At 29.7% G+C, this 57671-nt stretch carries 51 protein-coding genes, 1 riboswitch and 1 other annotated feature (1 of these 53 only partly in view); of the genes, 47 read left to right on the top strand and 4 right to left on the bottom strand.

Annotation, left to right across the window (positions count from 1 at the left end; all coding sequences use genetic code 11):
• The first annotated feature begins 5 nt into the window (after window positions 1-5).
• The 11 genes from C7U54_RS05575 to C7U54_RS05525 all read left to right on the top strand — a co-directional run bounded on the left by C7U54_RS05575 (window position 6) and on the right by C7U54_RS05525 (window position 19192).
• Entirely contained in the window at window positions 6-2600 is a 2595-nt protein-coding gene (locus C7U54_RS05575) for a YhgE/Pip domain-containing protein (protein ID WP_107029581.1), read from the top strand.
• Between the two features lie 114 nt (window positions 2601-2714).
• On the top strand, window positions 2715-3659 hold the full coding sequence (locus C7U54_RS05570; protein WP_107029580.1) for a 3-hydroxyacyl-CoA dehydrogenase: 945 nt from the start codon (window positions 2715-2717) through the stop codon (window positions 3657-3659).
• Window positions 3660-3806: 147 nt separating this feature from the next.
• Window positions 3807-4760 carry a hypothetical protein gene (locus C7U54_RS05565; RefSeq protein WP_107029579.1) on the top strand — a complete coding sequence of 318 codons (954 nt, stop codon included), beginning with the start codon at window positions 3807-3809 and terminating at the stop codon, window positions 4758-4760.
• A 104-nt stretch (window positions 4761-4864) separates the two neighbouring features.
• Complete coding sequence (locus tag C7U54_RS05560; protein WP_107029578.1) at window positions 4865-6349, top strand: glycoside hydrolase family 1 protein; 1485 nt, start codon at window positions 4865-4867, stop codon at window positions 6347-6349.
• Between the two features lie 552 nt (window positions 6350-6901).
• A complete protein-coding gene (locus tag C7U54_RS05555) occupies window positions 6902-9106 on the top strand; it encodes a GGDEF domain-containing protein (protein ID WP_162297493.1) in 2205 nt (734 codons plus the stop codon).
• Window positions 9107-9118: 12 nt separating this feature from the next.
• Window positions 9119-10798 carry a sensor domain-containing protein gene (locus tag C7U54_RS05550; protein ID WP_107029576.1) on the top strand — a complete coding sequence of 560 codons (1680 nt, stop codon included), beginning with the start codon at window positions 9119-9121 and terminating at the stop codon, window positions 10796-10798.
• 116 nt (window positions 10799-10914) lie between these two features.
• Window positions 10915-12954, top strand: coding sequence for a polyphosphate kinase 1 (ppk1, locus tag C7U54_RS05545; protein WP_107029575.1), 2040 nt, complete (start codon window positions 10915-10917; stop codon window positions 12952-12954).
• A gap of 10 nt (window positions 12955-12964) precedes the next feature.
• Entirely contained in the window at window positions 12965-14032 is a 1068-nt protein-coding gene (locus tag C7U54_RS05540) for a 6-phosphofructokinase (RefSeq protein ID WP_107029574.1), read from the top strand.
• A gap of 76 nt (window positions 14033-14108) precedes the next feature.
• A complete protein-coding gene (locus tag C7U54_RS05535) occupies window positions 14109-15239 on the top strand; it encodes a GGDEF domain-containing protein (protein ID WP_107029573.1) in 1131 nt (376 codons plus the stop codon).
• Between the two features lie 29 nt (window positions 15240-15268).
• Window positions 15269-17635: a diguanylate cyclase gene (locus C7U54_RS05530; RefSeq protein ID WP_162297492.1), complete on the top strand. Its 2367-nt coding sequence runs from the start codon at window positions 15269-15271 to the stop codon at window positions 17633-17635.
• Window positions 17636-17752: 117 nt separating this feature from the next.
• Entirely contained in the window at window positions 17753-19192 is a 1440-nt protein-coding gene (locus tag C7U54_RS05525) for a glycoside hydrolase family 1 protein (RefSeq protein WP_107029571.1), read from the top strand.
• Between the two features lie 408 nt (window positions 19193-19600).
• Here the strand turns inward: C7U54_RS05525 and C7U54_RS05520 are convergent, their stop codons facing one another.
• The gene (locus C7U54_RS05520) at window positions 19601-20521 is read right to left on the bottom strand and encodes a prepilin-type N-terminal cleavage/methylation domain-containing protein (RefSeq protein WP_107029570.1); all 921 of its coding nucleotides are present in this window, start codon (window positions 20519-20521) and stop codon (window positions 19601-19603) included.
• Between the two features lie 30 nt (window positions 20522-20551).
• Window positions 20552-21472, bottom strand: a complete 921-nt coding sequence (locus C7U54_RS05515; protein WP_107029569.1) for a LysR family transcriptional regulator — start codon at window positions 21470-21472, stop codon at window positions 20552-20554.
• Window positions 21473-21601: 129 nt separating this feature from the next.
• Between C7U54_RS05515 and C7U54_RS05510 the strand changes: the two genes are divergently transcribed.
• From C7U54_RS05510 to C7U54_RS05375, 28 genes are all read left to right on the top strand, one after another.
• Complete coding sequence (locus tag C7U54_RS05510) at window positions 21602-21835, top strand: hypothetical protein (RefSeq protein ID WP_199596392.1); 234 nt, start codon at window positions 21602-21604, stop codon at window positions 21833-21835.
• Between the two features lies 1 nt (window position 21836).
• Window positions 21837-22682, top strand: a complete 846-nt coding sequence (locus C7U54_RS05505; protein WP_107029568.1) for a DUF3737 family protein — start codon at window positions 21837-21839, stop codon at window positions 22680-22682.
• Window positions 22683-22684: 2 nt separating this feature from the next.
• Complete coding sequence (locus C7U54_RS05500; protein ID WP_107029567.1) at window positions 22685-23848, top strand: MalY/PatB family protein; 1164 nt, start codon at window positions 22685-22687, stop codon at window positions 23846-23848.
• A gap of 70 nt (window positions 23849-23918) precedes the next feature.
• Window positions 23919-24851 carry an Rpn family recombination-promoting nuclease/putative transposase gene (locus tag C7U54_RS05495; RefSeq protein ID WP_107029566.1) on the top strand — a complete coding sequence of 311 codons (933 nt, stop codon included), beginning with the start codon at window positions 23919-23921 and terminating at the stop codon, window positions 24849-24851.
• 91 nt (window positions 24852-24942) lie between these two features.
• Window positions 24943-25737 carry a Cof-type HAD-IIB family hydrolase gene (locus tag C7U54_RS05490; protein WP_107029565.1) on the top strand — a complete coding sequence of 265 codons (795 nt, stop codon included), beginning with the start codon at window positions 24943-24945 and terminating at the stop codon, window positions 25735-25737.
• A gap of 105 nt (window positions 25738-25842) precedes the next feature.
• Entirely contained in the window at window positions 25843-27660 is a 1818-nt protein-coding gene (typA, locus tag C7U54_RS05485) for a translational GTPase TypA (RefSeq protein WP_022001809.1), read from the top strand.
• 125 nt (window positions 27661-27785) lie between these two features.
• On the top strand, window positions 27786-28598 hold the full coding sequence (cdaA, locus tag C7U54_RS05480; RefSeq protein WP_022001808.1) for a diadenylate cyclase CdaA: 813 nt from the start codon (window positions 27786-27788) through the stop codon (window positions 28596-28598).
• The gene (locus C7U54_RS05475; RefSeq protein ID WP_158561862.1) at window positions 28591-29991 is read left to right on the top strand and encodes a CdaR family protein; all 1401 of its coding nucleotides are present in this window, start codon (window positions 28591-28593) and stop codon (window positions 29989-29991) included. The genes cdaA and C7U54_RS05475 overlap by 8 nt, the downstream gene beginning before the upstream one ends.
• Before the next feature lie 12 nt (window positions 29992-30003).
• Entirely contained in the window at window positions 30004-31356 is a 1353-nt protein-coding gene (gene glmM, locus C7U54_RS05470; RefSeq protein ID WP_107029563.1) for a phosphoglucosamine mutase, read from the top strand.
• A 94-nt stretch (window positions 31357-31450) separates the two neighbouring features.
• Complete coding sequence (locus tag C7U54_RS05465; RefSeq protein WP_022001805.1) at window positions 31451-32104, top strand: response regulator transcription factor; 654 nt, start codon at window positions 31451-31453, stop codon at window positions 32102-32104.
• Window positions 32104-33411: a HAMP domain-containing sensor histidine kinase gene (locus C7U54_RS05460; protein WP_107029562.1), complete on the top strand. Its 1308-nt coding sequence runs from the start codon at window positions 32104-32106 to the stop codon at window positions 33409-33411. Before C7U54_RS05465 ends, C7U54_RS05460 begins: the two co-directional genes overlap by 1 nt.
• Window positions 33412-33535: 124 nt before the next feature.
• Window positions 33536-34612, top strand: a complete 1077-nt coding sequence (gene murG / locus C7U54_RS05455; protein WP_022001803.1) for an undecaprenyldiphospho-muramoylpentapeptide beta-N-acetylglucosaminyltransferase — start codon at window positions 33536-33538, stop codon at window positions 34610-34612.
• Window positions 34613-34614: 2 nt separating this feature from the next.
• Window positions 34615-35529 carry a UDP-N-acetylmuramate dehydrogenase gene (gene murB, locus C7U54_RS05450; protein ID WP_022001802.1) on the top strand — a complete coding sequence of 305 codons (915 nt, stop codon included), beginning with the start codon at window positions 34615-34617 and terminating at the stop codon, window positions 35527-35529.
• Window position 35530: 1 nt separating this feature from the next.
• Window positions 35531-36283, top strand: coding sequence for a cell division protein FtsQ/DivIB (locus C7U54_RS05445; RefSeq protein ID WP_107029561.1), 753 nt, complete (start codon window positions 35531-35533; stop codon window positions 36281-36283).
• A gap of 97 nt (window positions 36284-36380) precedes the next feature.
• Window positions 36381-37643: a cell division FtsA domain-containing protein gene (locus C7U54_RS05440; protein ID WP_107029560.1), complete on the top strand. Its 1263-nt coding sequence runs from the start codon at window positions 36381-36383 to the stop codon at window positions 37641-37643.
• Window positions 37644-37662: 19 nt separating this feature from the next.
• A complete protein-coding gene (gene ftsZ / locus C7U54_RS05435; RefSeq protein ID WP_022001799.1) occupies window positions 37663-38745 on the top strand; it encodes a cell division protein FtsZ in 1083 nt (360 codons plus the stop codon).
• 49 nt (window positions 38746-38794) lie between these two features.
• A complete protein-coding gene (proC, locus tag C7U54_RS05430; protein ID WP_107029559.1) occupies window positions 38795-39568 on the top strand; it encodes a pyrroline-5-carboxylate reductase in 774 nt (257 codons plus the stop codon).
• Between the two features lie 463 nt (window positions 39569-40031).
• Window positions 40032-40409: a sigma-E processing peptidase SpoIIGA gene (locus C7U54_RS15510; RefSeq protein WP_230308165.1), complete on the top strand. Its 378-nt coding sequence runs from the start codon at window positions 40032-40034 to the stop codon at window positions 40407-40409.
• Window positions 40409-41104: a sigma-70 family RNA polymerase sigma factor gene (locus C7U54_RS05420; protein WP_022001796.1), complete on the top strand. Its 696-nt coding sequence runs from the start codon at window positions 40409-40411 to the stop codon at window positions 41102-41104. The genes C7U54_RS15510 and C7U54_RS05420 overlap by 1 nt, the downstream gene beginning before the upstream one ends.
• A 43-nt stretch (window positions 41105-41147) precedes the next feature.
• Complete coding sequence (locus tag C7U54_RS05415) at window positions 41148-41918, top strand: sigma-70 family RNA polymerase sigma factor (protein WP_233544733.1); 771 nt, start codon at window positions 41148-41150, stop codon at window positions 41916-41918.
• 24 nt (window positions 41919-41942) lie between these two features.
• Window positions 41943-42185 (top strand): PRC-barrel domain-containing protein, encoded by a 243-nt coding sequence (locus tag C7U54_RS05410; protein WP_022001794.1) that lies wholly within the window; start codon window positions 41943-41945, stop codon window positions 42183-42185.
• A gap of 78 nt (window positions 42186-42263) precedes the next feature.
• On the top strand, window positions 42264-42704 hold the full coding sequence (locus C7U54_RS05405; RefSeq protein ID WP_022001793.1) for a cell division protein SepF: 441 nt from the start codon (window positions 42264-42266) through the stop codon (window positions 42702-42704).
• Between the two features lie 29 nt (window positions 42705-42733).
• Window positions 42734-43492, top strand: a complete 759-nt coding sequence (locus C7U54_RS05400; protein ID WP_107029558.1) for a YlmH family RNA-binding protein — start codon at window positions 42734-42736, stop codon at window positions 43490-43492.
• A gap of 9 nt (window positions 43493-43501) precedes the next feature.
• On the top strand, window positions 43502-43945 hold the full coding sequence (locus C7U54_RS05395) for a DivIVA domain-containing protein (RefSeq protein ID WP_022001791.1): 444 nt from the start codon (window positions 43502-43504) through the stop codon (window positions 43943-43945).
• Window positions 43917-44115, top strand: a binding site (T-box leader). (Overlaps the previous gene by 29 nt.)
• Window positions 44116-44154: 39 nt before the next feature.
• On the top strand, window positions 44155-46893 hold the full coding sequence (gene ileS, locus C7U54_RS05390; RefSeq protein WP_107029610.1) for an isoleucine--tRNA ligase: 2739 nt from the start codon (window positions 44155-44157) through the stop codon (window positions 46891-46893).
• Window positions 46894-47005: 112 nt separating this feature from the next.
• Window positions 47006-49156 (top strand): EamA family transporter, encoded by a 2151-nt coding sequence (locus C7U54_RS05385; RefSeq protein ID WP_107029557.1) that lies wholly within the window; start codon window positions 47006-47008, stop codon window positions 49154-49156.
• A 109-nt stretch (window positions 49157-49265) separates the two neighbouring features.
• Window positions 49266-50051, top strand: a complete 786-nt coding sequence (locus C7U54_RS05380) for a Cof-type HAD-IIB family hydrolase (RefSeq protein WP_107029556.1) — start codon at window positions 49266-49268, stop codon at window positions 50049-50051.
• A gap of 1 nt (window position 50052) precedes the next feature.
• Window positions 50053-50802 carry a DeoR/GlpR family DNA-binding transcription regulator gene (locus C7U54_RS05375; RefSeq protein ID WP_107029555.1) on the top strand — a complete coding sequence of 250 codons (750 nt, stop codon included), beginning with the start codon at window positions 50053-50055 and terminating at the stop codon, window positions 50800-50802.
• A 12-nt stretch (window positions 50803-50814) separates the two neighbouring features.
• Here C7U54_RS05375 and C7U54_RS05370 read toward each other — a convergent pair whose 3' ends face one another.
• A complete protein-coding gene (locus C7U54_RS05370) occupies window positions 50815-51006 on the bottom strand; it encodes a hypothetical protein (protein ID WP_022001785.1) in 192 nt (63 codons plus the stop codon).
• 94 nt (window positions 51007-51100) lie between these two features.
• On the opposite strand from C7U54_RS05370, the gene C7U54_RS05365 reads away from it, so the two are divergent.
• The 6 genes from C7U54_RS05365 (at window position 51101) to tenA (ending at window position 55329) form a co-directional block, all read left to right on the top strand.
• On the top strand, window positions 51101-51742 hold the full coding sequence (locus C7U54_RS05365) for an HAD family hydrolase (RefSeq protein ID WP_107029554.1): 642 nt from the start codon (window positions 51101-51103) through the stop codon (window positions 51740-51742).
• The gene (locus C7U54_RS05360; protein WP_107029553.1) at window positions 51739-52185 is read left to right on the top strand and encodes a DUF523 domain-containing protein; all 447 of its coding nucleotides are present in this window, start codon (window positions 51739-51741) and stop codon (window positions 52183-52185) included. Before C7U54_RS05365 ends, C7U54_RS05360 begins: the two co-directional genes overlap by 4 nt.
• A gap of 2 nt (window positions 52186-52187) precedes the next feature.
• Window positions 52188-53123, top strand: coding sequence for a mannose-6-phosphate isomerase, class I (manA, locus tag C7U54_RS05355; protein ID WP_107029552.1), 936 nt, complete (start codon window positions 52188-52190; stop codon window positions 53121-53123).
• The gene (locus tag C7U54_RS05350; RefSeq protein ID WP_032090643.1) at window positions 53123-53410 is read left to right on the top strand and encodes a hypothetical protein; all 288 of its coding nucleotides are present in this window, start codon (window positions 53123-53125) and stop codon (window positions 53408-53410) included. The genes manA and C7U54_RS05350 overlap by 1 nt, the downstream gene beginning before the upstream one ends.
• 40 nt (window positions 53411-53450) lie before the next feature.
• A riboswitch (TPP riboswitch) is annotated at window positions 53451-53557 on the top strand.
• A 248-nt stretch (window positions 53558-53805) separates the two neighbouring features.
• The gene (gene thiM, locus C7U54_RS05345) at window positions 53806-54627 is read left to right on the top strand and encodes a hydroxyethylthiazole kinase (protein ID WP_107029551.1); all 822 of its coding nucleotides are present in this window, start codon (window positions 53806-53808) and stop codon (window positions 54625-54627) included.
• Between the two features lie 42 nt (window positions 54628-54669).
• Window positions 54670-55329, top strand: coding sequence for a thiaminase II (gene tenA / locus C7U54_RS05340; protein WP_107029550.1), 660 nt, complete (start codon window positions 54670-54672; stop codon window positions 55327-55329).
• Between the two features lie 65 nt (window positions 55330-55394).
• Here tenA and C7U54_RS05335 read toward each other — a convergent pair whose 3' ends face one another.
• Window positions 55395-56126, bottom strand: coding sequence for a YebC/PmpR family DNA-binding transcriptional regulator (locus tag C7U54_RS05335; RefSeq protein WP_032090637.1), 732 nt, complete (start codon window positions 56124-56126; stop codon window positions 55395-55397).
• Between the two features lie 134 nt (window positions 56127-56260).
• Between C7U54_RS05335 and C7U54_RS05330 the strand changes: the two genes are divergently transcribed.
• Together C7U54_RS05330 and C7U54_RS05325 are read left to right on the top strand one after the other, a co-directional pair.
• Window positions 56261-57331 carry an NAD(P)/FAD-dependent oxidoreductase gene (locus C7U54_RS05330; protein ID WP_107029549.1) on the top strand — a complete coding sequence of 357 codons (1071 nt, stop codon included), beginning with the start codon at window positions 56261-56263 and terminating at the stop codon, window positions 57329-57331.
• Between the two features lie 87 nt (window positions 57332-57418).
• On the top strand, window positions 57419-57671 hold the 5' portion of the coding sequence (locus C7U54_RS05325; RefSeq protein WP_048923617.1) for an AlbA family DNA-binding domain-containing protein. 8 nt of this gene lie beyond the right edge of the window; the window shows 253 of its 261 coding nt (coding positions 1-253); it begins with the start codon at window positions 57419-57421; its stop codon lies beyond the right edge, outside the window.

Genomic DNA, 57671 nt, shown 5'->3' with positions numbered 1-57671 from the left:
TATTTATGATTAAGCAAGAGTGGAAAAACATTTTAAAAAATCATTGGATTCAAATTGTTTTAGTTGCTCTTATTCTTATTCCTAGTATTTACACTGTTGTCTTCCTTGGATCTATGTGGGATCCATATGGTAACAGTGGAGATCTTCCTGTCGCTGTCGTGAATAAAGATAAGGCAGTTGAATACAACGATAAGAAATTAGACGTTGGTGATCAATTAGTCAAAAAATTAAAAGACAACGATTCATTAGATTTCCATTTTGTAAATTCAAAAGAAGCAAATAAGGGTCTAAAAGATGGTGACTATTATATGGTCATTACAATTCCAAGTAATTTTTCAAAGAATGCAACAACTTTGTTGGATAAAAATCCTAAAAAGATGGTTTTAAATTATACAACAAATCCAGGTACAAACTATGTTGCATCAAAAATGGATGATTCAGCAATCGCAAAAATTAAAGCTGAAGTTTCAGCTTCAGTAACAAAAACATATGCTGAAACAATCTTTACTTCAATTGGAACAATGTCAGATGGATTTGCTGAAGCCAGCGATGGTACTCAACAATTATCTGATGGTATGACTCAATTAGAAGATGGTAACAAAACAATTAGTGATAACTTAAAAGTATTAGCAAGTAGTTCTTTAACATTTAAAGATGGTACAAATACTTTAACTAAAGGTTTAAAAGATTACACAAATGGTGTCGTTACAGTAAATAATGGTATTTACCAATTAAAAACAGGTGTTGGTACTTTAGGTAGTGCTACTCCTACATTAGCTAGTGGTGTAAGTGATTTAAATACTGGCGCTCAAGCATTAAATAAAGGTGTTAGTGATTATACAGCAGGTGTAAGTCAAGCATTAGCTGGTGCGAATCAATTGGTTGAAAATAACACAGCATTAAATGCAGGTGTTAAAGCATTAGGTGAAGGTGCTGAAAAATTAGTTGTAGGAAATCAACAAGTAGTTGATGGTGTAAAAAAATTACAAGAAAATCTTGAAACTTCCAAAAAAACTATGGCAGCAAGTCAAGATTCATTGACTCAATTATCTGATGGAAAAACATCATTAGATAATTATGCTACATTAATTAAAACATTAAATGCAAGTGGTGATGCTAAAAAACAAGGAATTGCTAGTAAATTATTAACTAGTGGAATGTCAAGAGCAGAAATCGATGCTTATGGTTTAACAAAATATTTCCCTGTAGATAAATATAAAGACGGTGTAGCTTCATATATGGATTCGGTTGCTACTTATACAACAGGTGCATCTACAGCAATTAATACATTATCTAGTTCAACTAAATCAAGTTTAAATGATTTAGATGCAGCTCTTAATGGTGGAACTTTAACAGATGGTACAAAAGTTCCTACAGGATTAGTAAGTGGAACTCAAACAGTCCAAGCTGGATTAAATGAAGTGAATGCAAAAGTTAATGGTGGTAAATATGTAACTGTTGACAATGATGGAAATATTAAACAAGTAACTGTTGATTCTAAAGATGCTTTAGTTGCAGGTGTTCAAGCTTATACAGCTGGTGTGGATAGTTTACAAAAAGGTTTAACACAAATTGCTGATAACAATACAGCTTTAACAAGTGGTGCTACTGCTTTAGCTGATGGTACTTCAAAATTAAACAGTAATGTTCCTGAATTAACTAAAGGAATTACAGCTTTAACAAGTGGTGTTGATCAATTGGCTACAGGTACTTCAACATTAGTAAGTAATAATGCTACATTAATGAATGGTGCTAATCAATTATCTGATGGTGCTGGTCAAATTAGTGATGGTGCTAGTAAGTTGGCTGCTGGTTCTGATACTTTAGGTGATGGAATTAAGAGTGCAGCTGATGGTGTAACTACTTTAAATGGTGCATTAAAATCTGGTGCAGAAGAAAGTAAGATTGATTCAACAGATAAAACTACTGATATGGTAGCTACTCCTGTTGAAACAAGTCATAAAGAAATTTCTAAAGTTGAAAATAACGGTCATGCAATGGCTCCTTATATGATGTCAGTTGGTTTATATGTAACATGCTTAGCATTTGCTTTAATGTATCCAATTAGACATGGTATTAAAAAAGCTGAAAATGCATGGAAATATTGGGCAAGTAAAGCAACTGTTATGTATACAGTTTCTACATTAGCAGCTATCGTAATGGTTACTGCTTTAAGATTAATTAATGGATTTGAACCTGTTAATTTAGGTTTAACATACTTACTTGCAATTCTCGTATCAGCGGCATTTATGTCACTCGTTATGTTGTTAAGTTTAACAACTGGATTTATTGGTGACTTCTTATTACTTGTATTCATGATTGTTAACTTAGGTGGTTCAGCTGGTACTTATCCATTAGATACAGGTCCAGCTATCTACAAAGCTATTCATAAATTTGTACCATATACTTATAGTGTAGATGGATTTAGAAAAACAATTAGTATGACAGCTCCTTCAATTTCAGTTGAAATTGCAGTATTTGCAGGAATCTTAATAGTATGTTCATTATTAACAGTTGTTTACTTCAAATATAAAAACAAAGAAGATAAACATGCAATTCCTCAAATGTTTGAAGAAGTAAATTCAACAAAAGCTGAATAGTATAAAGGAATCCTAGAAATAGGGTTCTTTTTTATATGTAGTTCAAACTAAAAGTAAAAAATCTTTTGTGAATAATTTAACAAAATGATAAAATAAAGGTAGGAGGATGAATCTATGGAAATTAAAAATGTTGTTGTTATTGGTGGAGGCGTTTTAGGAAGTCAAATTGCTTATCAAGCAGCTTATTGTGGTTTTGATGTAACGATTTGGCTTAGAAGTGAAGGAAGTATAGGAAGATGTCAGCCTAAATTAGATCATTTAAAAGAGGTTTATCATGCTACGATTACTTTAATGGATAGCGATAAAGGAAAGACACCTCAAAATTGGGCCATGGGTATTAGTGATTATGAAGATTTTGATAAAGAACAATGTTTAGAAAAAGCTAATAAGGCCTATGAAAATATTAAATTAGAATTAGATTTACAAAAAGCAGTCAGTGATGCCGATTTAATTATTGAATCAATGGCTGAAAATGTAGAACAAAAAATAGATATTTATAAAAAAATGGCAGATTTATTACCTGAAAAGACAGTTATCGTTACGAATTCATCTACATTATTACCATCGAAGTTCGCTAAATATACAAAACGTCCAGAAAAATATTTATCATTACATTTTGCAAATAGTATTTGGAAAAATAATATGACAGAAGTCATGGCACAAAAACAAACGGATCAAAAATATTTTGATTTGATTATGGATTTTGCTAAAGAAATACGTATGATTCCTTTACCAGTGCGTAAAGAAAAATCAGGATATTTATTAAATTCTATGCTTGTTCCTTTATTATTTTCAGGAATGGATCTTTATGTAAATGGTATAAGTGATCCTGAAAGTATTGATAAAGCTTGGACACTTGGTACAGGTGCTCCTAAAGGACCTTTCCAAATATTAGATACAGTAGGACTTACAACTGCATATAATATTGTTTCTATGTATTTGAAGGTTCCATCATTTTTAGCTCCTTATAATTTTAAAGGTATGGCTAAGATGTTAAAGAAATATATTGATGAAGGAAAACTTGGTATGTCTTCAGGAGAAGGTTTCTATAAATATTAGAAGAATCGTTTTGATTCTTCTTTTTTTGTCAAAATGAGAATATTAAGTAGATTATTGGAATGAAATTTCCAAGTTTTTTATTTTTTTAACAAAAAAAGAAGAAAAAAGTAAAAAAATAAACGATATATATAGCAGGAGGAACTACTTATGCAACAATTAAATCTTATAACAAGCTCTAATAAAACAATCATGTACGATCAGTATTGTAAAATGCTGATAGGACATCCTTATATGCTTTCTAGAATCATTTCTTGTTTTGTTGAAGAAGCCAAACATCTTTCATTAGATGAAATAAAAAAGCTAATTAAAGGAGTCCGTATTGGTGATAAAATCGTCAATCCTCATTTTCATTTAATGGATAAAGAAGCTTTTATCAAAGATGAAGGATTGATGTGCTATGATATTTATTTCTATATCGATTTACCACAGCTAGATCAATCAACCAAAAGAGTCTACATTAATATTGAAATTCAAAACAAGACAAGTCCAGGATATCATCTTGTCACAAGAAGCATCGCTTATAGCTCAAGAATGATTTCCAGTCAATGGGGAAGAGAATATGATAGTGAAAATTATGATGGAATGAAAAAAGTGTATTCATTTTGGATCATGCCACAAGCTACAAAGAGTAAAGATGGCTGTATCAATCAACTCAAAATAGCAGAAAATCATTTAAGTGTAAATTATGAAGAAAAAATAGAAAATTATGATAAAGAAGAACAACTTATGATATACTTAAGCAAAGGACATAGTCCTAATGATAAGTATGAAAGCTATGATGAAATACTAATGCCTATAGGCGCATTATTGAATAATACATTGAATTATCAAGAAAAGAATGAAGTAATAAAAGGATATGGCTTGGATGATGAAGAATTTGAAGAAAGGATGAGAGATATGTGTAATTTAGGAGAAGTTATCGAATTAGAAGCGTTGGAAAAAGGGACAAAAAAAGGGACACAAAAAGAGAGAATTAGAAAGAATATAGAATATGTAAGAAAAATGATGACAAAATTGCAAATGACATTTAAAGAAGCAATTCAATTTTTAGAAATTCCTGAAGATGAAGAAAAAGAGATAGAAGAATATTTTAAATCATAGATTAAAAAAATTAAATATAATTCTTATTTTTTCAAATTATGAAATGAAAGAGTTCCTTGTTTACTAAGTGCTATAATACATTTAGAAAAACGGAGGTAGAGAAAATGAGTTTTCCAAAAGATTTTTTATGGGGTGGCGCTATTGCTGCTAACCAATATGAAGGTGCTTGGTTGGAAGATGGGAAACAACCAAACGTTACAGATGTACTTGTAGGTATTATGTCTAAAGATCCTGGTATTCAATGGAATGAAGATAAGAAAAAATATGAAATGAAATTAAATTCTGATAAAGTTTATTTATCACATGATGCCGTAGATGGGTATCATCGTTACCGTGAAGATTTAAAATTAATGAAAGGTATGGGATTCAATAGTTTTAGAACTTCTATTGCTTGGGGAAGAATTTTCCCTAATGGGGATGAACTTGAACCAAATGAAGCAGGTCTTGCTTATTATGATGATATGTTTGCATGCATGAATGAATTAGGAATGGAACCTGTCATTACTTTATCACATTATGAAACACCATTACATTTAATTACTGAATATGGTGGATGGTCTAATCCTCAATTAATTGATTTTTGGTTACGTTATGTAAAAACTGTTTTTACACGTTATAAAGGAAAAGTTAAATTCTGGCTTACATTTAATGAAGTCAATGCGTTATTTAGAATGCCGCTTGTTGCTGGCGGGGTTTTAACAATTAAAGATCCTAAAGATCCTAGTGATCCAATTGGTTCAACTACAAAACAAGATCAATGGGATGCTTATCATAATATCTTAGTCGCAAATGCGAAAACAGTTCAATTAGGACATGAAATTAGTGAAGATTACCAAATTGGCTGTATGATGACAGCTTCATCAGTAGCTACTTATCCATATAACTGTGATCCTTTAAATGTTGTTGGAACTTTAGATGCTCAACGTATGAATATTTTCTTTATGGCAGATCCATTCTGCTTAGGTATTGTACCAACTTATTTAAAGAAAGTATGGAAAGAAGATCAAGTAAATGTAGAATTTAGTGATGAAGAATTAAAATTGATTAAAGAAAATACAGTTGATTTCTTATCATTTAGTTATTATCGTTCAACAACATTTGATCGTGATGTGAACTTAAAAGTAGATACAGGTGGACTTACATGCCGTGATAATCCATATCTTAAAGATAAAGCACCTCAACCTTGGGGATGGGCTGTTGATCCGGTAGGATTACGTTATACTTTAAATGTTTTATATGATCGTTATCATTTACCATTATTAATTGTAGAAAATGGTGTTGGTTTAGATGAAAATATTGATGAAAAAGGTGAAATTCATGATGATTTCAGAGTTCATTATATTGAAGAACACTTAAAGAATGTTAATGATGCTATTGAAGATGGTGTTGATTGTCGAGGTTATTTATATTGGGGACCAATTGATGTTGTATCAGCAGGTACTGGTGAAATGAAAAAACGTTATGGTTTTGTTTATGTAGATCGTTTTAATGATGGACATGGTACGCTAGAAAGAAAATTAAAAGATTCTTATTATCGTTATAAAGAAATAATTGAATCTAATGGAGAAGTTTTATTAGAGGATGAATAAGGTGTGATTTTAAAAATCACATCTTTTTTTGATATTTTTTTAGTGTAATCATATATGATGATAAAGGGGTAAGCAAGATGAATACCTATGTATAACTTATTGTATGAATGGTATCTTATTTATCATGACTTATGAAATTTGCATATTTTCTAGTTAAAGGAATTAAAGAATCCTTTTTTGATTTTTAGCCATAGTATCCACCTCTTTAAGACAAGTATATAATATTTTAAAAAAGTGATAGATTATACTCCTCGGTTTAAAGTGATAATAACGGTGTTAAATCAAAAAATGTGTCAGATGGTTAATTAAGTTTTTTAACAATATAATTTCTTTTATTTTTGTTTTTGATAAGAATAAATTGATTTTTATTTAAGAAAAAATATAATAAACATCATAGACAAATCATGAACAGGTTTTCTTCCTTAAATAATTTTTTGACAATAACATTTTGAAATTTGCACAAGACTTGTAGGAATTTATTTGAAGGCCATTTGGTCTTTTTTTTATCTTTTTTATAGGTTTGTGTTATAATTGATGAAAAGAGGTGAAAAAATGGAACACTCAATTAAAGCAGGACTTATGATTACAAGTGCCTCTGATTATAATATGGAAATATGCCGAGGAGCAAATGAAGCGTGTAAAGAACTGGGAATAGAACTTGTTATCTTTTTTGGTGGTTCAGTTGATCCAAATGTAAAGTTTGTACAATCTTCTGATTATCAAAAAGCAAATGTCTATGCTTTTGCAAATTATTTAGATTTAGATTTTTTAGTTATTCCCGCTTCAAGTATTTGTCGTACGGATCAAAAAACAAGAGAGGCTTTTCCAAAATATTTTCATATACCAGTAGTTACTTTAAATTCACAAATAAAAGATTATCCTTTTGTTGTCTATAATAACAAAAAAGCTGTTTATGATGCTGTAAGTTATATGATTGAAAAAAATCATTGTCAACATATTGGAATTATTACTGGTTATGATAGTGGGGTTACTGCAAAGCAAAGACTTGCAGGCTATCAAGAAGCCTTATCAAGTCATGATATGCTTTTTGAAGAAAAGTATATTTTATCGACACCTGGTTATAATATTGATTCAGGGAATTTAATGAATAAATGGCTTCAAGAAAATCCTGAATTAGATGGAATTATGTGCGTGACGGATGATATTGCTTATTATTTATATCGTGAATTAGAAAAAATAGGGAAACGTGTAGGTAAAGATATTATGGTGTCTGGTTTTGATGATAAACCAGAATCAACACATATGGTTCCACCGCTTGCTTCTTGTCATGCGGATGCTTCTTTTATTGCTTATTTAGGAATAAAACAAGGCTATGATCTTTATAAAAATGGTTCTGCACAAAATCAATATATAGATGCCCATTTTATTCCTCGTCTTTCTGTTGATTGTGAAAACCATGAAGAAACTGAAATTGGTGAATTTATTCTTTTTTGTAGAGCTGAAAAAGAAAGTAATGAATATATAGCTCAAGGAATGACACAATATGTTTTTGATAATAAATTGGTTTATAGTTCTAATTATCAAAAAACTGTATGGAGTTTCTTTACTTATTTATTGGATCTTTCGGTAAAAGATTGTACGAAACATTACGTTTATCAACAAATAGGAGATTATATTAATTTGATTTTTAATGAAGATGATATTCGTTATTTGGATTTAGAAAGACTCTTTTTGTGTCTATCATTTTTAATAAATACTGAAAACTACCTCAACATGGAAGATAAAATAAAACTCCAATCTTTTAAACAATATATTTATTTACAAATGATTAGTAGTTATAATTATCTTCTTTTGTTAAAAGAAAAGCGTTATACAAGGAGAATGAGAAGTATTGGACAAGTGAATAAAGGGATGTTGTTTGAATCTTTGAATGATGATATTTATGCTATTGCGGATAATATACCTTCTCTAGGTATTCATAATGCACAGCTTTATCTTTTTGAAACACCTGTTATGACTTATGAATTTAGACCATTTATCATGCCAAAAACAATGGAATTAATTATAAATGTAGAAAATGGCCAAAGACAGCCTATTAAAAATACACATGTGTTACTAAAAGATGTTTTAAATCTTGCAAAGCAACCTTATAAAATACTTACAAGCATTTACTCTAATGAAAATTTTTATGGCTTTTTGGTGACGGATTGTACATATTTTGATTTAGAAACACTTGAATATCTTTCTAATCAAATTGGGATATCTTTAAATGTCAATGCCATTGTTAGAGAACTAAATAGTATTTCTAATACAGATGAATTAACTCATATTTATAATCGACGAGGACTGATTCAAAATATTAAACTTCTTTATAAAGAATATAAAGAAGTTTCTGAAAATCTTTATTTCTTTATAGGAGATTTAGATAATTTAAAATATATCAATGATACATTTGGACATGACCAGGGAGATAAAGCAATTCAAATAGTATGTGAAATACTAAATGATATTTTTCAAACACATGCTGTTATTGGACGCTTAGGTGGCGATGAATTTGGTATTGCGTTTACTTGTAAAAATGAAGATTTTATTATTCATATTGATTCATTAATTCAAGAAAGAACACAATATTTTAATGAAAAATACCAGTTACCTTATTATGTCAGTTTATCCTATGGAATAAGTGTCTTTGACTATAATAGTCCTTTTGATTTAAATCATACCATTAGATTGGCGGATTCATTAATGTACGAAAGAAAAAAGGAAAAACATTTACAAAGAGGAAAAAAAGGATAAGGAGGAACTATTTTGAAAAAAAACAAAATAAATCTTTCAAGAGAACAATTGGAAGAAGCTATTCAATTATTTAATCGAAGTATGGATGATTATTTATATCTTTTTGATATTCAAAATGATTATTATAGTATTTCAAAACATGCCGTAAATCGTTTTTGTTTGCCGAGTTATCATTTTTGTGATGCAACAAAAGCCCATAACTATTTTGTTTATGAAGACGATCTTCCTTTATTATTTGATGAGTTCAATAAAATTAAATCGGGAGAAATTACTGAGCATAGTTTACATTATCGTTGGTTAGATCGACAACATAATCCAGTTTGGATCAATTGTCGAGGTGATGTGATTTTAGATGAATTTAATAAACCTTTATACCTTATTGGTTGTGTTAATGAAATTGGAAAAAGACAAAAAGCAGATAATATTAGTGGACTTTTAAGAGAACCAAGTTTAGAGGAGTATGTTTCTTCTAAAAGTAAAAATAATATTACAGGTTATTTTATGCAAATTGGTATTGATGATTTTGAAGAAATCAATGGGCGTTTTGGTTTAAAGTGTGGAGATGAAATTTTAAAACAGTTTTCTAGGTGTATGCAATCGTGTATCAATGAAAATCAAAAGATTTATGAATTAGGAAATGGTCGTTTTATGATTATGGACTTAGTAAATCACTCAAAAGAAGATATCTTAGAACTTTATGATGAATTAAAAAAATCAATTGAGGTTGCTTTAGAAGAGAATGCCTATCGCATGGTTTACACGATTTCAGTAGGGATTGTTGAGATTGATAAAGAGATGCAAGACTATGATACACTTATTAAATATTCAGAATTTGCTTTAAACGAAGCTAAGAAAAAAGGAAAGAATAGTTGTTATTTCTTTACACAAGATAAATATAAACAATTCATTCGAAGAAGAGAAATTCGCGTTGGATTACAAAATGCAGTTGATCACAATTTTAAGAATTTTGATGTTTATTACCAACCAATTATTGATATACATACAAGAAATCTTATAGGTGCAGAAGCTTTAATGCGTTTTAAAATGAAAAGAAATGAACAAATTGAATTTGTTTCACCAGCAGAATTTATTCCTATTTTAGAAGAATCTGGTTTAATTATTCCTACTGGTCGTTGGATTTTAAGACAAGCGGTTGCTTGTTGTAAAAAGTGGCAAGAATTTATTCCTGAATTTAAGGTGAATGTTAATTTGTCCTATGTACAAATTATTAAAAGTAGGATCTTAGATGAAATTAAACAAGCTTTAAAAGATTATAACTTAAAACCTGCTTTGTTAGGAATTGAGGTTACTGAATCAGGTTATTTAGAAAATACATATCATTATAAAAAACTTTGGTCATCATTAAAAGAAGAAGGAATTACGCTTGTTTTAGATGATTATGGAACAGGTTATTCAAATGCATATCGTTTAAGCAATTTAACACCGCATTATATTAAAATAGATCGTGTTTTAACCCAAAAAGCACTTTCTTCAAATTATGAAAGAAGTATTTTGATTTATATTATTGAAATGGCACATTCTTTGAAATTGAATGTATGTATTGAAGGTGTTGAAACGGAAGAAGAACTTCAAGAAATCAAAAAATTAAATCCAGATTATATCCAAGGTTATCTTTTTGGAAAACCAGCGCCAGAAGATGAGTTTTATAATCGACAAATTAAGAAGAAATAATTCTTCTTTTTTGAATTTTACATAAACTTGATAGATGGTAGATTGTTGAAAGTATAAAATGTTTTTATATTAAATAAGAAAGAGTGTATAAATTATTATATATTGGGGGAATAAAAATGAACGTATGCCGAGAAAATAGAGAGTTATCATGGCTTAAATTTAACGATCGTGTTTTAATGCAAGCAAAAGATTCACAAGTACCACTTGCGGAAAAGTTAAGCTTTATTTCAATTTATCAAACAAATTTAGATGAGTTTTTTATGGTTCGTATAGGATCACTTTATGATCAAATGTTATTTTATCCAGATTCCAAAGACAATAAAACAGGAATGACGGGTTTAGAACAATTAAAAGCATGTTTAAAAAAAGTCCATTATCTTAATAAAAAGAAAGATCGTATCTATGAAAATGTGATGTCGGAACTTGGACAATCAGGATGGTCAGTAATAAAATATAAAGATATTGAAAGCAAAGAAGACCGCCGTTATTTTGCTGATTATTTTGAAAGAGAATTACTACCACTTATTTCACCACAAGTTATTTCTAAAAGACAACCATTTCCATTTATCAACAATCGTGAAATGTATGTCGTTGTACGTCTTGAATCGAAAAAAGGTAAAAGAAAAATGGGAATTATTTCTTGTGCTAATGCGATGGATGAAAGACTGATTGCACTTCCAAGTCAACCACAAAAATTTATTTTAGTAGAAGATATTATTTTACATTTTGTTTCACGTATTTTTTCTAAATATACTGTAAAAGAAAAAGCGCTTATTCGTGTAACAAGAAGTGCGGATATTGATGAAGATGATCATTCATTAGAAGGGCATGAAGATTATCGAGAAATGATGGAAAACTTGATTAAACAAAGAAGAAAACTTTCGCCAATGCGTTTAGAGATGACACCAGGATTGGACGAACTTGAAGTACTTATGTTGATGAATTTCTTGAATTTAAAGAAAAATCAAGTTTTCATTAATAATTCACCTCTTGATTTTGGTTTTGTAGGTGAATTAAGAGAGCGTTTAAGATATATTTGTCCAAGTATGTTCTATAAACGTTTAGAAGCAAGAAATAATGCATTCGTTGAAAATAGAGTACCAATGATTAAACAAATCTTAAAAAGAGATTTATTACTTTCTTATCCGTTTGAATCTATGTCACCATTTTTAAGACTTTTAGATGAAGCAAGTAATGATAAAAATGTGGTAAGTATTAAAATGACACTTTATCGTGTAGCAAAGAATTCTAAAATCGTAAAATCTTTAATTAAAGCAGCAGAAAATGGAAAAGAAGTTGTTGTTTTAGTTGAATTAAGAGCGCGTTTTGATGAAGAAAATAATATTGGTTGGTCGAAACGTTTAGAAGAGGCCGGATGTCGTGTGATTTATGGTTTAGATGGTTTAAAAGTGCATTCTAAATTATGTTTAATCACGTATAAAAATGAAAAAGGAATTCAATATATTAGTCAAATTGGTACGGGAAATTATAATGAAAAAACATCAAAACTTTATACAGATTTATCATTAATGACTTCTAAATATGAAATCGGAGAAGAAATTAATGGAGTCTTTAATCATTTATGTTTAGGTGAAACCGAAAATCATACAGATTTACTCATGGTAGCACCACATTGTATGATCAGTCATATCTTTAAGTATATCGATGAACAAATCGAACTTGCTAAACAAGGAAAAGAAGCTTATATTGGCTTTAAATGTAATTCGGTAACCAGTAAAAAGATGATTGATAAGCTTATTGAAGCAAGTCAAGCAGGGGTTCAAATTGATATGGTTGTAAGGGGAATTTGTTGTCTTATTCCTGGTGTTGAAGGAGCAACAGAAAATATTCGAGTTCTATCAATTGTTGGAAGATATTTAGAACATTCTAGAATTTATATTTTTGGTAAAAATAATCCAACTGTTTATATTTCTTCAGCTGATTTAATGACACGAAATCTTGAAAGACGTGTTGAAGTGGCAGCGCCTGTATTAGATGAAAAATTAAAACATAAGTTACTAACAATGTTTGATTGTATGCTTCGTGATAATGTAAAAGCATGTTCGTTAGAAAATAATGGTAAATACAAACGTATAAAAAATAAAAATAGAGAAATGAATAGTCAAGAATACTTTTTTAAAAATGATGTGAAATAGGAGGAGTTTTATGAGAGTTGGAATTCTTACAAGTGGTGGTGATTGTCAAGCACTTAATGCGACAATGCGTGGTTTAGTAAAAGCACTTTACCAACAAAGAAAAGATATTGAAATTATTGGCTTTTTAAAAGGTTATCAAGGATTGATGTATGAAAAATATAAAAAGATGTCTTTAAGTGATTTTGAAGATATTTTAAATGTTGGTGGAACGATTTTAGGTTCTTCACGTTGTCCTTTTAAAAAAATGCGTGTTATTGAAGATGGTTTTGACAAAGTTGAAGCAATGAAAAAAACATATAAGAAATTGAAACTTGATTGTCTTGTGGTTTTAGGGGGGAATGGTTCTTTAAAATCGGCGAACATGTTAGCACAAGAAGGTTTAAATGTGATAGGACTCCCTAAAACAATCGATAATGATACATGGGGTACAGATTATACTTTTGGTTTTCAAAGTGCGGTGGATATTGCAACAAACTATTTAAATGAAATTGAAACAACCGCTAAAAGCCATAGTCGCGTTTTCGTTGTAGAAATCATGGGACATAAAGTAGGACATATTTGCTTACAGGCAGGTATTGCAGCAGGAGTGGATGCGATTTTACTTCCAGAAATTCCTTATGATATTAAAGTGGTTGCAAAAAAAATCAAAGAAAATCAAAAAACAGGAAAAGAATATACAATCATTGCTTGTGCAGAAGGAGCTATTAGTGAAGAAGATAGTCTTTTATCGAAGAAAAAATACAAAGCAAAAGTTGCAAGTCGCCAAGGACGTTCGGTTGCTTATGAAATCGCTGAACAATTACAAGAGTTGATTCCTAATGAAATTCGTGTGGCGTTAGCTGGACATATTCAAAGAGGAGGAAATCCTTGTAGTTATGATCGTTTTATGGCAACACGCTTTGGGGTATATGGGGCAAATCTTCTTTTAAACAAAGATTTTGGAAAACTTGTTGTTTTTGATAAAAATGAAATCAAAGCGATTCCTTTAAGTGAAACAGCAGGTAAATTAAAATTTGTTGATCCTGAGTGTGAAGTTGTTTCGAGTGCTAAAAAAATGGGGATTACATTTGGCGAATAAACAGCATATAATGGTGTTTTTTCACATCGATAAATAGTGTATAATAAAGCTATGTTGATATGAATGAAGGTGTATTATGAGTAGTGAAATAATGAGTTTAGAAATGGATGTTTTTTGTTTATTGTTATTGATTCGAATTTTATATCAAATGTATATCAATCGTGAACAAAATGATCATAGGAACTATTTTTATCATACCATTGCTTGGGCTTGTGTTTATTTGTTTATGGATGCAATTTGGATCATGAATGTAAAACATCTTCTTACTTTTAATAAGATTCAAAGTGGAATATTTAATAGCTTCTATTTTTGTTCACTAGCAATGCTTGTTTGTTCTTGGTATATTTATGCTCAAAAAACATTTCATTCAACTGTTTTTGAGCATAAAAAACGCTTAGTGCCTACTTTTATTCCACTTATTTTTTTTATAGGATCTTCTTTGGTTTCTTATTGGACACATGGATTATTTGTTATTGATCAAGCAGGAAACTATCATCGTGGCAAATTGTTACCATTCTATTTTTTAATTTTATTTGCTTATATCCTTTATCTTTCAATAAAAGCAGGATATTTATCTAAAAAAGCAAAGAATTACTTATATCAAAAGGAATATAAAGCGATTGCTCGTTTTTCTTTTCTTCCTTTTATTACTGCGTTAATTCAAATTACAGTAGATCATTTACTTATTTTTAATCTAGGACTCACATATTCAATTTTTATTGTTTATAATTATTTTCAACAAAACCTTATTTCATTAGATCCACTTACCAAAATCAATAATCGAGAACAATTGGATATTTATTTAACAACGAAAATGAAAGAAAATCATCAAAAAAAAGATCTTTATTTATTTTTATTAGATATTGATCAATTTAAAAAGATAAACGATGAACTTGGGCATGTTGTTGGAGATCAAATCATTTTAAAGACAGCCGATATATTAAAACAAATTGCACATTTACATAATTGTTTTATTTCACGTTATGGTGGAGATGAGTTTATCATCGTATGTGAAAGAGATAAAAATGAAGAGATAATGCCTGTATTTAATGATTTACAAAGATTATTTCAGCAATCTCATGAAGGTTTACCAGATTTTAGTGTGAGTATTGGTTATGCTAAATATGATGAGTCATTAAATTATATTCCAAAATTTATTGAAAAAGCAGATCACTATATGTATCTAAATAAAAATGTGAAAAAGTGATAAAAATGAGTCATGGAAGGAGTATGTGTATGCCAAAAAGAAAAGCGAAAATATTGATTGTTGATGATGCCCAGATTAATCGAATAATTTTATGCGAATTATTGAGGGATCAATATCAAATTTTAGAAGCAGAAGATGGAAAAAAAGCTTTAGAAATAATGAAAGAAGATAAAATGATTGATTTAGTCTTATTAGACATTGTAATGCCTAATATGGATGGGTATCAAGTTCTTGAAAAGATGAAGGAACAACGTTATTTAGAATATCTTCCTGTTATTATTATTTCTTCAGAAGGAAATACGACTTCTATGGAAAAGGCTTATGAACTTGGAGCGACTGATTATATCAGAAGACCTTTTGAAAGTTATATTATTAACCGAAGAATTAAAAACACTTTAATGCTTTATGAAAAACAAAAGAAACTGGTTCATTTAGTAGAACAACAAATTCAAAAAAGAGTAAACAATAATACGACATTAATCAATGTCTTAGGACATATCGTTGAATTTAGAAATGGCGAAAGTGGTTTACATATACAACATATTCAAACGATTACAAAAATGCTTTTACTACAATTGGGTAAAAAATCGCACGAATATAAGTTAAGTGATGCAGATATCTTACTTATTAGTACAGCTTCATCTTTACATGATATTGGAAAAATTTCGATTGATGAGAAGATTTTAAATAAACCGGGACGACTTACAAAAGATGAATTTGAAATCGTGAAACAACATTCTTCGATTGGCGCAGAAATGTTGAAAACAGTTCCTAACTACAATAATAATGATTTATTGGAGTATGCTTATCAAATATGTCGTTGGCATCATGAAAGATATGATGGACATGGCTATCCTGATGGATTAGTTGGTGATCAAATTCCTATTTCAGCACAAGTTGTTTCAATTGCGGATGTTTATGATGCTCTTACGAGTGAACGTTGCTATAAAAAAGCATATAGTCATGAACAAGCTATGAAAATGATTGTTGATGGGCAATGTGGGGTTTTTAATCCTCTGTTATTGGAATGTCTTTGTGATATTAGTGAAGAAATGAAAGCGTCTTTATTTGAAAATGAAAATTATGCAGATCAAGCAGTTGTTTCAAAGATGACAGATGAGCTAGTTATTAAACAATTTAGAAGTGAAATGCCTAAAGAAAAAAATAATGAGTCTCAAAACAGAAAATTTTTTCAGGAAATGACATTTGAATACGATGCATTTAAAGATGCTGTTTATATTTCTTCACAAGCAGCAAAAGATCTAGGAATTGATGAAATAATTTATCACCCAAAAAATCATGAATTTTCTTTTTTTAATAAATCAACAATTAAATTACTTAAGGATAAACTCAAAGAAACAACACATTTAAATCCAGAGGTTGACTTAAAGATTTATGCACATATTGGAAAACAAAAACAATGGTATCATTTACAAGCAAGTACGAGATGGAATGGAAGTGTTTATAAAGGATTTGTTGGAAAACTTGTTAAAGACAACAATATTCAAGTTATACATAATATTCAAGAAAATATTTCTTTAAAATATACATATACTGAAATAAAAGATTTTATTGAATCCTTAAAAGATATTTTTACGGTTGTTCGTTTGATAGATTTTCAAAAACATCAATCCGCAAAAGCAGAGAATGATCAAATAGAAATTATTGAAGGCAATTGTTATGATTACTGGAAAAGAAAAGATGTTTGTGTCAATTGTATTTCTAAGCAAGCGTATATCAAAAAAGGGCAAGCTTTTAAATTAGAATTTGTTGATTATGACATTTATGCCATTATTGCGCAGTATGTAGAAGTGGATGAGCGTCCTTGGGTCTTAGAACTTGTTTATAAAACAAAAGAAGATATTATTTTAGGAGATCATGGAAAAACACGATTCTTAGAAAATATCGTAACTTATAATAAAGAGTACTATACAGATGTTTTGACTGGTGCTTATAGTCGACGTTATTATGAAGAATACGTTCAATACATCAATGATGTATCAGCAGTAGCAATGATTGATGCCGATAATTTCAAAGCAATTAATGATCAATATGGTCATAATGCTGGCGATCAAGCGATCAAAGCTGTTTCTAGAGCTATTCAATCATGCATTCGACCTGATGATATCTTTATACGTTATGGTGGGGATGAATTTGTACTTATTTTCCAAGATATTCATTATGATGCTTTTACAACTCGATTGTATCAACTTAGTGAATGTGTAAAACAAACAAAAGTAGATGATTATGAAGATTTATCATTATCAATTACTGTTGGGGGTATTTATGGAAATTCAAAAGTCAATGATGCAATTAAAAAAGCCGATAAATTGATGTATGAAGGAAAGAAATCAAAGTGTTCGGTCGTTGTAAAGAAAACAAGTGAGGTGGACTAAGGTTCACCTTTTGTATTTGTCAAGTAATTTTACAATACTGAAAAAGTAAGCGGTTTTTCAAAGAATAAGTTATAATGGATTTTGAAATTTTGTATATCAAAACAAGGAGGAAGAAAAATGAGTTTTCCAAAAGGATTTTATTGGGGTGGAGCAACAGCTGCTAACCAATTAGAAGGTGGCTGGCAAGAAGGTGGTAAAGGTATTTCTTGTCCGGATATTTGTACAGGAGGAACTGCTACAAAAAGTAAAAGAATTACACCAGTATTAGAAGAAGGGACATTCTATCCAAGTCATGATGCGATTGATCATTATCATCGCTTCAAAGAAGATATTGCGTTATTTGCGGAAATGGGATTTAAAATGTATCGTTTTTCTATTGCATGGACACGTATTTTCCCAAATGGTGATGAAGATAAACCTAATGAAGCAGGTTTAAAATTCTATGAAGAATTAATTGATGAATGTTTAAAATATGGTATTGAACCACTCATTACAATTTCTCACTATGAAGTACCATTTAACTTAACAAAAAAATGGAATTCATGGTTAGATCGTCGTATGATTGATTGTTACTTAAATTTCTGTAGAGCTATTTTTACTCGCTATAAGGGAAAAGTAAAATATTGGCTAACATTTAATGAAATCAATAGTGCAACAACAGCAATAGGAGCATTTTTAGGACAAGGTATCTTAAATGAAATTAAAGAAATGGAATTTATGGATCAAGTAGACGTTCCTCAAAACCGTTTCCAAGGATTACATCATCAATTTATAGCAAGTGCTTTAGCAGTGAAAATGGCACATGAAATTGATCCAAACTATCAAGTAGGATGTATGCAAATCATGGCCACAAGTTATGGCCTTACATGTAATCCAGATGATCAAATTGAAAATCAACAAAAAAATCATTTAATGAACTGGTTCTGTAGTGATGTTCAATGCCGTGGTAAATACCCAAATTATATGGAAAGATATTTCAAAGAAAATAATATTGAAATTAAAATGGAAGAAGGCGATGAAGAAATTCTTGCAACTGGTCCAGTAGATTTCTATACATGTTCTTATTATATGTCAAATTGTCAAACTGCTGATAAATCAAAAGAAGGTGGAAAAGGAAATATCTTAGGTGGAGTTCCTAATCCATACTTAAAAGCTTCTGACTGGGGATGGCAAATTGATCCAGTTGGTTTAAGATATTCTTTAAATGAAATCTATGATCGTTATCAATTACCGATTTTTGTTGTAGAAAATGGGTTAGGTGCTTATGATACAATTGATGAAGATGGTAAAGTAAGAGATAGCTATCGTATTGATTATTTAAGAAGTCATATTGAACAAATGCATGAAGCTGTTTTAGATGGTGTTGATTTAAGAGGATATACACCTTGGGGATGTATTGACTTAGTATCAGCTTCAACTGGAGAAATGGCAAAACGCTATGGATTTATCTTTGTGGAAAGATATGATGATGGTACAGGTGATTTTGCTAGAAGAAGAAAAGAATCTTTCTATTGGTATAAAAAAGTTATCGAAACAAATGGAGAAGATTTAAAATAATAGTAAAAGAGCTCAATTGAGCTCTTTTATTACTTTGTTATAAAATTAATACCACGTGCTTGCGAGTGATAACTCTATAGCTTTAGCGTTAAGCAAAAAGCCTCCAGTGATAAACTAAAAATAGCTTAACAGTTAGAAATAGAAATCAAGAAGATAATATTTAGATAGATTTACTCCTTTTAGTAACAAACAACCATGCCATCTTTATCGAATTAATACCTAAATTTATTGGCAAAGATAGTTGTAATGCGTTATAATCATTTTGTTTTTCATATATAAATTATATAACAAAAAAGAACAATGTTTCAGCTTTTGCTGTTTCATTGTTCTTTTTCTATTTTTGACTGTCAGGCTTCGGTAAGTGAAGACTTTGGAAGTACATACCGCGTCTTTTAGGCATGTTTATTACTATTGTGGTAAAGTATCTTTGTAATTAGAATAATCATTTTTTACAACATCAGCATAAGCTTTATAAGCCTCTTCAAGTGTATTGTATTGTTTTTTTCCATCTATGTATGATTTATATTGACTAGAACCACTTTTACCGGTTGGAGCGATCGCTATATATGGTTTATGAGCACTATCTTTTCGTTTTCGTGCAGTCGTTGATGATGAAATGTAGAATTTTCCATCAGCTGTACTAATAATGACAGGAATTTGTGTGTTAGCATTGATTTTATCTGTATCAATTGAAGTCCAAAATAAATATCTTTCAGATTCTTTTCCTTTTTTTGCGTTTCCATAATAGGCCCATGTACCATGGTTTAATAAACTCTTATTTTCAATCTGTTTGTTTAATTCTGGAACCATTGTTGAACCATCACATTTTGAATCAATTTCAAAAAAATCTCTATTTTTAAGATCATTTTCTAATAAACCGCTATTATTTAATGCACTATGTAAATTCGATGAAAAATCAATAGTAGATTCTTCTGTTTTACTTCCTTTCCAATTAAAAACAACAGTATTCTTTTCTTTGTTGTATGAGATTTCACAAACACCACCGGCTTTAGGAATTCCTTTCCAGTTATCAGTGTCAGGATCTGATTTCTTGTGCGTAATACCAGCAATAGTTACAGAATCAAAAGCTTGCCAATCATCTTTCTTTTGTGTAAGTTCTACTTCTCTTACAATATCTGTTTTATATCCTGTTTTTCCCATCGCAATGATATCTGTACAAGCAGCACGAACGTTGATGAGGTCACGCGATTCTCGACTTTCTTCAAGGTATCCTTGACAAGCTGGAATAGCGATAGCTGCAAGAATGGCGATAATTAGAAGAACTACTATTATTTCTACAAGAGTAAATCCTTTATTTTTTCTTTTCATAGGCACCCATTCTTTAATGAATGATTTATTTTACTTTATCATATTTTTATTAATTTGTGAGCATTTATGAGCTTTTTTTGTTTCTTCTTCTAATACTTTTAAAAAATATTGTGCAGGTTTAGAAAGGACACGATATTTTTTCCAAATAAAGGCAAGTGATGAAGTGATTTGTGGATCAAGGGGTCTAAAACACAAAGAACTTTCCCCACTTGTATTAATGAGGTTTTTTAAAGAAATCACAGCTCCATTACATTCCTTTGTTAGAATACTGGCATTGTAAATTAAGTTATAGGTTGCAATAATATGATATTTAGAAAAATAAGGATTGGCCCAGTTTTCTATTTGTTTATATTTTAATTCTTGTGAGGAACAAAGAAGAGGAACATCAATTAAATCTTGAGGAGTAATCGATTCTTTTAAAGCAAGAGGATGTTCTTTGTTTATATAGATTCCCCATAAGTCTTGATAAGGTAAAGATAAATGATTGTATTTATAAATATTAGCAGGTTCAATAATCAACCCAAAATCAATTAAACCTTTTTCAAGACGATCTGTCACATCTTGTTCATTACCACTGAATAAATGGAATTGGATACGTGGATAATCTTCTTGTACACGTTGAATGGCTTTACAAATGATTTCGATGCCTAACGTTTCTCCACTGCCAATACATACTTCACCACTTAAAGTTTCATCGAATAACATAATTTCACTTTCTGTTTTTTCAACCAAACTGACAATTTCTTCAGCACGTTGGCGAAGTAAAATACCTTCTTCAGTTAAAGTAATCTTACGATTACCACGAATGAAAAGCTGTTTTTGTAAATGATCTTCAAGTTCTTTCATTTGTCTTGATAAAGTGGGCTGAGTCACGTTTAAGCTTTCAGCTGCTTTTAAAATTGTTTCCTCTCTTGCAATCGCAAGAAAATATTGTAGAAGTCTAAATTCCATGATTTCACATCCTTTGTTTTTATTTTAAAGCTCTTTGTTATGCCTTGTAAGTATAGAAATATATTTGTTATAGGTATTTGATAATATAGAGATAAAGAATTACAATAATAAAGGAAAGTGGTGATAGCTTTGGGAAAAGAAGTAATTGAAGAATTAATTATGAATTTAAAAGATGCAGGATGTGATGAAGAACTTATTACAAAGTGTATTAAAAAATATAATAATGATGATTTGAAGATGTTGATAAAATCATTACAGTGTCATCGTTGTTGTTTATTAGATAAATTGCATGAGGAACAAAAGAAAATAGATTGTTTAGATTATTTAATATATATGTTAAAGAAACAAATGAAGGAGGATTAAGATGGAATTAGTTAAACAAGCTTATCTAAAAGGAGAAAGAGCTTTATTTAAAAGTCATGATTTAAAAGTTGAAGATAGTATTTTTGCTGATGGAGAATCGCCTTTAAAAGAAAGTGATCATATAGATATTAGTGGAAGTATTTTTAAATGGAAATATCCTTTATGGTATTGTAATCACGTCAATGTAGAAAACAGTACCTTACTTGAAACTGCTAGATCAGGTATTTGGTATACTCATCATATTAATATTAAAAATAGTGTCATTGATGCGCCTAAGACCTTTAGAAGAGGGACACATATTTCTTTAGAAAATGTCAATATGGTTAATGCTCAAGAAACCTTATGGAAATGTAGTGATATTAAGTTACATAATGTGGTTGCTAAAGGTGATTATTTTGGAATGAATAGTGAAAATATTGAAATCGATGGTTTGAATTTATCAGGAAATTATTGCTTTGATGGTGGTAAGAATATTACTGTTAGAAATTCTAAACTTGTTTCAAAAGATGCTTTTTGGAATTGTGAAAATGTCACGGTTTATGATTCAGTAATTATTGGGGAATATCTTGCATGGAATACGAAAAATATTACTTTTGTGAATTGTACAATTGAAAGTTTACAAGGATTATGTTATATCGAAGGATTAAAGATGGTAAATTGTAAATTAATTAATACCACTCTAGCTTTTGAATTCTGCAAAGATATTGATGCACAAATTGTAAGTCATATTGATAGTATTACAAATCCTATTTCTGGTAAAATTAGTGCACATAGTATTGGTGAAATGATTATTGATGATCAAATCATTGATCCAAGTCAAACAAAGATTCAATTAAAGGAGATGTAAAGATGTACGATTTTTCAAAGATGACCAATCGTTTTAATACAAATTCATATAAATGGGATGTTAAAGAAAATGAACTTCCTATGTGGGTAGCTGATATGGACTTTGAAACAGCTCCAGCCATTATAGATGCTTTACATAAAAGAGTGGATCATAAAATCTTTGGTTATAATACGGTACCAGATGATTATTTTGAAGCTTATCAAAATTGGTGGGAAAGAAGACATCATTTTCATATGGAAAAAGATTGGATGATGTTTGTTACAGGAGTTGTTCCTGCTATTTCTTCGGTAGTAAGAAAAGTGACAACAGTAGGTGAAAATGTCTTGATTATGTCACCAGTTTATAATATTTTTTATAATTCTATTTTAAATAATGGAAGACATGTTTTATCAAGTGACCTTGTTTTTGATGGAAAAGAATATCATATTGATTTTGAAGATTTAGAAAGAAAACTTTCTTTAAGTCAAACAACATTAATGATTTTCTGTAATCCCCATAATCCAATAGGTAAAATTTGGGATAAAGAAACTTTACAAAAAATTGGTGATTTGTGTGCGAAACATCACGTTACTGTTTTAAGTGATGAAATTCATTGTGATATTACCAATCCTCAAAAGGAATATATTCCTTTTGCTTCCGTTTCAAAAACAAATTTAGAAAATACAGTTATGTGTATTGCACCAACCAAAGCCTTTAATATGGCAGGGATGCAAACGGCATGTATTGTTGTAGCTAATGAGGTATTAAGACATAAAGTTAATCGTGGAATTAATACAGATGAAGTAGCAGAACCAAATAGTTTTGCAATTTGTGCAACAAAGGCAGCTTTTAATCAAAGTGAAGATTGGATTAATGAATTAAATCAATATATTCAAAATAATAAAGATTATGCGATTTCATTTATTCAAAAAGAAATCAAAGATGTTTATGTAGTGCCTACAGAAGCAACTTATCTTTTATGGATCGATTGTCATAAGGTATGTTTAGATAGTGTTGAACTCACTTCTTTTATAAGAAAGAAAACAGGTCTTTATGTAAGTGATGGTCTAGAATATGGCGAAAATGGAAAAGCTTTTATTCGTATGAATGTAGCTTGCCCATTTGAAAGATTAAAAGATGGCTTGAATCGTTTTAAAGAAGGAATTTATTTGTATCAAAACAAATAAATTCTTTTTTTTAATAAAAAGAAGAAAAACGACAAAAAAAATACGATATATATAATAGGAGGATAGAGATATGGATGAAGAAATAACAATACCATTTTATAATGACCTATTATTTAAGTATTTTATCAGTGATAATGATGATAAGGAAAGTATGTATTTATTAAAAACAATCATTGAATCAGTAACACCTCTTCGTTGTCAAGCACTATATGTCATGAATTCAGAATTGATTCCTAGCAGGTATAAAGAGAAAAAAGCTATTTTAGATGTAAGAGTACAAACGGATGAAGGAGAATTTGTTAATATTGAAGTTCAATCGACAGGAATGTTTGAAAGTCTTCATAAGAGATTTCAATATTATGTCTTTAAAAATATTGCAACGCAAGTTCATAGTGGGGATGATTATCGAAAAATAAAACCAGTTTATATGATTATATTGTTTAATGATGAAGATAGAAGGCATCATGAGCTTGTTAGAATACGTGGAGACTGTGATGAAAAATATCATGATAGTGACGGAAGTCTTTATCATATCTATTATGTATTTTTAAAAGAGATTGATCGTATTATTAAAGAGAAAGGAAAAGAGAATTTAAATGATTTAGAAGAGTTAAGTTATTTGATTGAAAAAGGTAGTCTTTGTGATAGAATAAATATGACAGAGGTGGGAAGAATCATGAAAAGAAAATATGATAGATTTATGGAAGACATGAATTTAAGAGAAGAAGCCTGGGCATATGAAAAAGCAAGATGGGATGAGTTAGCTCGCTATGATGATATGAAAAAAGAGTTAGATGCTCAACTTGCTGAAGCAAAGATGAAAGCAGCAGAAGCTGAGACAAAAGCTAAAGCTGAATTTGTATTAAAGCTTTTTAAAAGCAAATATTTAAATGAAGACACACAATGGCTTGAAAATCTTACCGAACAACAATATGATCAAATATTTAAGAAGTTAATAGAAGATGCTAGTTTAGAAGAAATAAAGAAAATAATAGGTGATTAAAGTACGAGAAATCGTACTTTTCTTTTTCTTTAATATTGAAAAATAAATTATATTTCTTTAATATATTTTTGAAGAAAAAGGGGAGAAGTGAATGATTAAATTAATTGCGACAGATATGGATGGAACTTTTTTAGATTCTTCTAAAAGATTTTCAATGGAATTTTTTGATATTTTTGAGGAACTTAGAAAAAGAAAAATAAAATTTGTGATTGCATCGGGGAACCAATATTTCCGTTTGTATCAAAAATTTTTACCGATTTCTAATGAAATGTATTTCATAGGAGAAAATGGAAGTTATATTGCTAAGGGGGTAAAATTGATTGCGACAAATACGTTAAAAAAAGAACAAGTACAAGCGGTGATTCAATTAGTAGAATCTCATCCAGAATTGAATATGATTTTATGTGGGGTTAAAAGTGCCTATTGTTTAAATGAATTTAAACATTTAGAACCAGTGGTACGTACGTATTATTGTAATTACCAATTTGTAGAGAGTTATGATGATATTGATGATGAAATTATGAAGATTGCTATTTATGATCCAAATCATCAAATTATCCGTTATGCTGATGATATTGCTTGTGGTTTAGATAAAGGTGTTAAGGCAACAACTTCAGGTAATGAATGGATTGATATTCAAAATGAAGATATTAATAAAGGTGTTGCCATAAAACGCTTACAAAGAGAATTGAATATTAAACCAGAAGAATGTATGGCGTTTGGTGATCAAATGAATGATTATACTTTATTAAAATCTGTCAAATATAGTTATGCTATGGCCAATGCTGTTCCACGTATTAAAGATATTGCTTATGGCATTGCTAAAAGTAATGATCATCAAGGTGTATTAGAAGTTATAAAAAAAGAAGTTTTGAATCAAAAATAAAGTGTAAACTCTTACATTGAAAATTGTTTTTGACATATTAAAATAAATAATGACAATTGAAATTATTGTGATATAATGAGGAAGCTATTGAAGGGAGAGTAGCGTATGAATATTAGAAATATAGCGATTATTGCCCATGTAGACCATGGAAAAACAACATTAGTAGACCAATTATTAAAGCTATCTGGAACATTAGAAGACCGTGAACAAATTAGTGAACGTGCGATGGATAGCAATGCCCTTGAAAGAGAAAGAGGAATTACAATTCTTGCTAAAAATACAGCAATTAATTATAAAGATTATCGAATCAATATCATGGATACACCAGGCCATGCTGACTTTGGTGGAGAAGTAGAACGTATCATGAACATGGTAGATGGTGTTTTATTAGTAGTAGATGCTTATGAAGGAACAATGCCACAAACACGTTTCGTTTTAAAGAAAGCTTTAGCTGCTAAAGTAAAACCTATCGTAGTTATTAATAAAGTAGATAGACCTGTAACACGTATTGATGAAGTTATGGATGAAGTCTTAGAATTATTTATGGAATTAGGCGCAGATGATGACCAATTGGAATTCCCAACAATCTATACTTCAGCTTTACAAGGAACATCGAGTTTAGATCCTGATATTTCAACACAAGTACCAAATATGGATTGTTTATTTGATATGATTATCAAAGAAATACCTGAACCATTAGTAGATGTTGATGGACCTTTACAATTCCAACCAGCTTTATTAGACTATAATGATTATGTAGGACGTATTGGAATCGGACGTATTCAAAGAGGTAAGATTCATGTTAATGAATCAGTCACTTGTGTAAGAGCTGATGGAAGCCACACACAATTTAGAATTCAAAAATTATATGGATTTATTGGATTACACCGTATTGAAATTGAAGAAGCCAGTGCAGGAGATATTGTTGCTATTGCTGGTCTTGCTGATATTGGTGTTGGTGAAACAGTATGTACAACTGGTCAAGAAGAAGCTTTACCGTTATTACATGTCGATGAACCAACAATTCAAATGGTTTTTGGAACAAATACTTCACCATTTGCTGGTCAAGATGGTAAATTTGTGACTGCTAGACAAATTGAAGAAAGATTATTTAAAGAAACAAATAGAGATGTATCTTTAAAAATTGAAAGAATCCAAAATAAAGAAGAATGGATCGTTTCTGGACGTGGAGAATTACACTTATCTATTTTAATTGAAAATATGAGACGTGAAGGTTATGAATTACAAGTTTCTAAACCTAAAGCAATCATGAAAGAAATCGATGGTGTTTTATGTGAACCATATGAAGAAGTAACTATTGAAGCACCTGATGATTGTATTGGAGCGGTTATTGAATCACTTGGATATCGTCGAGGTGTCTTAGAAACAATGGATTCTCGTGATGGACAAACACGTGTTGTTTATACAATTCCGTCAAGAGGTTTATTTGGATTTATGACAAATTTCTTAACAATGACAAAAGGATATGGAATTATTTCTCACTCATTTATTGATTACCGTCCAATGGAAGGTGAAACAGTTGGTAAGAGAAACTTAGGTGTTTTAATTTCAATTGATAGTGGACAAACAACAGCTTATTCACTTGGAAGTGTTGAAGACCGTGGAGTAATGTTTGTTGGGCCTGGTGTGGATGTTTATGAAGGTATGATCGTTGGTGAACACAGTAGAGATAATGATTTAACAGTTAATGTTACTAAAGGAAAACAAATGACAAATACTCGTTCATCATCCAAAGATTCAACAGTTGTTTTAAAAAGACCTCGTCAATTTAATCTAGAATCTTGTTTAGATTATATTAATGAAGATGAACTTGTTGAAGTAACACCTGAAAATATTCGATTAAGAAAACGCTATTTAACTGAAAACGAAAGAAGACAACAATATAGAAAAAATAATGCATAAGAGCTCTTTTAGAGCTCAATGGAGTCAACTTAAGATGAAAAGATAGATTTTGAATAAAAATCTATCTTTTCTTTATAAAATAGAAAACATCAAGTATAATATGTTTGAAGAAAGTAGGGGATAAAATGATAGCAGGTATAGAAGTTAATCTATCATTAATTTTAAACATTATTCGTACAATTATTGATTTATTATTAGTGTGGTATATTTTATATTTAGGAATTAGTATGTTTAAACAAAATATGAGAACGATGCAGTTATTTAAAGGGGTTCTCATTATTTTGTTAATTAAATTAGTAACAAGTGTTTTAGGACTTTCAACAATGTCTTATTTAGTAGATACGGTTTTGACTTGGGGAATTATTGCGGTAATTGTAATCTTTCAACCAGAAATTCGTTCATTACTTGAAAAAATGGGACAAACTAAAAGAGATTATCATATGGAACGTTTATCAAATGATCAAAAGGAACATTTGTTAGATGAAATTGTTGATTCAGTGACAAAGTTATCAGAAACACAAACAGGGGCCTTGATTACTTTTGAAAGAGGACAATCTTTAATAGATTATATTAATACAGGAACTAAAATCAATGCCGATATTAAATCAGAATTATTTAATACGATCTTTTGGGAAGGAACACCTTTACATGATGGGGCAGTTATTATTAAAGATGACCGTGTTGTTTGTGCAGCTGCCTTTTTCCCACCAACTCAAAAGGATCTTTCACCTATTTATGGGGCAAGACATCGTGCTGCTATAGGAATAAGTGAAATTACTGATTCATTAACAGTTGTAGTTTCTGAAGAAACAGGAACGATTTCTTTTGCTATCAAAGGAGAACTTATTAAAATTCCAAGAAAGGAATTAAGAGCAAGCTTAGTTAATGAACTAGGTTGGTTTAAATCAGAAGATGAAGAAGGTGATGAAGATGAGTAAAAATAATCAAGAACATCGTGATTCAACAACTGATTTTTTCTTAAATTTTATTTCAAAAGAAAAAGAAAAACCAAAAACAGAAGAAAAACATATCACTCATCAATCTATTAATGATGAAATAGATTCAAGGGGAAGAGCTTTTGTCAATGGTGCTATTAAAGTGATGAATTTTATTAATTCTACTTTAGATAGAATGTTACAATCAGGATTATCTTTAAAAATATTATCATTTATTTTAGCAACGATTTTACTATTTACAGTTAATGGAGGTAATTTTGAAAATGTATTTTCAACACCTAATTCAGGAGATTATATTCAACAAGTCCCTGTGAAAATAGAAAATTTACAAGATGATTTTGTTGTAGCTGGAATGCCAGAGACTGTAAGTGTAGGCTTAGTTGGTCCTTCTATTGATATTTATAATGCTAAATTGATGAAAAATTATGAAATATATGCTGATTTTTCGGGAATAGGGGAAGGTGAACAGACAGTAGAATTGAAATCAAGAAATTTCTCTAATGATTTAGAAGTTCTCATTGTTCCTCAAACAGTAACGGTAACAGTTTCACAAAAGGTAACTAAAACGTTTAGTTTAGGATATCGTTTTAAAAATGAAGATAGCTTAAAGGATAAACATTCTGTTTCAGTAGATAGTATTGAACATAGTGAAGTAGAAGTAAGGGGTTCACAAGATAATATTGATAATGTTTATTCTGTTGAAGCAGTTATTGATTTAAAGGGAGTGACAGATTCGTTTACTCAAGAATGTAAAGTAAAGGCTTTTGATCGAAGTGGAAAAGCTTTAAATGTAAGTGTTATTCCTTCCACTGTTAAAGTGGATTGTTCATTGTCTAATTATAGTAAGACAGTTCCACTTGTACCTGAATATACAGGAAATGTGGCTAATGGATATGCAATCGATCAAATGACTTTTTCAAAAGATAAAGTAAAGATTTATGGTGATGAAAGTAAATTAAAGGATATTAATAATATTAAAGTTAAAGTGGATGTAAGTGATTTGGAAGAAGGTCGTACATTTAAAGACTTAAAATTGTTAAGTGTTTCAGGAGTTAATAAGATGTCATTTACTAAAGTGGATGGAACAATTACGCTTGTTCCTTCTGAACAAAGACAATTTACAGATATGCCAATTCAAATAAAAAATGGCAAAGAAAACAATGTTTCTATGTCAAGCGATACATGCAATTTAACAGTTATTGGTACAAGTGATCGTATTAATGCTCTTACAAATGATGACATTAAGGTCTATGTAGATGTCGTTGGGTTAAAAAAGGGTCGACATAATGTGAAATTAGAAGTAGAATTAAGTGACGAAACTTTAACATATCGTTTAGATAGCGATGAACAGATTCGCGTAAATATAAAGAAATAGGAGAGATTTGAAATGGGAAAATATTTCGGAACAGATGGCTTTCGTGGGGAAGCTAATAAAGATTTAACAGTTGAACATGCTTATAAAGTAGGAAGATACATTGGGTGGTATTTTGGAAGAAATAAAGATCATGCTCAAGTTGTTATTGGGAAAGATACAAGAAGAAGTTCTTATATGTTAGAATATGCACTTGTTGCTGGACTTACAGCAAGTGGTGCTGATGTTTCTTTAATGCATGTAACAACAACACCAAGTGTTGCTTATATTACAAGAACAGATGGTTTTGATTGTGGAATTATGATTTCTGCTTCACATAATCCATATTATGATAATGGTATTAAGGTTTTAGATTGTAATGGTCATAAAATGGATGCGAAGGTTGAAAATTTAATTGAACAATACATTGATGGTGAAGTAGATGAAATTCCATTTGCTACAAAAGATGAAATTGGATGTGCAACAGATTATTCAGTAGGTAGAAATAGATATTTAGGATATTTAATGTCAATTCCTACACGTGCTTTTAAAAATATTCGTGTTGGTTTAGATTGTGCAAATGGTGCAAGTTCTAATCTTGCTAAAAGTGTTTTCGATGCTTTAGGAGCAAAAACTTATGTGATTCATAGTGAACCAGATGGTTTAAATATTAATACAAACTGTGGTTCTACACATATTGAATCATTACAAGAACTAGTAAAATCTAAAGGATTAGATATTGGTTTTGCTTATGATGGTGATGCTGATCGTTGTTTAGCTGTTGATGAATTTGGAAGAGTTATTGATGGTGATTTAATTCTTTATGTTTGTGGTAAATATTTAAAAGAACATGGTGAATTATCTAATGATACAATTGTTACAACAGTTATGTCTAACTTAGGTTTATATAAAGCGTTAGATAAAGAAGGTATTAAATATGAAAAAACAGCTGTTGGAGATAAATATGTTAATGAAAACATGGTGAAAAATGGTCATTGTATTGGTGGAGAACAATCAGGACATATCATTTTCTCTAAACATGCCACAACAGGAGATGGTATTTTAACATCTTTAAAAATTATGGAAGCAGTTATTGAAAGCAAAAAAACATTAGCTCAATTAGTTGAACCTGTAACAATTTACCCTCAATTAATGAAAAATGTATATGTAAGAAATAAAAAAGAGGCTCAAAATGATGTTGAAGTACAAAAAGTCATTAAAGAAGTTGAAGATAAGTTAGGTGATGAAGGACGTGTTCTTGTTCGTGAATCAGGAACTGAACCAGTTGTACGTGTTATGGTTGAAGCGGATACAAATGAAAAATGTTTACAATCTGTAGATTATATCATTACTAAAATGAAAGAACGCGGATTTGTTATCGAAAGATAAAATCACATATTATCACAAAATATTGCCATATATTATGGCAATATTTTAACTATAATAGGTCATAATAGAATAGGATACAAATGAGGTGAAGAAGATGTTATTTAAAATTAATATTATAGATGATGAAAAAAATCTAAATGATTTGGTAAGAACTTATTTAGAAAAAGAAGGCTATAGTGTTTGCTCATTTTATACGTATGATGAAGCTTTACTTCATAAAGATGATGATGTACATCTATGGCTTATAGATATTATGTTAGATAAGGCAAGTGGTTTTGAATTGTTTAATGAAATAAAGGCAAGTAAGCCTAAAATGCCAATTATATTTATGTCAGCTAGAGATCAAGAATTTGATCGTATTATTGGTTTAGAAAAAGGCTCAGATGACTATATTACAAAACCATTTAATATTAAAGAAGTTATTTTAAGAATTAATAATTTATTAAAACGTGCTTATGATAATCCATCTAAGATACAAATAGATGGTTATGATATTGATTTAGAAAAAAGAAGAGTCTTCTATAACAATAATGAAATCATTTTAACAACAAAAGAATATGATCTACTTGTTTACTTTTTAAATAACAAAGGATTAGCTATTTCAAGAGAACAAGTTTTATCAAAAGTATGGGACGAAAATTATTTTGGTAGTGATCGTGTCGTTGATGATACACTTCGAAGATTACGTAAAAAAATGCCAGAAATTAATATTCGTACGATTTATGGATTTGGATATCGTTTAGACTAATGCTTACGAAATATTCTTTACAAAAACAACTTGTTATTATTTTTTCAATTATTGCAATAGGTGTTTTAGCAATTCTATTGCCTATTATTGATAACAACTTAACACATGTTATTGATAATGAAATGTATGATGTTTTGACACGCTCACAAAATGATTTTTACTCATATGATTTTTCTCCTGATTATGCAGGTTCAGATAAACAAATTTATCATTTTACTTATAACATTAATGAAGATACGCTTACAACAGCGCAAAATATTTCTGCTAAGAAATATCAAATATTAGATTATGTTTTTCAAAATGATCTTTATAAGATGGTTAAGAAAAATAAAAAGAAATTACAAGAAAAGGTTAAAATGCAAGACCAAACAGTATATTATCAAATTGTAAAAGCGGATGATTCTAATTATATTATTTCACTTGTTTATAGTGATTATTCTAAAACATTGATTAATAATCTAAAGGAGCAAGTTATTGATATCTTTTATGTTGCTTTTTTAATTATTGGACTTGCTTTGTTTATTTGGGTTTCATCTTTAATAAAACCATTGAAACTTATTAAAAATTATATAGATGATATAAAAAATGATAAAGAAAGTGAATTGCATATTCAAAGAGAAGATGAGATAGGTGTTTTATCTTCTTCGTTAATAGAAATGAAAGAAGAAATAGATCGACAAAATGAAATTAAAGAAGAAATGATTCATAACATTTCTCATGATTTAAAAACACCTATTGCTTTAATTCAAACATATGCTCAAAGTATTAAGGATGATATTTATCCTTATGGAGATAAAGATTCATCAGTGGATGTTATTTTAGAAAATACAGATCGGTTAGAAAAGAAAGTAAAAAGTTTACTATATTTAAATCGATTAGATTACATAAGTGGACAAATTGGAGATGAAACATGTTCAATGAAAGAATTGATTGAACATATTGTTTTCCAATTAACAGCTATGCATTCACAAATAGAAATTATTACAGATTTACAAGATTCATCTTTTAAAGGAAAAGATGATTATTGGCGTATTTGTATTGAAAATATTATAGAAAATGCTGCTCGTTATGTACACCATGAAATTAAAATTATTTTAAAAGATCAATATTTAGAAATATTTAATGATGGTGAACCTATAGATAATTCAAATCCTGAATCTTTATTTCAACCTTATGAAATAGGTCATAAAGGACAATTTGGTTTAGGATTATCTATTGTTTATAAAACAGTAACAATGTATGGATATAAAGTTGAAGCTGTTAATAGAGTTGATGGTGTAAGTTTTATTATTCAAAAGAAAGATTAGTCGAATGATTAATCTTTTTTTTAAAAAGTGTTGCTTTTTTTGATAAAGAGTGGCACTATTTTAGAGTTATCAATTCTCAAAAATAGAGAAAAAGAGTATAATAAACTTTAAGGAGTGAGTAAAGATGAAAGTTGTTGTTGCTGCTGGAGGAACAGGTGGACATTTATACCCTGCTCTTGCATTAGTTGAATATATAAAAAAACAAGATCCAAATTCAAAATTTTTATTTATTGGAACAAAGGATCGTTTGGAATCTCAAGTTGTTCCCCAACTTGGATATGATTATGTTGGTTTAAATGTTAAAGGATTAGCGGGTAATCCTTTAAAGAAAGCTCATGCAGCTTTGTTATTTGTTAAATCTATTGGAAAAGCAAAAAAAGTTATAAAAAAATTTAATCCTGATATTGTTGTTGGTTTTGGTGGATATCCAAGTGCTTCAGCTTTAGAGGCTGCTGCAAGTTTAAAAATTAAAACGATGATTCATGAACAAAACTCAATTATTGGTTTAACAAATAAGATTCTTATAAAAAAAGTAGATAAGATCATTTGTTGTTATCAAAAAGCGTATGAAGAATTTCCTCAAGAAAAAACACTATTGCTTGGAAATCCTCGTGCAAGTGTTGTCAGCCATGAAGTTCCTAAAGATATTTATGATAAATATGGTTTAGATAGAAATAAAAAAGTTGTTACGATTGTTATGGGATCATTAGGATCACAGACAGTTAATCAAACGATGAAGGAATCGATGAATCAATTTGTTGGTAAAGAATATCAAGTACTTTATGTTACTGGGAAACCTTATTATGAATCAATGAAAGATTATAAAAATGAAAACGTAAAAATCATCCCTTATGTTGATGATATGCCTTCTTTAATGCATGCGACAGATCTTATTGTTTCACGTGCAGGAGCCAGTACCCTTGCTGAATTAACAGCTTTAGGCGTACCAGCTATTTTGATTCCTAGTCCTTATGTAGCAGCAAATCATCAAGAATATAATGCACGTGAATTAGAAAATAACCATGCTGCTAAAATGATTCTTGAAAAAGATTTAACAGGAGAAAAATTGATTTCTACAATTGATAGTGTTATTAATGATCAAACTGCACTTCAAATTTTAACAGAAAACGCTAAAAAGTTAGGAAAGCCAAATGCAGTTGAAGACATGTATCAAGAAATTATTTCGATGTTAGGAGACTAATGATGAAGTTTGAAAAATATTATGAAGAACTTAAACAATTAGATGTTGGAAAAGTTCTTAAAGATGAACCGTTATATAAACATACAACTTATCGTGTAGGTGGGCCAGCAAAATTATTTATAAAAGTTCAAAATGTCGGTGAGTTGATTGAAGTGATAAAGTATTGTCGTAAGCATCGTATTCAACTTTTTGTTATTGGAAGAGGTTCAAATTTATTATTTTCAGATAAAAGTTTTGAAGGAATTATTATTTCCCTTGAAGATATGAATCAATATCATGTCAATGGGAGCGAAGTAACTGCCCAATGTGGTGTTACAATGATTAAACTTGCTTATGATTGTGCTAAAATTGGTTTGAGTGGTTTTGAATTTATGGGAGGAATTCCTGGAAATATCGGTGGTGGTATTTTTATGAATGCAGGGGCCTATAAATCATGTTTAAGTAAAGTTGTTAAATCAGTAAAAGTATTAGATGAACATTTAAAAGTGGTTGAATTATCTAAAGATGAAATGGATTTTTCATATCGACATTCCATCATTCAAGACCATCCTAAATGGATTGTCTTGGAAGCTACTTTTGTTTTGGAAAATAAAAGTGTTGAAGAAATTAATGAAACTTTAGATAAAAGAAAAGAAAGAAGAATGTCTACGCAACCTTGGAATAAACCAAGTGCAGGAAGTGTTTTTAGAAATCCAGAAGGTGCGGCTGCATGGAAATATATTGATGATGCAGGTCTTAGAGGTTATGAAATTGGTGGAGCACAAGTTTCTCCAAAACATTCTAACTTTATTGTAAATAATGGTTATGCTTCTGCTAAGGATATTCATGATTTGATTTTTTATGTCCAAAAAACAGTTCAAGAAAAGTATGGTGTTTTATTAAAACCAGAAGTACGTTTTATTAATTGGGAGTCTTAAGATGACAACGTATGTATATAATGAACATGATGAAAATCAAGTGTTAACAATGAGAAATAAATTAAAAAAGAAAAAAAGAAAAAGAAGAATTAATTTTGTGCTTATTGTTTTGCTTTTGATATTTTTAGTGATTTTTTTCTTTGGAGATATGTCTAAAGTAAAAAAAATAACTGTTTCAGGATGTCATTTGACTTCTGCTGAAGAGATTATTGAACGATTACCGGTTAAATCAAAAAAAACTTATTTTTTTAAAGTAAATAAAAAACAGGTTGAAACAGAGGTTGAAAAAATGATCTTTGTTGAAAAAGCAACTGTAACGAAAGATTTGATAGGGAATATAAAGATAAGAATTAAAGAAAATAATGCTTCTTTATATGGCTATATTAATAATATTTTATATGTTGCAGATCAAGATGGCATTTTTGAACAAGATCAACAACAAAAATGGATTTCTTATGTACAACGTTGTCCACAAATGATGAATTTTGACGAAGAACATTTCCGATCATTTGTGAAAGCATATGTCAAATTACCATCAGTTGTTCAAAATCAAATCTCTAGTATTGTCTTTGAACCTGATGAAAAAGATCAAACCAAATGTAAGTTGGAACTTGATGATGGTAAGGTTTTTTATGTACGTATTGAAGACATGGAAAAACAACTTACATCAACAAATTATTACTTGGTTATTCAAAGTTATCCTGATCATAAATACTATGATTATTTAGGAAAAAATGTCTATGTATACAATTAAATAGTGTATGAAAAAAGCTACGTGTTTGAAACTAAAACCTTTAAATATCGTGGCTTTTATGATAATATAATGATATATGTAGTAAGGGGAGATAGACATGAATGAAGTTTATGCAGTATTGGATATAGGTAGTGCTTCAATTGAATTGTTAGTTGGTGAAATTATCAATTCTAATTTACATGTTCTTTTTTCTAAAAAGGTCCCTAGTCATGGTGTAAAAAAAGGCATCATTGAAGATGAAAATTTATTAGTAAATGATATCAAAGGAGTTGTTCAAGAAGCTAATGATTTTCTAGATGGAGAAATCAAAGCAGTTGGTCTTACAATCCCTACTATTCGTTCTAAACTTTATCAAAGTAATAGTAGTGTATCACTTAGTGATCATGATAAGATTTCTAAGGATGATATTGTAAGAGGTTTGAAACTTTCTACTAAATTCAAAAAATCTCATGAAGAAGAGGTGGTTTGTGTAATACCAGTTCGCTTTAATGGTGATTTTGGAATTAGTCAAGTACCTCCTATAGGAGAAGCTTCAAGAAATTTAATTATTGATACATTGATCATTACTTCACAAAAACAGATTTTATATCCATATATTATGGCCGTTGAAAAGGTAGGTTTAGAAGTTATGGATATTTGTATCAATGCCTTTGCGTGTGCAAAGGAAGCTTTTGATGTGGTTTATCTTCAAGAAGGTGCATTGATTATTGATATGGGATATAAAACGTCAACAATATCTTTCTACAAAGATGGATATTTAAAATATTTAACAGTATGTTCAGTTGGGGGTTATAATTTGACTAGAGCAATTGCTCAACATTTACAAATTTCTATGAATCAAGCTGAAACATATAAAGTCAAATATGGTTCTTTGGATTATACTGTTGGACAAGAGGATACTATTCATACAACTGAGCTTCCAGATGGTCGTAAAGATTATACACAAAAAGATTTTGCGGGTATTTTAGAAGAAGCTGCAGTTGATATGTTAAATGTTATTAAAGAAAAAATGGGTGTTATCGATAATGGACAACATTATGAAACACTGATTGTTGGTGGCGGAGGAGAACTTGAGCTACTAGATAAAGTTGCTGGTCGTGTTTTAGAAGGTCCAGTGAGAGTTTATCGTCCAGATATTATTGGCATTAGAGATATGGCATTTGTTTCTTCTGTAGGAATGATTTTTTATATGTCTGATCGTGCTAAATATCTTGGTCCTTATGAAACATCTGTTGTTTTACCGGATATTTCTAATACAATGGCTGTGAGATTTAAAGGACTTACGAAAGTAAAAGATACAAAAGAGAAAACTGGAAGATTTAGTAGATTACTAGATACTTTCTTTGGTGAAGAAGAATAGATAAAAGAGAGGGTAAATCATGAACGAAGAATTAGATTTTGAACAAGTTGCAAAAATAAAAGTAATCGGTGTTGGTGGCGGAGGAAACAACGCTGTTAACCGCATGGTTGAAGAAGGCGTTAGAGGAGTAGAATTCTTTGTCGCAAATACAGATGTACAAGTATTACGTCGTTCGCCTGTAGAAAATAAAATTATTTTAGGAAAAGATTTAACAAAAGGTTTAGGAGCAGGAGGTAATCCAGAAGTAGGAAAGAAAGCTGCTTTAGAATCTGAAGGAGATATTAGAACTGCCCTTGAAGGTGCAGATATGGTTTTCATTGCTGCTGGTATGGGTGGTGGAACTGGTACTGGTGCAGCACCTGTTTTCGCTAAGATTGCTCGTGAATTAGGAGCATTAACAGTAGGTGTTATTACTAAACCATTTACTTTTGAAGGAATGAAACGTAAAAAACAAGCAATCGAAGGTATTGATGAATTACGTTCTAATGTAGATAGTATTATTGTGGTTTCAAATGACCGTTTATTACAACTAATTGGTGGACGTCCAATGCAAGAAGCATTTAGAGAAGCTGATAATGTATTAAGACAAGGTGTTCAAACAATTACTGATTTAATTGCTGTTCCTGCATTTATCAACCTAGACTTTGCAGATATCTGTGCAGTTATGAAAAATAGAGGAAATGCGTTAATTGGTATTGGTATGTCATCAGGAGATGATAAAGCAAAAGAAGCTGCAAAACGTGCAATTTCTTCACCTTTATTAGAAGTTTCCGTAGCAGGTGCTAAAGACGCTATTATTAACGTTACAGGTGGACCAAATATTTCATTATATGATGCTAATATTGCTCTTGAAACAATTACTCAAGAAGTTGGAGATGACATTAATACTTATTTAGGTATTGCTATTAATGAAAACTTAGATGATGAAATTATTGTTACTGTTATCGCAACAGGATTCGAAGAAGAAAAGGAAGAAGTAACTGTCCAACCTTCAGTAGCAAGACCTTTAGGTGAAGAACCACAAACTTTTGAATCATATGATGATGACGAAGATGATGATGATGGTTTTCCACCAGCATTTATCAAAAATAGAAGAATTTAATAAGATGAGCTAACGATGTTAGCTCATTTTTATAAAGGAGGAAATTTAAATGAAAATTGGATTTATAGGATTAGGAAATATGGCGGGGACAATTTGCCAAGGTCTTATTAAAAGTGATTTTATTGATGGTAGCGAGGTATATGGATATGATATAAATAGTCAACAGCTGATGATGTTTGAACAAGATTTTGGTATTCATGTATGTTCAAGTGAACAAGACGTTGTTAAAAATTGTGATTATTTGGTGATGGGGGTTAAACCAAATGTCGTAGAAAGTGTCATTTCAAAAATAAAATCAGTCATTGATCAACAAGTGATCGTTTCAATTGTTGCTGGTTATGGAAATGATAAATATGAAGAATTATTACCGGGAACACATCACTTAACAATTATGCCAAACACACCAGCTAAGGTATTAGAAGGAACGACTTTATTTGAAAAAGACAATACTTTAACAGCTGAAGAATTAAATTACGTACAAACAATGTTTGAAAGCATTGGTGAGGTTTATCTTATTGAAAATTATCAAATGGTTGCCGGTGGTGCTTTAAGTGGTTGTGGACCAGCTTTTGTTTATATGTTTATTGAAGCTTTAGCAGATGGTGCAGTTTTAAATGGTTTGCCTCGTGATTTGGCTTATAAGCTTGCCAGCCAAACTGTTTTAGGAAGTGCAAAAATGGTTAAAGAGACGCAATTACATCCAGGTATTTTAAAAGATCAAGTTTGTTCTCCAGGTGGTATTACGATTCAAGGTGTTAAGGCTTTAGAAGAAAATAATTTTAGAAACGCTGTGATGGAAGCAATCGATCGTTCAAAAAAATAATGTGTAGAAAGTATGGATTTTTGTCCATACTTTTTTAAATGTCCAATCTTTTTTGACATCTTTTTTACTTGTCATCATATATGATGATAAAGGGGTAAGCAAGATGGAGGTCTATGTTGAATTAACTTATTGTATGAATGGTATTTTATTTATCATGACTTATGAAATGATTTCATTATTGCTTAATATTAATTGGTCATTTTTGAAAATCCTTTTCTTGAGTTTTTTAAGTAATATATCGATTGTTCTCATTTATATAGACTATTTACCATATATAAGTTTTTTATACTGGATTGTCCTTTTTTTATTTATTTTTAAAAAACAATTTTTCTTATATTTTCCAGTTTTTTTAATTGTTTATTTTTCAATACTATTCTTTATCAATACCCTAATAAAAGAATCATTTATATACAACGGAATCTTGATTACTCCCATAAATTATAAAGATATAGTTATTGTTGTTATGATATGTGTTTTTTTAATCATTGAAACAATTTATTTAATTTATACAAAAAGAAAAATAAAACAAAAAGATGATCTATATGATGTAACACTTATTTTTAATAATAAGATTTATCATCTTTCAGGGTTTTTAGATAGTGGTAATCATGCAAACTATCTAGGTTATCCACTTATTTTTATTAAAAAAAGTAAAATTGATACTTATCAACAATTAGATACATTGATTATTGATGGCTTAAAAAAAAGAAAAATAGATATTATTTTAGTTGACCAAGTTTTAGTAAATAAGCAATCTTTAAGAAATGTTTATATAGGTGTATTGGATGAATTAGATTATGATTGTTTATTAAATAAAGAATTGATGGGAGGGATTATTTGATGTGGCAAATGATTAGACAGTTTTTAAATACAAAACAGTATCTTTATTATATAGGAAGACATGATATTTTACCGCCTCCTTTAAAAGGTCAACAAGAAAAGGAAATAATTGAAAAAGCAGTTTCTGGGGATCAAAAAGCAAGAGATTTATTGATTGAACATAATTTAAGATTGGTTGTTTATGTTGCTAAAAGATATGACAATAGCGCCAATTGTCCTTTGGAAGATTTAATTAGTATTGGCACAATTGGTTTAGTAAAAGCAATCAATACTTTTAAGGCAGATAAAAATATTAAACTTGCGACGTATGCTTCAAGGTGTATTGAAAATGAAATACTTATGTACTTAAGAAAAAATAATAAGATTCGTTATGAGATTTCTTTAGATGAACCTTTAAATATTGATTATGATGGTAATGAGTTATTATTAGGAGATATCGTAGGAACAGATGATGATCTTGTTGAACAAGAGATGTTGAAAAGTGATCAAAAGAAAATTTTTTATGAAGCTTTAAAAGAATTGAATGAAAGAGAAAAAGAAATATTGATTTTAAGATATGGTTTATCTAATAATGATGAATTGACACAAAAGGATGTTGCTGATTTATTAGGTATTTCACAATCTTATATTTCTAGATTAGAAAAAAAGATTATAAAAAAATTAAGAAGTCAATTAAATTATGATGAAGTGAAATAGTATATTTTTATCAAAAAAAGCCACACTAATTTTGGTGATTATTGTGGAAAAAGAAAGTTTTATGAGCACTATCCCTATTCAAAAAACTCTTTCTAAAGAAGAATTATATACATTGATTCAAAATTATCAAAAGAATCATGATCAAAAAAGTAAAGAAATGATTATTCTTTCTAATACAAAATTAGTGTTATCTTTAATGAAAAGATTTTACCAAAAATCAAATCATTATGAAGATCTGTTTCAAGTAGGCATCGTTGGTCTAATAAAAGCAGTCGATCATTTTGATACCAATTATCAATTACAGTTTTCAACGTATGCAGTTCCTTTGATCATTGGTGAAATGAAACGTTATTTAAGAGATAATACACAAGTTAAGATTTCTAGACCAATCAAGGATTTAGCTTATGCTATTTTAAAAGAAAAGGAAAAATATTTAAATCAATATCAAAGAGAACCAACGATTCAAGAATTATCACAAAATTTAAATATTGAAAAACAAAATATTATAGAAGCAATGCAATCTACTCAAAGCATTGCTTCTTTCCAAGATGTTGTAGGAAATGATAATCAAAATGAATTATCATTATCAGATATTGTCTCACTTGATCCAGAAACATTGAAACATTATCATGATCACCTTGATTTAAAAAATGCCTTTGATTGTTTAAATCAAAGAGAAAAGAAAGTAATTCAAGAAAGATACTATCAGGGTTATTCGCAATGTGAAATAGCAGATGAGCTTTTTGTATCACAAGCGCAAATTTCTCGAATTGAAAAAAAAGCTTTAGAAAAATTACATAAAAAATTAGTCTAAAGCATATTTTATAGGGGTGATCGTATGAGATTTGTATCATTACAATCAAAAGATGTGATTAATGTTTATGATGGTAAAAAAATAGGGTATATTGCGGATATTGAATTAGATTGGTGTCAAAAATGTATACGTGCTTTAATTGTCGAAAAAATGAATTTTTTTCATTTTTTTTGTTTTTTTAAAGAGCCTCCTGTCTTAGTTATTCCGATTGAATGTGTGATTTCTTTAAAAGGCGATGTGATTTTAGTGAATATTGAACAGGTTTAGCTAGATTTCCTTGTTGATACCTTTGATAATCAATAAATGTATGGTATAATATTGAGGAAATAAAAGGAGGATGACTTCATGGGTTACGGTGAAAAAGTAAAAAAATGGTTTTTCGATGAAGATGGGGATGGAGAAGATATTGCTGAAGATTATGATGCTGTAGAGGTTGATACTGTACCTAAAACAAGCTTATTTGAACAAGCAAAACTTTCTAAAACAAGCGAAGCTGTGAAATCATTAAATATGAATAAAGATAGTCATTTAGTTTTATTTGAACCACGTTCATTTGGAGAAACTCAAGATATTGCAAATTATTTAAAAACAAAAAAAGCAACAGTTGTTAATTTACATCGTTTACAAAAAGATCAAGCTAAACGTGTTGTTGATTTCTTAAGTGGTGTTATTTACGCTATTGAAGGTGACATTCAAAGAATAGGACCCAAAATTTTCTTATGTACACCTCGTAATATTTCTGTTGCAGGAACAATTGATCTAGATGAAGATGAACAAGAAGATTAAAAAGTATGGTTTCCATACTTTTTTAAGTTATGTTTGAACATTTTAAAGGGGAAGAAGTCTTTGTAAAAAAGGTACTTGATTATTTGGATCAAGTACAATATAAACAAAGACTTATTTTAACGCAATTTTTAGATCCGTATCATCAATCAATTGTTAAAAGTGTTATTGGGCATCAAGATGAAGTTCAAGTTTTAGAAAATGGTGGTTTTATTCATAGTGAAAGTCAAAGAATAATTATTGCTCCTTATTTTTATGAAATAGAAAAGGAAGATTTTGAAATCGTTGTTTGTAAGATTATTTATGCAAAAAATTTTGAAAAATTAACACATCGAGATATTTTAGGTGCTTTAATGTCTTTAGGAATTAAAAGAGAGTTATTTGGAGATATTGTTGAAAAAGACAAAGATTTTTATTTAGCTGTTGATCGACATATTTATGAATATTTAAAAGATCATTTATCAATGATTAAAAGAAGTAAAGTAAAGTTTGTTGAATGGGATGAAGAAATAGAAGTAAAAAATGATTATTTAGTAAAATCATTTATTGTATCTTCATTTCGATTAGATAAGATCATTTCTTCTTTTTATAAAATTTCAAGACAAAAAGCAGCAGAATTTATTCGTGCTGGTCATGTAAAAGTTAATCATAAACCGGTTGAACAAATAAATTATTTATGTAATAATAAAGACATAATATCATTCAAAAAACATGGTAGAGTGATGTTTGTTGATTGTAATAAACAAACACGCTCTGATAATTATGTGGTTGAAGGGTATTTTTATAAGTAGGGAGTGAACATGATGTTATTGAAAAAACAAGTATTTGGTTATAATAAGTCACAAGTTGATGAATTGATCAATGAAAAAGATAATGAAATAAAACAGTTGAATGATCAAATTAAAAAATTACAAGAAGATTATCAACAATTAGAACATCAAAAATCATTATTACAGCATCGTGTAAACATCCAAGAACAAACAAATGAAGAAATTGCACGTCTTGCATTAAAAGAAGCAAGCGAACTTATTGACAAAGCGAAAAAGAATGCTAATATGATACTGAGCGAATCGCTAGAGTATGTTCGTTCGTTGTCGGGTGAGATGAGCGACTTTAAGGCGCAAGCTGTTAAATTTAGAGCTTCGGTCGAAAAAATGTCAAAAGATATCCTTGAGTCTATTGACCAGTCAGAAGTTTATAATTTAATTAATGAAGATAAATACGATGAAGGAGACAGTTTATAATTAGAGTTTTAAGAGAGCTGATGGTTGGTGTAAATCAGTAACAAAGATTATAATGTATCACTCTGGAGTAGCCCTTTGAATTAAGTAGAAGGTGACGTTAATCGCGTTAAGATTTCAAGAGCGTATGAAAATACGAATTAAGGTGGTACCGCGATCACATCGTCCTTAGGATGATGTGTTTTTTTATTTTTAAAGAGAGGAAAGAAAAAATGAATTACAAAGACACATTATTAATGCCAAAAACTGACTTTGAAATGCGTGGAAACTTACCAAAAAAAGAACCTAAGTATGTAGAACGTTGGCAAGAAAACGACATGTATAACAAAGTTATCCAACAAAACGAAGGAAAAGACAGCTTTGTCTTCCATGATGGTCCTCCGTATGCTAATGGAAATATGCACATGGGGCATATGTTAAACAAAGTCATCAAAGACGTTATTTGCCGTTATAAAAATATGAATGGTTTCTATACACCATATATTCCTGGATGGGATACTCATGGTTTACCGATTGAAAATGCTATTCAAAAATTAGGTGTTAATCGTAAAGAAATGCCTACAGCTAAGTTTAGAGAAAAATGTGATGCTTATGCACATGAACAAGTAAATAAACAAATGGAACAATTGATCCGTATGGGAACATTTGCGGATTATAAACATCCATATTTAACATTACAACATGAATTTGAAGCAAGACAAATTGAAGTTTTTGCTAAAATGGCAATGGATGGATTAATTTTCAAAGGATTAAAACCAGTTTACTGGTCACCATCAAGTGAATCTGCTTTAGCTGAAGCTGAAGTTGAATATCATGATATCAAATCACCAACAATTTTTGTTAAATTCCAAGTTAAAGATGGTAAAGGAGTCTTAGATAACGATGTTAATTTCGTTATTTGGACAACTACTCCTTGGACAATTCCTGCTAACTTAGCAATCTGCTTAAATGCTTCTTATAACTATGCATTAGTAGAAACTGAAAAAGGAAAATTAATTGTCTTAGATACTTTAGTTGATGAATTAATGGCTAAATTTGAAATCACAGATTACAAAGTTGTTAATCATTATAAAGGATCTGAATTAGAATACATCACATGTCAACATCCATTATATGATAGAGAATCATTAGTTATCTTAGGAGATCATGTAACATCTGACTCTGGTACTGGATGCGTTCATACTGCACCTGGATTTGGGGCAGACGACTTCTTTGTAGGTCAAAAATATAACTTACCAGCTTATTGTAACGTTGATGAACATGGTTGTATGATGGAAGATTGTGGTGAATGGTTAGCTGGTCAATATGTTGATGACGCCAATAAAACAGTAACTATGAAATTAGATGAAATTGGAGCTTTATTAAAACTTGAATTCATCACACACAGTTACCCACATGATTGGCGTACTAAAAAACCTATTATCTTTAGAGCAACTGATCAATGGTTCTGTTCATTAGATAAAATCAGAGATAAATTATTAAGTGAAATTGATAATGTTAACTGGTTAAATGAATGGGGACACATCAGAATCTATAACATGATTAGAGATCGTGGAGACTGGTGTATTTCACGTCAACGTACTTGGGGTGTACCAATTCCTATTTTCTATTGTGAAGATGGGACTCCAATTATTGAACAAGAAGTATTTGATCATATTTCTGAATTATTTAGAGAACATGGTTCAAATGTTTGGTTTGAAAGAGATGAAAAAGATTTATTACCTGAAGGATATACAAATGAACATTCACCAAATGGTATCTTCAAAAAAGAAAAAGATATCATGGATGTATGGTTTGACTCAGGAAGTTCACATACAGGTGTGATGGTAGAAAGAGGATTTAATTATCCAGTAGATCTTTATTTTGAAGGTAGTGACCAATATCGTGGATGGTTCAACTCATCATTAATTATCGGTGTTGCTGCTCATGGTAAAGCTCCTTATAAAACTGTCTTATCACATGGTTTCGTATTAGATGGTAAAGGAAATAAAATGTCTAAGTCATTAGGAAATACAGTAGATCCTATTAAACTTGTTAACCAATATGGTGCTGATATCGTAAGATTATGGGCTACTTCTGTTGCTTATCAACAAGATGTTCGTATTTCTAATGAAATCATGAAACAAGTGGCTGAAGGATATCGTAAAATCCGTAATACCATGAGATTCGTTTTAGGTAACTTAAATGACTTCAAAGCAAGTGATTTAGTAGAAATCAAAGATTTACCTGGTGTTGATCAATATATGTTAGCTAAATTAAATGAATTAATGAAAGCTTATGATGAAGCTTATGCAAATTATGACTTTGCAACAGCTAACCAAGAAATCTTAAATTACTTTACAAATACTTTAAGTTCATTCTATATGGATTTCACAAAAGATATCTTATACATTGAAGATGCAAATTCTCCACGTAGAAGACAAGTTCAAACTGTTTTATATCATCATGCTAAAACAATGATGAAATTATTATCAACAGTACTTGTATTTACTGCTGAAGAATTACATGATCATTTCCATTGTGATGAAAATAAAGCAGAATCTATCTTCTTAGAACCAAAATATGAATTATTTGATATTGAAAATGAAGAAGAAGTTTTAGCTTATTTCTCTAAATTTATGGAAGTAAGAAAAGATGTTTTAAAATCTATGGAAGGTTTAAGAAATGAAAAATTAATTAAATCGAACATGGAAACAAAAGTAACATTATCTTTAAAAGATGAATATAAAGATATCGCTAACTTAAAAGATGATTTAAAACAATTATTTATTGTGGCTAAAGTTGAATTAGTTGATGATACAACTTTAGAAGAATATGAAACTAGCTACATTAAAGTTGAAAAATTCGACGGTGTACAATGTCCAAGATGTTGGAACTATTTCGATGAAGATGAAATGAATGGTGAATTATGTTCACGTTGTGCAAGTGTAGCTCATCGTGTAGCTGAATAGCAGATAACAGGATGTATCGAAAGATACATCCTTTTCTTTTTAAAAAACAATTTTGTAATGAAAAATAAAGCGAACTGTGTTATTATTTACGAGATTGTAGGTGAGGGAGTATATGAAAAAAGAAATATTAGGTAAATGTATGCTATTAATGTCTGCTCTTATTTGGGGAAGTTCTTTTATTGTGATGAAAAATGCTGTGGATTTTATTTCTCCATTTACGCTATTATGTATACGTTTTGTGTTAAGTACAATTTTCATTTCTATTTTATTTTTTAATAAAATAAAAAAAATCAAAAAACAAGATCTATTAGGTGGTTTTTTAGCAGGTCTAGCCTTATTTAGTGCTTTTTCAATTCAAACATTTGGTTTGCAATTGACAACACCTGGTAAAAATGCTTTTTTAACAGCCGTTTATTGTACGATTGTTCCTTTATTAAGTTGGCTTTATTTTAAAAAGAAACCCGATAAAGCACAAATATTTGCGGCTATCCTTTGTTTTATTGGAGTTGGTTTTGTTTCTTTAGATAGTTCCTTAAAGGTGAATTTAGGTGATCTTTATACTTTGATTGGTGGTTTTTTATATGCTGTTCATATTATTGTGTGTGAAAAAGCAATGAAAAAGACATCTCCAATTATTATTACTGCCTTACAATTTGCATTTGCTTCTATTTTTTCATTTATAGCAGCCTCTTTATTTGAAGATATTTCAGTTGTTTTCCATATTGATTCAAGTATTTATCTTCAAATCTTATATTTGGCATTCTTTGCCACTACATTATGTTATTTATTTCAAAATGTGGGACAAAAATTTGTTAATGAAAATATAGCAGCATTATTATTAAGCTTAGAATCTGTTTTTGGAGTTTTCTTTTCCATATTATTTGGACAAGAAATAATGACACTTCAAATTGGATTAGGATTTATGATTATTTTTATTTCGGTTTTGATATCAGAAACAAAGTTATCTTTTTTACATAGGGGGAGGAAAACAATGATTAAAAAATTATTTACAATAACTTTATCATTGATGATGATTTTTACATCATTCGTACCAGTTTTCGCTGAAGGGGAAGAAGTCAATATTGTAGGACAATATGGAATTGTCATCGATAAAGATACCGGACAAGTTTTATACAATAAAAATGCCCATGATAAAATGTATCCAGCAAGTATTACAAAAATTTTAACATGTATTGTTGCTATTGAAATGTTAGATGATCTAGATAAAACAGCTACGATTACGCAAAGTGATATCGATACAGTTTGGGAAACAGGAGCTACTTCTGCAGACTTTACTGTCGGAGAAGTTGTCACTTATAGAGATATGTTGATGGGAGCAATGTTACCTTCAGGTGCAGATGCTTGTCGTGCTCTAGCTAATAATACGTGTGGTAGTCAAGAAAAGTTCGTTGAAAAGATGAATCAACTGGTAAAAAAATTAGGATTAAAAGATTCTCATTTTGTAAATACAACAGGAATTCATGATGATGATCATTATACAACGGCATATGATATGGCTAAAATTACCCAATATGCTTTAAAGAATAAAAAATTTGTTGAAGTCTTTGATAGATATCAATATACGTCAAGTGATGGTCAACATCAATGGGTCAAAAAAGTTATTTATAAAAGTAAAAGAGACCATATTGATACATCAATGATTGAAGGATGCAAAAGTGGTTATACAAGCAAAGCTCAAAGTACTTTATCAAGTTTATTGAATATCAATGATCATCATTATGTTTGTGTTGTTGGCTTTTCTAAAAATAGTGATGGCTATAATCATTGTACCGTAAATGATACCCTTGCTTTAGGTAATTATGTAAAAGATCATTATTCAGTTGCGAATATTATTAAAAAAGATACAAAAATGAATTCTGTTAAAATAAAAAATGGTCAAACAAATAAAGTTGATGTCATCACAGAAAAAGATATCGAAGCTGTTTTACCAAATAATTACAATCCATCTGATATAAAATATAAATATCATTTAAAAGATTTAACAGCTCCTGTTAAAAAAGATCAAAAAGCAGGAACAATGGATGTTTACTATCGAGATACAAAATTAGAAACAATTTCACTTAATACAACACAAGCAGTAGATGAAAGTGGTTCTGTTGTTTTTATGAGAAAAATGAAGAATGTTGTTTTACCATGTGTAATGGCAGTTGTCATCATTCTTGTGGTTTTATTATTAGTAAGAAAAATCATGATTAAACAAAGACGTAAAAAAAGATGTCAACAAAGAAATCGTAAAAAGTAGGTAAACCTACTTTTTTTACTTATATATGCTTAATTATTATACGTATATATAAGTAAATGTATTGACATATACTTATATATACGTATAATATAAGCAAGAGGTGAGTGATATGACTTATAAATGCGTATTTAGTGATATTGATGGAACATTATTGAATTCAAAACATCAAATAAGTGAAAAAACAAAAAAGAAAGTACAACAGTTAGCTATACAAAATATTCCTTTTGTTCTTGTTTCAGCGAGAATGCCTAAAGGAATGCATTATTTTTTAGATGAATTACAAATAAAGGCACCAATGGTAAGTTATAGTGGAGGTTTGATTTTAGATGAAAATCAAAAAGTAATCTATTCAAAAGGATTTTCAGTAGAAATGGCGAAAAGACTTTATAAATATATTAAATATTATTATCAAATTCCTGTTAGTTTTTATGTTGAGAATCATTGGATGGTCGATGAAATAGATGAAGGAATTGAAGAGGAAAGCATTATTACAGGGTTGAAACCTGAAAAATTGGATTTAAATGGAGTTAAAAAGGTTCATAAATTATTAGTGATTGCTGAAGCAGGAATTGTTGATCGTTTAGAAATGAGCTTAAAAGAAAAATTTAGTGGTTTAAAGATTTATAAATCAAAAGATACTTATTTAGAAATTATGGATGAATCGGTATCAAAATCCAGTGCGATTCAATTTTTATGTGATAAAATGAAAATAGGTCTTCATCAAACAGTTTCTTTTGGAGATAACTATAATGATTTAGATATGCTTCTTTTAACAGGAAAAGGATTTGCGATGGCTAATGGAGCGCAAGGTGTTTTAGAAAGTATTCCAACATATACGCTTTCTAATGATGAAGATGGAATCGTTTATGCATTAGATAATTTAGTAGGTGAATAAGGTGTATCAAGAAGAAAGAATTTATAAAATATTAGAAATATTAAAAGCTAAAAAGACAATGACCAATCAAGAAATTATGGATCAATTTCATATTTCTAGAGATACAGCAAGAAGAGATATTGTTCGTCTTGTAAATGAAAATTTGGCAGTTAGAACACATGGTGGTATTACATTAAATGATGTACATCAAATTGGAAGTTATCAAACAAGAAAACAAGAAAATGAAGAGATAAAAAATGAAATTGGAAAAATAGCTGTTTCTTTGAGTGAAAACAATAAAGTAATCTTTTTTGATACTTCAACAACGGTGGCTGCTTTATGTCAATATGTAGAAGGTAATATAGAAGCTTATACTCATTCTTTAGATAATATTGAAATATTATCGAATCATTGTTTATGTCAGATGATTGGTGGAACTTACTTTAAAAAGAATCGTTATATGTATGGAAGTCAAACGTTGAATATGATTGATCAAATTTATTTTGATTTAGCTTATGTAGCAGCAGCAGCTGTGATGGAAGATGGTATTTATGTTGAAGAATTTGAAGATGCTATGATTAAAAAAAAGGTAGCAAGTCGAAGTCAAAAAGTTTGCTTAGTTGTAGATCATAGTAAATTTAATAAAAAAAGTTCTTATAAAGCTTTAGCTTTTCAAGATATTGATGTTCTTGTTGTTGATTGGTTACCTGATACTTATCGAGAAAAGATAGAAAAAGCAGAATGTCAAATAATATATACAAAAGAAAAGTAGATTCGCATGAATCTACTTTTTAGCAAGCATTTTATCAAAAAAATAACCAATTACTCTGAAAATCATGGCTAAACCAAAGATAGATAAAGCACCAATTGTTTCATATTTATGGAAAAGGAATGTACATAAAAAATATGTAATGATTCCTAATGCTGCTCCTAAACCTGTTAATAATGTCATGAAAACATCTTTTTGTTGTTTCATAATTTCACCTCAAGAACTATTCTAACATAACAAAAACTAATAAACAATAAATAGAAGTTGTGCTATAATCTAGATAAAGTGAAAGGGGAAGTCTATGTATAATACGTTGATTTTTGATTTAGATGGAACACTTGTAGATTCAATAGAAGATTTAGCTTTATCTACAAATATATTAATGGAAGAAAATCATTTTCCTACCTATGATTTAGATACATATAAACAATTTGTAGGAAATGGTGTTGATAAATTAATAGAGCGTGCTTTACCTGAAAAATATAAAAAAGATGTGAGAAAATATCGTGCACGTTTTGATGAAATTTATAAAGAAAATTGTTTAAAACATACAAAACCTTATAAAGGAATGAAAGAATTAATTGATGAACTTTATCATCAAGGGTATAAATTAGCAGTTGTAACGAATAAACCAAAAGTAAATGCAGTAACAATTGTAAATCATTTATTTCCTAATAAATTTATGTATGTTTTCGGAAATACGGTTTATCAACCAAAAAAACCACATCCTTGTTTAGTACAACTAGCTATGCAGTTAATGGAAAGTAATAAAAATGAAACATTGATGATTGGTGATAGTAATGTAGATATTGAAACAGCCATCAATGCTAAAATTAAATCTGTAGGGTGTGAATGGGGCTTTAGAGGAAAAGAAGAACTTGTTCAAGCTGGAGCAACTTATACTGTTTCTAAACCAAGTGATATTAAGGACATTCTAAAATGATTGCAGTATCGAGATGTTTAATTGGTGAAAATTGTACATATGCTGGAAAGAATAATCTTTGTAAGGAAATAAAGGAACTTTATGATCAAGGTTTAGCGTTACCACTTTGTCCAGAAGTCTTAGGTGGTTTACCAATTCCTAGAACATCTTGTGAAGTTACTGGGGAAAAAGTGATTGATCAAAAAGGAATTGATCGTACAAAAGAATATACACAAGGTGCTAAAATTGCTTTAGATAAATGTTTAGAAAAAAATATTAAAATAGCTGTTTTAAAAGCTAAAAGTCCAAGCTGTGGAAAAAATCATATTTATGATGGAACATTTTCACATCAACTTGTTGAAGGTGATGGTATTTTTGTACAGATGTTAAAAGAAAAAGGAATTGCAGTTTATAGTGAAAATGAAGTAACAGAGGTTTTAAAATTAATAAATGGAGGAAAGTAAAAATGGGACATATTTTATGGGTAGAACCTGTATTTAAAGAAATGATTTGGGGAGGAAACCAACTTAAAGAAAAGTATGGTTATGCTATTCCAAGTGATCAAACAGGAGAATGCTGGGCACCTTCAGCTCATCCAAATGGTGATAATAAAATCATAGAAGGTGAATTCAAAGGACAAACACTGTCAAAAGTTTTTGATAAACATCGTGAACTTTTTGGAAATATCAAAGATAAACAATTTCCATTGCTTGTAAAGATCATCGATGCTTGTAATGATTTATCTGTACAAGTCCATCCAAATGATGAATATGCAGCTCTTCATGAAAATTCATTAGGAAAGACAGAATGCTGGTATGTATTAGATTGTAAAGAAGATACAAAGATGGTCATGGGACATCATGCTAAAACCAAAGAAGAACTTGTAAAAGCTATCGAAAACGATGATTATGATCATTTATTAAATAAGTTTGATATCAAAAAAGGAGATTTCTTCTATATTCCAAGTGGAACAATTCATGCTATCTGTAAAGGTTCATTGATCTATGAAGCACAACAATCATCAGATATCACATACCGTGTTTATGATTATCATCGAAAAGATAAAGATGGAAATGAAAGACAACTTCATGTAAAACAATCCATCGATGTGACAACAGTGCCTTATAAACCATACGATCTAGCTAAACAAGTAGAAGAAACAATTGAAAATGGAACAAGAAAAGAGCTTGTATCATCTAACTATTTAACATTAAATAAATATGATATGACAGGATATAATAAAGTCATCAATGATAAACCATTCCAACTTGTATCAATCATTGAAGGACAAGGAACAGTAGAAGGAAAAGAAGTGAGAAAAGGAGATCATTTTGTTGTATGTTCGGATCAAAAAGAAGTTGATTTTGATGGAACAATGACAGTCATGATTTGTACATTATAATGAGATGTTATCATTGTAGTCATGAAATAAAAGATTCTGCTTTTGCTTATAAGGGTAGACAAGAATGTAAAGAATGTCATAGTATTTATCAAATCCATTTTCCTTCAGGAGTAGGATTTATTCCTATTGTGATTGCCTTTATACCGGCTTTATATATGGTAACAATTTTAAGATATGCATTTATTGTTGGACTTGCGGTCTTTGTTATCTTTTATTGGGCCATTGATATTATTATGAATAATATTTTAATTTATTTAGGTAAATATGAAATTGAAGAGATTGAATAAAACTTGTATTTAAAAAAATAAAGAGTATCATTAAATATGTAAATAGAAACAGGGGAGCTTGTAGGCAGGCTGAGAGGAAGTCATCAAACTTCGACCCTTTAACCTGATATGGATAATGCCATCGTAGGAAGTCAACATTTCGATTTTTTTACAGGAGCATGTCTCCTGTTTTTTATTTAAAAAGAAGTATCCACATATGTGGCGGATTGAAGGGGAGCGCCTTGAATCTTGTATTAAGCGAAGGGAAGCTGTGTTCCAGCGTGAGAGGATACCACAAAGTATCGACCGAACTACCATAAAGTTATTTCATAAACGAAGTTTATGTTTTTGATGATGGGTAAGTTTGGTCATCTTCATATTTATGAAATAACTTGTAAAAAACAAGGAGAGAAAATATGTTAGAAGAAATGTTAAAAAATGTTAGAGAAAAAAGTCCACTCATTCACAATATTACAAATTATGTTACAGTCAATGATTGTGCTAATGTCGTTCTTGCATGTGGAGCATCACCAATTATGGCAGATGATCAAAAAGAAGTTGCTGAAATTACTTCGATTTGTACAGGACTTAATATTAATATTGGAACACTTAATACGCGAACGATTGAATCAATGGTCATTGCTGGGAAAAAAGCTAACGAACTTCATCATCCAGTTGTATTAGATCCTGTAGGAGTTGGGGCATCTACGTTAAGAACTCAAACAGCTTTAAAATTATTAAAAGAAATTCAGTTTTCAGTTATTCGTGGAAATATTTCAGAAATCAAAACTTTAGCTTTAGGAAGTGGTACAACGAAGGGTGTTGATGCTAATCTTGCAGATAAAGTGACAGCAGAAAATATCCATGAAGTTGTCAGTTTTGCTCAAGAGTTTTCTAAAAAAACAGGGGCAGTTATCGCTATTACAGGAGCTATTGACTTAGTATGCAATGAAAATATTACTTATGCAATTTATAATGGTCATGAAATGATGTCTTCGATTACAGGAACAGGATGTCAATTATCAGCACTTACGGCTTCGTTTATTTCTGCAAATCCTGATTATTTACTTGAATCAACAGTTGCTGCAGTATGTACCATGGGTCTTGCTGGAGAAATCGCACATGAAAGATTAACACCATTAGATGGTAATGCAAGTTATCGAAATTATATTATTGATGCTATTTATAATATGACTCCTAAGCAATTACAAGAAGGATCTCAATATAAAAAAATCTAACTAGATATGTGATTACTCTAAAATAATGAAAAGAGGAAGATTATGAAAACAACAGATAAGATGTTAGAAGCAACAAAAGAACTATGGAAATCTTATAATGAACATCCTTTTGTTAAAGGAATACAAGATGGTTCATTAGCTAAAGATAAATTTAAATATTATATTATGCAAGATTATCTTTATTTAAAAGAATACGCTAAAGTTTTTGCGATTGGAGTTGCTAAAGCAAAAACTTTAGAAACAGCGAATCTTTTTGCTAAATATATTGCTGTAATGAATGGCGAATTAGATGTTCATAGTGGTTATATGGGAAAATTTAATGTAAGCCAAGAAGAAATAGATGATATGAAACCATCACTTGATAATTTATCTTATACCTCTTATATGCTACGTGTTGCCTATGAAGAAGGAGAAGTAGAAATCTTGGCAGCTATATTATCTTGTGCTTATAGTTATGAAGTTATTGCGAAAAAGATTGTTGAAAATAATCCAAATTCAATCAATGATGAATTTTATGGGGATTGGATCAAAGGCTATGCTTCTAATGAATATGCTAGTGGTAATATTATTTTAATAGAAACAATGAATCAACTTACTAAAGATTATACAGAAAAACAAATTCAACATCTTATTGATATCTTTGTAGCATGTTCAAGATATGAACTTGCATTTTGGCAAATGTCATGGGATAAAAGTTGTTAGTAAATAAAAAAATGAAAGAGACAAAACATCTTTCATTTTTTCATTATAAAGAAAAAGAAGGAGAATTATTCTCCTTCATAATTTTCAACGTTATGGTAGATTTTATCTACATCGTCACAAGCATTTAAAAGATTCATTAATCTTTCAAATAATTCCATATCTTCACCTTCAAGAGATACATATTCTTGAGGTGTTGTAGCGATTTCTTCTACATCAAATTCAGCATTAGGACAAGCTGCTTCAATAGCATCTTTCATTTTATATAAATCAGTTGGTGCACCAGTTAATTCAATTGAACCATCTTCATGAGTTTCAATTTCTTGACAATCAGCTTCACCTTCCATTAAAGCTTCTAAAGTTTGTTCTTCATCTAATCCTTTAAAAGTTAAAATAGAATATGTATCATATAAATAAGATACTGAACCTTCATTTCCTAATTTAGCTTTAGATTTTGTAAATGCAGGACGTACTTGAGAAATAGTACGATTAATATTATCAGTTAAGCATTTAACAATAACAGTTGAACCACTTGGACCATATCCTTCAAATGTTTTTTCTTGATAATCTTCAGTAGCTCCACTTTTTACTTTATCAACTGCACGTTTAATAACGTCAGCAGGAACTTGTTCTTTTTTAGCTTTAGCAATAATTCTTCTTAATGCTAAGTTACCATCTGGATCAGTACCACCAGCTTTAGCAGCTAAATAGATTTCTTTTCCATAACGAGAATATAATTTTGCTTTTGCTGCAGCAGTTTTTGCCATAGCAACTTTACGCACTTCATGTGCTCTACCCATAAAAAAGCCTCCTTAATTGTATGTAATCTCAATACTTGGTTATTATAGCGAATACATCGAGGTTTTTCAAGGTTTAATATAAATGACAAACGAGTTTTGTTCATGTATAATGAAAAAGCAAATGAGGGATAAAGATGGAAACAATTGTTATTATTGGAGCAGGTGCAAGTGGACTTGCATGTATGAATGAATTAGTAAAAACAAATAAATATAATATTATTGTCTTGGAACAATCTAATAAAGCAGCTAGAAAAATACTTGCTAGCGGTAATGGAAGATGTAATGTTTCAAATTTGAATATGGATATTAAGTACTATAATCATCAAGACCCTTTAATAGAAAAATTAATTAAAGAATTTGATGTCGTCAATTTTTTTAAACAACTTTCTTTAAAACTACGTTATGAAAAGAACCTTGTTTATCCATATTCACTTTCAAGTTTATCTGCTAAAAATGCTTTAATGAAAAATATGGATAATGTATCGTATATCGATAATTGTGAGGTTCTAGCAATAAAAAAAGCTAAAACTTATGAAATTATTACGACGAATGGTCATTATCAAGCGGATAAAATAGTTATTGCGACAGGATCACCAGCCAGTCATTTATCAGGACAAAATAATTTAAAAATGTTAGAAAAAATGCATATTTCCATGATTCCATTTACACCAAGTCTTGTTCAAGTAAAAACAAACCCCGTTTTTAAAGTTTTAAAAGGACAAAGAGTAAAGGGAATTGCAATGCTTTATGATCAAAATCAATTGATTGAAAAACAAACAGGAGAAATCATGTTTACAGATTATGGTCTATCAGGTATTTGTATTATGCAATTATCAAGATATTTAGATCATTTAAAAAATCCAAAACTTATTTTAAATTTATTGCCTGATATTGAAAAAGAAGAATTTCAACACTATGGTTTGGAAGGATTCTTTCATGAAAAAATCGTTCAGATTTTTAAAGAAAAAAATATTGATCCTCGTTGTTTAGAATTCAAAATCATCGATACAATGTCAATTGAAAAAGCACAAGTTTGTCATGGTGGTGTTTCTTTAAAAGAAGTAGATGAAAATTTACAACTTAAGAAATATCCAGGCATTTATGTTTGTGGAGAAGCTTTGGATGTTGATGGTGATTGTGGAGGTTACAATTTACATTTTGCTTTTGCAAGTGGTGTTCATGTGGCAAAATCGATAAAGAAATAAAAGAGTAATAAATGTGTTGTAAATAGAAATGTTATAATGAATATATAAGTGGAAAAATTATATTTACCAAATAATAAGGAGCTAACTATGGAAAGTCAAGAAAAGCACAATATAGAATGGAAATCAGTTTGGAAAGATGAATATTTAGTTGGTATATGTGCGTTTGCCAATGCACAAGGTGGTAAATTTTTTATTGGTATAGATGATAATGGTAAAATTATTGGTGTGGAAAATTCAAAAAAATTATTAGAATCCTTACCAAGTAAAATAAGAGATGCTATGGGAATCGTAGTAGATATTAATTTAGTCCCTATTTACATTTGTGTGTCTAATACCAAGA

The sequence above is a fragment of the Faecalibacillus intestinalis genome, assembly GCF_003024685.1.
Lineage (GTDB): Bacteria > Bacillota_I > Bacilli_A > Erysipelotrichales > Coprobacillaceae > Faecalibacillus > Faecalibacillus intestinalis.
The sequence above is the reverse complement of the archived record's forward strand: the minus strand, read 5'-3'. Positions and strand labels throughout refer to the sequence as shown.

Coding starts and splice junctions, on each gene's coding strand:
- C7U54_RS05575 (WP_107029581.1), top strand. CDS start 6: ATGATTAAGCAAGAGTGGAAAAACATTTTAAAAAATCATTGGATTCAA.
- C7U54_RS05570 (WP_107029580.1), top strand. CDS start 2,715: ATGGAAATTAAAAATGTTGTTGTTATTGGTGGAGGCGTTTTAGGAAGT.
- C7U54_RS05565 (WP_107029579.1), top strand. CDS start 3,807: ATGCAACAATTAAATCTTATAACAAGCTCTAATAAAACAATCATGTAC.
- C7U54_RS05560 (WP_107029578.1), top strand. CDS start 4,865: ATGAGTTTTCCAAAAGATTTTTTATGGGGTGGCGCTATTGCTGCTAAC.
- C7U54_RS05555 (WP_162297493.1), top strand. CDS start 6,902: ATGGAACACTCAATTAAAGCAGGACTTATGATTACAAGTGCCTCTGAT.
- ppk1 (WP_107029575.1), top strand. CDS start 10,915: ATGAACGTATGCCGAGAAAATAGAGAGTTATCATGGCTTAAATTTAAC.
- C7U54_RS05540 (WP_107029574.1), top strand. CDS start 12,965: ATGAGAGTTGGAATTCTTACAAGTGGTGGTGATTGTCAAGCACTTAAT.
- C7U54_RS05535 (WP_107029573.1), top strand. CDS start 14,109: ATGAGTAGTGAAATAATGAGTTTAGAAATGGATGTTTTTTGTTTATTG.
- C7U54_RS05530 (WP_162297492.1), top strand. CDS start 15,269: ATGCCAAAAAGAAAAGCGAAAATATTGATTGTTGATGATGCCCAGATT.
- C7U54_RS05525 (WP_107029571.1), top strand. CDS start 17,753: ATGAGTTTTCCAAAAGGATTTTATTGGGGTGGAGCAACAGCTGCTAAC.
- C7U54_RS05520 (WP_107029570.1), bottom strand. CDS start 20,521: ATGAAAAGAAAAAATAAAGGATTTACTCTTGTAGAAATAATAGTAGTT.
- C7U54_RS05515 (WP_107029569.1), bottom strand. CDS start 21,472: ATGGAATTTAGACTTCTACAATATTTTCTTGCGATTGCAAGAGAGGAA.
- C7U54_RS05505 (WP_107029568.1), top strand. CDS start 21,837: ATGGAATTAGTTAAACAAGCTTATCTAAAAGGAGAAAGAGCTTTATTT.
- C7U54_RS05500 (WP_107029567.1), top strand. CDS start 22,685: ATGTACGATTTTTCAAAGATGACCAATCGTTTTAATACAAATTCATAT.
- C7U54_RS05495 (WP_107029566.1), top strand. CDS start 23,919: ATGGATGAAGAAATAACAATACCATTTTATAATGACCTATTATTTAAG.
- C7U54_RS05490 (WP_107029565.1), top strand. CDS start 24,943: ATGATTAAATTAATTGCGACAGATATGGATGGAACTTTTTTAGATTCT.
- typA (WP_022001809.1), top strand. CDS start 25,843: ATGAATATTAGAAATATAGCGATTATTGCCCATGTAGACCATGGAAAA.
- cdaA (WP_022001808.1), top strand. CDS start 27,786: ATGATAGCAGGTATAGAAGTTAATCTATCATTAATTTTAAACATTATT.
- C7U54_RS05475 (WP_158561862.1), top strand. CDS start 28,591: ATGAGTAAAAATAATCAAGAACATCGTGATTCAACAACTGATTTTTTC.
- glmM (WP_107029563.1), top strand. CDS start 30,004: ATGGGAAAATATTTCGGAACAGATGGCTTTCGTGGGGAAGCTAATAAA.
- C7U54_RS05465 (WP_022001805.1), top strand. CDS start 31,451: ATGTTATTTAAAATTAATATTATAGATGATGAAAAAAATCTAAATGAT.
- C7U54_RS05460 (WP_107029562.1), top strand. CDS start 32,104: ATGCTTACGAAATATTCTTTACAAAAACAACTTGTTATTATTTTTTCA.
- murG (WP_022001803.1), top strand. CDS start 33,536: ATGAAAGTTGTTGTTGCTGCTGGAGGAACAGGTGGACATTTATACCCT.
- murB (WP_022001802.1), top strand. CDS start 34,615: ATGAAGTTTGAAAAATATTATGAAGAACTTAAACAATTAGATGTTGGA.
- C7U54_RS05445 (WP_107029561.1), top strand. CDS start 35,531: ATGACAACGTATGTATATAATGAACATGATGAAAATCAAGTGTTAACA.
- C7U54_RS05440 (WP_107029560.1), top strand. CDS start 36,381: ATGAATGAAGTTTATGCAGTATTGGATATAGGTAGTGCTTCAATTGAA.
- ftsZ (WP_022001799.1), top strand. CDS start 37,663: ATGAACGAAGAATTAGATTTTGAACAAGTTGCAAAAATAAAAGTAATC.
- proC (WP_107029559.1), top strand. CDS start 38,795: ATGAAAATTGGATTTATAGGATTAGGAAATATGGCGGGGACAATTTGC.
- C7U54_RS15510 (WP_230308165.1), top strand. CDS start 40,032: ATGATATGTGTTTTTTTAATCATTGAAACAATTTATTTAATTTATACA.
- C7U54_RS05420 (WP_022001796.1), top strand. CDS start 40,409: ATGTGGCAAATGATTAGACAGTTTTTAAATACAAAACAGTATCTTTAT.
- C7U54_RS05410 (WP_022001794.1), top strand. CDS start 41,943: ATGAGATTTGTATCATTACAATCAAAAGATGTGATTAATGTTTATGAT.
- C7U54_RS05405 (WP_022001793.1), top strand. CDS start 42,264: ATGGGTTACGGTGAAAAAGTAAAAAAATGGTTTTTCGATGAAGATGGG.
- C7U54_RS05400 (WP_107029558.1), top strand. CDS start 42,734: ATGTTTGAACATTTTAAAGGGGAAGAAGTCTTTGTAAAAAAGGTACTT.
- C7U54_RS05395 (WP_022001791.1), top strand. CDS start 43,502: ATGATGTTATTGAAAAAACAAGTATTTGGTTATAATAAGTCACAAGTT.
- ileS (WP_107029610.1), top strand. CDS start 44,155: ATGAATTACAAAGACACATTATTAATGCCAAAAACTGACTTTGAAATG.
- C7U54_RS05385 (WP_107029557.1), top strand. CDS start 47,006: ATGAAAAAAGAAATATTAGGTAAATGTATGCTATTAATGTCTGCTCTT.
- C7U54_RS05380 (WP_107029556.1), top strand. CDS start 49,266: ATGACTTATAAATGCGTATTTAGTGATATTGATGGAACATTATTGAAT.
- C7U54_RS05370 (WP_022001785.1), bottom strand. CDS start 51,006: ATGAAACAACAAAAAGATGTTTTCATGACATTATTAACAGGTTTAGGA.
- C7U54_RS05365 (WP_107029554.1), top strand. CDS start 51,101: ATGTATAATACGTTGATTTTTGATTTAGATGGAACACTTGTAGATTCA.
- C7U54_RS05360 (WP_107029553.1), top strand. CDS start 51,739: ATGATTGCAGTATCGAGATGTTTAATTGGTGAAAATTGTACATATGCT.
- manA (WP_107029552.1), top strand. CDS start 52,188: ATGGGACATATTTTATGGGTAGAACCTGTATTTAAAGAAATGATTTGG.
- C7U54_RS05350 (WP_032090643.1), top strand. CDS start 53,123: ATGAGATGTTATCATTGTAGTCATGAAATAAAAGATTCTGCTTTTGCT.
- thiM (WP_107029551.1), top strand. CDS start 53,806: ATGTTAGAAGAAATGTTAAAAAATGTTAGAGAAAAAAGTCCACTCATT.
- tenA (WP_107029550.1), top strand. CDS start 54,670: ATGAAAACAACAGATAAGATGTTAGAAGCAACAAAAGAACTATGGAAA.
- C7U54_RS05335 (WP_032090637.1), bottom strand. CDS start 56,126: ATGGGTAGAGCACATGAAGTGCGTAAAGTTGCTATGGCAAAAACTGCT.
- C7U54_RS05330 (WP_107029549.1), top strand. CDS start 56,261: ATGGAAACAATTGTTATTATTGGAGCAGGTGCAAGTGGACTTGCATGT.